The organism is Kribbella sp. VKM Ac-2566 (assembly GCF_004366005.1).
Classification (GTDB): Bacteria; Actinomycetota; Actinomycetes; order Propionibacteriales; family Kribbellaceae; genus Kribbella; species Kribbella pratensis.
In genome coordinates, this window is the sequence record NZ_SODT01000002.1 from 56,832 (window position 1) to 113,345 (window position 56,514).

The following is a 56,514-nucleotide window of genomic DNA, read 5'->3' on the forward strand; positions in this document are numbered from 1 at the left end:
GGCACCTCGCCAGGGCAGGCAGCCGAGCTCCGGCACTACGGCGTCGACGAGAATTTGTTTGCCGGGGGCAACCTCGGCGAGCCGGCTCCGGGCCTGGCCGAGGAAGTCGGTGGCCTGCGCCATCGAGGTCAGTCCGTCCCCGTAGCCGATCTCGTCGGAAACCTTGAACCCGACGGTTCCCGGCACTTTCGCCAGCTCGCTCAGGCGTGCGACGGCCTGGTCGAAGGCGGCCGGGCCCTCGAGCCAGCGAGCGACGAGATCGGTCTCCCACCACACCGCCACCCCGCGTCGATGCAGTGCGCCGGCGAGAGCGACGTACCGATCACCTGCCAGATCCGGACCGGCGGCGGTTGTGGTCGATCCGGCGGCCGGCCGGCTCGGCGGGGGCGTAGGAGTCACCGAGCTTCCGGTGCCGGCGGACCGCGCCGCCGGATCGGGCTCCGTCTTGGCACCGGAACATCCAGCGACAACCATCAGCCCGGCCATCACCAGGGCCACTGTCCTCATGGCGTGACCTCACCGATCGCGACCGAAGCCCGGCCTTGCGCCGGCGGCCGGCTGAGGCGCAGCAGCAGACCGATCAGCAACGCGTCGGTGGACAGGTACGCCGCCGTGGACGCGACCGCGGCACCGAGCGCACCGAAACGTGGGATGAGCGAGATGTCGAGGACAACGGTGATCGCCAGCCCGACACCGAGGACGAGTGAGTTCAGCCCGGGTGTGCCCCGGCCGTAGAGGTACGCACTGGCCACTCCGGACGCGCCGGCCAGGACCATTCCGGCGACGAGGACGCGGGCAGGTGTCACGGCCGGCCCGAACGAGGCGCCGTACAGGATCCGCAGTACGGGCGACGCGAGCAGCGCGACCGGGATCGCGGCGGCAGCGATGCCGATCAGCGCCGGCCCGACCATCCGCCTGGCCACCCGAGCCGCCTCGGCCTGATCGATCTTGGCCAGACGTGGATAGAAGACCCAGGTCAACGCCGTCCCGGGCAGCCGCAGCAGTTCGGCGTACTTCGAGGCAACCGCGTAGCCACCGAGGACTGCGGGACCGGCCATCGCACCCAGGATCGCGACGTCCAGCCGGAGGTTGAGCAACGTGATGAGCCCACCCACCTGACCCCGCAGTCCGTACGACGCCACCCGCCGGCCGAGCTGCCTGTCCGGCCTGCCCCACCAGCCGAACGCGCCGCCGGCCAGACCGAGCCGACGCCAACCGAGGCGGCGGCTGACCCGGCGCCAGGCGTCGACCGCGACGACCAGATCGGCGAGGCCGAGCCCGACGACGACAGCCGCGATCCCGTGGATTCCCGCGGCCAACGGCACCAGGAAGCAGGGCAGGAACGCGAGCTCCTCCGCGGCGATGACCAGGTCGCCACCCCGCCGGTCCTCCAGTCCCTGGAGCGCGGTCTTGCCGAGGGTCAGGACCAGCTGGGACGCGACGGTCGCGCCCGCGGCCGCGATCAGCCACGGCGGCTCGTCGGGAAAGAAGACCTTGGCGATCACTGGAGAGGCAGCAACCCACAAGGCCGTACCGAGAATGGCGCCGGCGCCGCCGATCGCCATCAGCGTCGGCCACAGCCGGGGTAGTCCGCGGCGCGGCTCGGCGAGGAAGAACGCCAGCGCACCAGGCAGTCCCAGCACGCACAGCACGCCGACCAGGCCTGGCAGCATCCGGAGCAGGGCATACTCACCGACCTCGGCCGGGCCGCCGATCCGGGCGACCAGGACGGTGGCCAGCGTCAGTCCCAGAATCGCGAGCAGCCGGGCCGAACAGTTCGCGAGCACGGTCCGGACAGGCCCACCCGAGCGCAGCGTCGACCGGATCATGAGGACTCTTCCCGCTGGTCGTGCATCGCCAGCACCAAGGCGGCGACGAGACCCAGCCAGGTCCACAGATGCCGGAAGTGGAGCACTTCGTAGAAACCTCCCGCGGTCGCCATCACCGGGCCGATGACGGCGAGCAGCCACGGTCTGGGCACGAGTTCGGCGTACGCCTTCGGCAGGTTGCCGACCACGAGCCGCAGACAGCGGACGAAGACGGCCACACCGAGCAGCAGCAGGCCGATCGCGCCGATCAGGCCGCGCTCGAGCAGTGTCGCAAGATAGTCGTTGTGCGCCTCTTTCACGTACGGCGCCTGGGTCGCGGCGAGCGTGGCCTTCGTCCGGGCCGGACCGAAGCCGGCCGCATCACCCTCGAGGAACAGGCTCGTGCCCTCCCGGACGATCGTTGCCCGTTCACCGCTGGAGTTCGCACTGCGCCCGAACGAGTCCCGCAGCAGCGGCACGCTGCCCGCGGCCCGCTCGCGGATCTGGCCCAGGTCGACCCGAGGCATCACGAACCCGGCCATCAGCCCGCCGACCAGAGCAGCGATCGCGAGCGTCGCGACTCCGGCGACCGCGCCCTGACGGCGATACCTGGTCACCGCGAAGGCGAAGACGAGTCCCACCAGCAGCGTGAGCATCGCCCCGTTCGAACCGGTGAAGCCGATCGCCATCAGCACCAGGACGTAGGCGATCCGGCGGACGCCGGGGGACCGGGGATGCCGGCACGCGGCCATCAGGAACAACGAGACGACGAGATAGTTGCCGGCCAGGTTCGGGTCGCCGAACGTGTACGACGCCCGGACGCCGTCCTTCGCCGAGACACCGGTCAGTGCGTTGATGCCCACCAGATAAGCGATGGCCATCACGCCGGAGTAGATGGCGGCCGTGCGGCACCAGGCCATGGTGACCGCGCCGACGATCGCGGGATTGTGCCGGCCGAGCGCCAGTGACGCGCTCCAGGCCAGCAGCAGGACGTCCTGGGCCAGCACGAGGCCGACGCCCAACGGCGCAGCTGACACGAACGCTGCGAATGCCCCGCCGAGGATCAGTCCGCCGACTCCCACGAGATAGGGCAGCTTGATCGGAAGGTGTGCGCGAGCGACCCAGAGGACGGCGAGCACGATGCTGAGCACGATTCCGACATCCGCGGCCGCGGTGTTCGCCGGCCCGGCCGGTACCAGGAACGGCAACAGGCAGGTCGTCAGTCCCATCACGGCCGCGACTACGTCGCCCCGGGGGCGGGCAGACCAGCCGACGATGCCGCCGGGCTGAGTGGGAGCAGTGGGAGCCGTCGTCGTCATGGAGTCAGCTCCGTCGCAGTTCGTCGGCGAGCGGCCGGTACGGAAGTTCGGCCAGCAGCGCGAGGTGATGCTCGGCGAACTCGTCGTCGTTCGCGCCCGCCGCGATCTCGCCCAGTCCCGCGAGGGCAGCGCCGTACCAGAGTTCGGCCGGCAGCCCGAGGCTGTCGATCCCGGTGCGCAGCGAGAGCCGGACCAGATCCGGCAACCAGCCTGCTTCCAGGAGGCCGTACCTGATCCCGCCGCCGAAGCCCCGGCGGCGCAGACCGCGATGCCCGCGCACCGCGCGGCCCTCGCGCGTATGGCGGTCGAGATACAGGCAGTAGGTCAGCGCGAACCGGACCAGGTCGCGCAACGGCCAGCCCCGGCGTACGCCGCTCTCCCAGTCGACAACCCCGGAGATCCGGCCCTCGTCGACCAGGAGATTCCCGAACCAGTAGTCGCCGTGAACCATGGTCCGTGCCACCCGCTGACGCCGCAGCTGCCGGTCCGCTGCAGCCAGTCTCACCTGGGCTGCCTCGAGGCGGGGATTGCCCGCCCACCGGTCGCGCACAGCGGCCGCGACCTCCGCGGCCCAGGTGATCCGGGAAGGTTCGCCGGCGGTCGCCGACTGGAACCGCTGGAGCCAGTCTCCGGCCAGGGCGAAGTCCGTCGCCACCGCGCGCCGCCGGGCGGTATGCATCCAGCGGTGGTACGCCACACTCATCGGCGTTCCCCGCAGAACCGTCGTCACGACGGCGGGCAGTCCGTCGCTGTCGAGAGTGTGGAGGTAGCGGGGAACGGTCCGCTCGAGGTCGCCCAGATCCGCCTCGAGCAACGCGAGCAGCATCCGGATCTCCCGGTTGATCGCGCCGGCCGCCGCCACGGTGACCGGAATCTTGATCGCCGCCGGGCCGGCCGGGCCGTCCACGTAGTTGCCCGCGGGCGGCGTCACGATGAACGTTCGCTTCGCGTCCGGGTCGCGCGACGTGGCGATCAGGATGCCGCGACTCCCGGGCGCGAAGAGCAGGTCGTGGACAGATCCGGCACGTGGCAGGAACTGCGTGGTCTCGCTCATGGTCGCCGCCCGACGACGACCCGACCCGGTGCCGCCGCACCGGTCAGACGCCAAGGCAGCAGCCGGACCAGACCGAGCAGGGCGGACGCGGGCAGGGCGGTGACGGCCACCCCCGGCGGCACCGTCGCCACCGCGGTCCAGAAGTGCCGGATCGCCTCCGCCGTGTCGTCGATCACCACCATCGGGCGCTCGATGCTCGGCAGTACGACGAACTCTCGCTCGACTACGACTCCGAGCTCGCGGGCCGTCTTCCGGAGCCGTCGCCGGCTGAAGAGCCGTTGATCCACCAGCACGACAGGCAACTCGCCGGACGCGAGCCCCGCCCTCACCGGATCTGTCCGGACGTCGATCGTCACCGTGCCCGGCGGGCACAACAGCAGCCACGGCGATCCCGGCCGCGCGACCCGGCCGACAGACTTCGCGCTGGTCACGAGGTCACCAATCCGAGGACGCGGTGCGCGGAGTACACCTGGTCGAGCACGGCGCCCAGGCTTTCCGCATCGAACGTACTGCCCGCCGCGACCCGGCCTGCGTCGGCCAGCCGATCGGCCTTCGCCCGGTCGTCGAGGAGATCGTCGATCGCCTCGGCCAGCAGTCCCGGCCGCCCTGGCGGAACCAGAACGCCGGTCTCCCCCGGGACGACCAGGTCCGGCACGGAGTTGACGGCGGTCGCGACGACCGGAATGCCGCAGCGCATCGCCTCGACAACGGCACAGGGAAGGCCCTCGTAGCGGCTGGCCATCGCGAAGACGTCGAACGCCGGCAGGAGCTGTGGGACATCGGATCGTTCGCCCAGGAAGACGAAGCGGTCAGTGAGGCCGGCACGCCGTACCAGTGCGGCCGCTTCCCGGTCTCCGGGACCGGACCCGACCCAGACAGCCGTCGCAGCGGTGTGCCGGAGGCCGGCCACCGCGGCGATCAGGTGTTCCGGTGCCTTCTGGTAATCGATCCGGCCGACCGTGCCGATCAGCGCGATGCCGTCGGCGATCCCCAGCTCGGCCCGGGCGGCCGCCCTCGACTCGGCGGTGCGCGGGACCGTGACCGCCTCCACCACGGGAGCGACAGTGCGCAGATTGGACGGCTTGGCCAGTCCACGCCGCAAGGCCTCCGTGGCAACCCCGCTGCCGATCGCCAGCACGCTGTCAGTGATACCGGCCAACCGCCGCTCGATCGCCACGTACGCCGCTCTCCGCAACGGATTCTGGAACTCGTGGAACGGGAACCCGTGGTACGTGTGCACGATGCGCGGAACCGAGGCCCGGTGAGCCGCCAGCCGCCCCAGCGCGCCGGCCTTCGCACTGTGCGTGTGCACCACGTCGTACCTGCCCTCGCGGCACAGCTCGGTGAGCCGGCGCAACGCGCGCCGATCGTCTCGCGGTGACAGCGGTGAGACCAACGACGGTTCGATCACCACCCGCATCCCCGCGGCCTCGGCCCGATCGGTGAGCGGACCGCCCTGCCCGGTGATGATGGTGACCCGGTAGCGATCGGGATCAAGGCAGAGCGCACCTCGCAAGGCCACGCCACCCGCACCCGCGATGAACCTCGTGACGATCTGGGCGACCTCGATCCGTCCCTCGGGGGCCATCAGCCGGCCCTCCCGGTACGAACCGCGGCCAGCGGTTGCCTGAGCAGTTCTGTCAGCCCGGCTCCCGGTTCGCGTGCAAGTCGCACCTCCACGCAGGGCAGCCGATCGGCCAGGCCTGCGGCCACTCGCTCAATCGGTGGATGAACCGGACCACAGCCGGTCGCCGAGGCAAGAACGGCGGCGAGCGGCCAGAATCGCCGGAGCTCACCGGCGGCGTAGGTGCCCGCAACGATCCGCCGAGCCGCCTCCGTCGCGTCCAGCTGTCGCAGCTGAGGCTCGGCCTGCGTTCCGCGCCGAAGCACCACAACCAGCTCAGGTGGAAGCGAGCGCACCCGATGCGGCCAGGCCTGCTCGCGCCGGCCGTGGAACGATCGTCGGCCGTCACCGGTCAGCAGCCGCAACGGTTCGGCCACACCGTACGCCGTTTCTCCGTCGCAGACGGCGAGGTTGTCGCAGCTCGCTCGTGCCCCGTCGGCCAGCGCACGCGCCACCAATGTCGACTTGCCGACGCCACCCGGCCCGGCCAGGAGAACCGCGACGCCGCCTACCTCGACCATCGACACGTGCAGGGGTACGAGGCGGCGCTGCAGTGCGAACCAGAGCGCCGGATAGTGCAGCAGGACCTGGCTGCTCAACGCACGATGCCTCGCCGGGAGCAGTCGTGCCGCGGCCGACGCCTGGGAGGACGGACGCCAACGACTGGCGACTCGCAGGCCGTCCACGTCGATCGACCACCGCTGATCGAATCCGGAGCCGCCGATGCTCTCCAGGACCACTTCGCCGCTGTCGCTCGCCCAGACGCCCCTGGTGACGAGCTCGAACCCGTGGACGTTGAACGGTCGCCGGTCGGACTCGATCGCCAGCACGACATTGGGCTGCTCGGTCGTCAAGATGCCCGTGCGCTCCGGACCACCGGCCGACTCGACCACAGACCGTACGACGGCGTCCGAACCGTGCAGGGCCACACACTGTCCGGCGGTGTGCACCAGAGCCGTGGTCACGCCAACCTGCCGAACCGGCGCCGGGCCGGGCCGTGGACGATGCCCAGCACCGGCCACCGGACAGCCTTCAGCACGTCGTCGAGATCATCGAGACTTCGCAACAACACGGTCCCGCCAGACACCACGACCACGCCCGCCGTCATCTCGTCCTGTGGCGTCACAGCGGAGAGTCCGGTGAAGCGGACGTCGGAGAAGCCCGCCAGGTCCGGAACGTCGACGTCGTACGGCGGTTCGTCCGCTGCGCGGCCGGCCGGGGTGTTCGCTTCCTTTCTCAGCTTGGGTCGCGGGGACGAGTGTCCCGACAGGGCGAACAGCAGTGTGCTGACAGTCTCGGCATCGCCGTCGTCGGCACCCATCAGGACGACGGCGTCCACGCCCTGACGGCGTGCGGCCAGCGCCATCGTGTTGCGCAGCGATCCGATGTGCTCGGTCGACTTGCCGAGAACGGGTGCCTGCAGCAGGCGAGCGAGCGCCCGGATGCTGTTCACCCGCGGGCGGAACGTCTCGAGGATGGTCGCCGCGGTCAGCCCGAGGACCAGGCCGAGCAACAGGGCGAGCGCCAGTTGCGGAAGCATCGAGGTGTGGACCTGGCGGATGTCCGGCTTGTTTCCGACCAGCACGACCTGATCCCTCGTCGCCTCGTCGGCCACCAGCGTCGCCCGCTGGCTGCTCAGTTGGGACACCAGCAGGTTCGCCGACTGGATCTGGACCTGCAGATCCTGTCGTGCGGTCACATCGGCGATGCCCTTCAGCTGGGCGACCAGCTGGTTGCGCTGAATCGTCGCGTCTGTGATCTGGTCGGCCAGATCGGCCAGCGTGTCCCTGAACGCCGCCTGGTCGCCCTGATTCATGAACATCACGACGCGGGCAGCCAGCTCGGAGGCGATCGGACCCGCAGCCAGCGGATCGTCGTCGGAGACACTCAGCTCGACGATCGGCGACTCTCCGAGCCGCTGCGCCGTCACGTTGGTCGCGGCGAACTCCTGGACGTCGCGAGGCGCGCCGGCCGCCCCGAGCGCCGCACCGAGCAGACTCGGCGTCGTCGCGAGCGCCAACACCCGGCTGCTCATCCCCTCGGCCTCGGTCGCCGACTTCGGCGCACCCGAGATCACCTGCAGCCGGAGCGAGGCGATGGTCGGGTCGGGCCGGTCCACGGCCAGCGCCGCCGCCACCGCGACCGGTAGCAGCATGCATACCAGGATGGCCCCCAGGTGGGCCCGCACGATCCGGCGGAACATCTCTTCGATCGTCATCGTCGCGCCCTTCGTCCGTTCCTCTGCCTCATGGCGTGACCTGAACCGTCTTGGAGGCGGACGCGGACGACCCGATCGTGTCCGCAACCGTCACGCGGACCACATAGGTCCCGGTCGCGGTGTAGCTGCAGGTCGTGGTCGGACCGGCCTGCGGCGGCTTGACGGCGCCGCTGCCACAGTCGAACGTGTAGGTCACGATCGGCGTCTTGTCGGGGTCGGTCGACTTGGAGGCGTCGACCTGGACGGCCTGCTTCACCTTGATCGAGGACCTGTTCAGCGTCAGCACCGCGGTCGGCGGCACATCGGCGAGGATGCTGACCTGGGCAGTCGTCCGGCTGGTCAGCCCACCGGTGTCGGTGACCGTCACCGCCGCGGTGAACGTGCCGGCGCTCTGGTAGTTGCAGGTTGCCTTGGCTGTCGTGAGCGCACCGGCCGCCTGCCCGTTGCCACAGTCGAACACGTAGCTGACCAGCGGCCTGCCGTCGGCATCGGACGACGTGGACGCGTCCAGCACGACCTGCTGCGGAACGTAGGCCTGCACGGGCGTAGCGGTCAGCCGTGCTGTTGGTACGCCGTTGGGCTGTACGACGATCGGCGCATTCGTCCAGGTGTCGCTCAACCCGGCCGTGTCGGTCACGGTGAGCGTCGGGGTGAAGGAACCCGCGCTGGGATACGAACAGGTCCCACTCGCCTGGGCGATCGTCGTACCGTTGCCGCAGGCAATCAGGTACGACGTGATCGGCGCACCCAGACCGACACTGGTGGAGCCGTCCACGCGCACGTCCATCGGCGCGAAGCCACCGGCCGGCGACGCGGTTGCGCGAGCGACCGGACCGACGTATTCGTAGGCTCCCAGGTCCGCGTAGGCGGTGGGGCCGACGCCGGTGTTCGCAACCGCGGGATCGTCGACCGGCAGCACGCCGTCGCGGTCGCGGTCGGTCGAACCGGTGGTCGCCGTGTCGGCTGCGTCGATCGCCGGGGACGCACCGGTCAGATGCAGGTCGCGGGCGGTGAGGCCGGCGAACCGCGGGTCGGCGGCCTTGCCGGACGGCTCCTGGCCGCTGGCGGTCTGGTAGGCGGCCAGTGTGGTGTAGGGCTGCGACGCCCACTCGAACAGCGGGCCGCCGTTGCTCTTGTGGACCAGGTCGCGGTCCAGCGTCGTACCCGCGGCGGAACTCTCGTCGACCCGGATCTCACCGATCGTGCGGGTGCTGCCGACGGCGTTGTCCGTCGTCACGTTGTTCCGGCTGGTCGCGCCGCTGGAGCCGCCTTCGAAGTTGATCCCGGCGGTGGCGTTGCCGACCACGGTGTTGCCGACCACGATCGACCCAGGCGCGGAGAAGTCGTCGATACCGTGGTCGCCGTTGTCGTATGCGATGTTGCGCCGGATGATCGTCCCGGTGGCGCCGGTGTACGCCTCGATCCCGGAGTCGTCGTTGCCGTAGACCAGGTTCTGTTCCACGACGGTCTGCCGGCTCGAGAGGCTGACGTCGATGCCGGTCGCGATCCGGGAGGCGAGCCGCTTGTTCCGGTAACTGGTCACACCGGCCACCGTGACCCGGGCGCCGCCTTGCACGCTGACGCCGTGGAAGTTGTTGTCGTGGGTGGCCGAGGCCCGGACCTCACTGTCGGTGGAGCCGGCGAACCGGACGCCGATCGACAGGTTGGCCGACGCCTGGATGCCACTCAGCGCGACGTGGTCCGACCCGTCGACGGTCACGCCCTGCGCGCCTGCCTGCCCGGTGTCGATGGTGCCGAGCGACACTCGCTGGACCCGGTCGAAGTACACGCCGCTCAGGTTGGTCTGCCGGACCGTCAAGCCCGTGACGTTCACGTCGGTGACCTGGCGGAGCAGCAGACCGAAACTCCGGGCGCCCGCGGCGACGGTGTGGCCGGAGGCGGGGTTGGCTCCGCCGGTGTCGACGTAGAGCGTGGCCGTCGGAGTGTCGTAGTACCAGCTGTTCGCGCTCGTCGTCGTACTGCTGGTGGCCTTGGGCAACGATTGTCCGTCGAGGAAGACCTGGCTCGGGACCGGCGTGAACGCGTGCTTCCATGCGGTCGTCGAGGTCGCTGTCCAGCCGGCCGCGTCGGAGACGTCGTCGGAGCCGACGATCACCGCCGACGGGGAGGTCGCGCGCAGCGTGATCGGCGCACCAGGCTCGCCACTGGCAGTGAGCAGTACCTGCTCGCGGTACTGACCGGCTCCGACCAGCGTAGTGTCCCCGGCCAGCATCTTCTTTGCGGCCGCACTGATTGTGCAGAACGGGGCGGCGACCGTGCCTGGGCCGGTGTCGCTGCAGGACGGGTTGGTCTGCTCGACCGAGTACGTCTGCACCGTTCGGTTGCTGACGACTTCCTGCCCGCTCGCGATGTCGGTCAGTCCGGCGGCGTCGGTGACTGTCACCGTGATGGTGTACGTGCCGGTCGCGGTGTACTTGTGCGTCGCGGTGGCGGCCGGCTGCGGACCGACGACCGTGCCGTCGCCGAAGTCGAAGGTGTACGACGTGATGCCGTTCAGATCGGCGTCGCTCGAACCACTCGCGTCGACGGTCACCGGGGGCGACGGCGGCATGTTCACCGCCGCCGGGTCGACCACTGCCGTGGCGTGTGGCGGGTAGTTGGTGACACCGGCTACCGGCTGGAATTCCAGCGCCCCTCGGTCGGCGTACGCCGGGCTGCCGCTGCCCGAGTCAGGCACGATCGGGTCGTCGGCGAGCGGGTTGCCGGCCTGGTCGGCCGACGCGAACCCGGTGACCCCGGCGTTGGCCGAGTCGACGGCCGCCGAGCCACCGGTCAGCCGGAAGTCGGCGGATCCCGCGCCGGCGAAGTCCGGATCCACCAATTGCCCGTGGCTCTCCTGGCCGGTCGCGGTCGCGAACGCGGCCAGCGTCTTGTAGATCGTGCCGTTGACCTTGGTCGACGACGCGGTGGCGTGGTTGTACGCCGTGTCGTAGTCACCGGTGAAGCCGGAGTACGACCCGGCGTCGACGTACAGGTCGTACTCGGTCGCCGTCGTCCCGTTGTCGACCAGCAGGTTGTTGGCGATGGTCGCTCCGGTCGAGTTGCCCTCGATCGAGAGGCCGTCGCGCCGGTTCCCGTACGACGTGTTGTTCAGGTACCGCACACCGGTCGAAGCCAGCGTGTCGAGGCCGTGGTCGCCGTTGCCGTAGGAGATGTTGCGGGCCACCAGTGCGCGGTGGCTGGAGCTGTAGACCTGGATCCCACTGTCCTGGTTCTGGTAGGTGACGTTGCCGGTGATCGTGTTGTCCGGCGAACTGGTGTTCACGTCGATACCGACCGAGGTGGCGTTCGGGTTGACAGAGGTGTTCGCGTACGTCGTGTTGCCGGTGATCAGGTTGTTCGTCGAAGTGGACAGACCGATCCCGTGCAGACCGTTGTGGTGACTGGCGGATGCCGTGACAATGACACCGCTGGACGCGGACAGCCGGATGCCGGTGGACAGCGAGTCGTCGACAGCCGCCGCCCGGATCGTGATCGAGCTGTTCGGGCAGGTATCGACGAGGATGCCGTTGCTCGCGGACTGCGACGCCGTCACGTGGTCCACGGTGATCGCGGACGACGACAGCAGGCGGACACCGGCGAAGTTCTGTCCGCCGAACTGAAGGTTGCTGATGACAACGTTTTGACGGCTGGTGGTGGTGACGCCGAACGACTGCGCGCCGGCCTCGATCTGGTGACCGTCGCCCGGGTTGGTCCCGCCTGCGTCGACGTACAAGACCTTGGCGGTGGCGTCGTAGTACCAGCTGTTCGCTGTGGTCGTGGCGGCAGACGCTGCCGCGGCCAGACGCCGGCCGTCGAGGAACACCTGGCGCGGAGGCGACGGCGGCGCGTACGGCGAGCTCCAGGCGGTCGTACTCGTCGCGGTCCAGAGGGCCGCACCGCCGAGAGCTCGGGTCCCGAGGACGACCACACCCGGACCGTCACCCGTCACGGTGATCGGATCCGTCGCCGTACCCGAGGCACCGACGGTGATCTGCTCGCGATACGTGCCGGGAGAGATGTGCACGGTGTCACCGGGCAGGACGGCCTTCTTGGTGCCCTGGGCAATCGTGCAGAACGGTGCGGCTTGCGTCCCAGCGCCCACATCACTGCAGGCGACTGTGTTGTTGACCCAGTAGCCGGTGCCGGCCGCCATCGCGGGACCGCCGGTGGCCACCAGGGCCAGGGACGCGGTCACGGTCATCACCGTTCCGGCTGCCAGGTTCCGTAGCCGCTGCCTCATGAACTCTCCCGTGTTCGGACCATCAGTGCAGAACTGCGATGGGTCGCATCCGCGCGACCGGCTTGACCAGGCCATTACGGACCAGGACATCCAGTGCCGCGTTCACACCGCGGTCGTCGAAGTGATGGGCGTCGGTGGGCGCGCCGTCGTCGTAGCGGTACCGGCGCGTCTTCCGCTTCAGCGGGTCGTCGCCGGAGACGCCGCGAGCCACCAGATCCGACACGACGGTGCCGGCGCCGTGACAGGCGGAGTACAGGCTGGTGGCCGCATCGTCGCCGGCCACCGCGAGGTAGCTGGACGTGCGATGCGTACCGGGCAGCAGGACGGCTTGCCCGGTGTCCGCGAAGGTGGTGCCTGCCCGCATCATCGAAGCCGGGAAGGCCCTGCACGAGTTGTGCCGGTGGACGACGCCCATCCGGTCGCCGACCGGCTCCTCGTAGATGCTGTTGTGCGGCGAGTCCACGACCAGCCGTCCGGTCGCGCCGCCGAACGAGTCGGCCGCGATCCGGCGCAGTGCGGCATACGTCGCCGTACGGAAGGCGAAGCCGTAGTTCATCGCGGCCGCGGTCGCGAGCATCAGTCGTTGGCCTTCGTCACTGGACAGCGCGAGCGGTGTGCAGCCTGCGGTGAAGTACAGGCCGAGCCGTGCCCTGAGCTGAGCGAAGGACCGCGCTGTGCGCAGGTGGAACCAGGGCTTCAGGGCGGCGTTCACGGCCTTGATCTGGGCCGGGTAGTCCTGGCGCCGGAAGAACAGGCGGCCGATCTCACCGGTGAACACACCACCGCCGCCGTGGTACTGGATCGTCAGCTGTCCCTCGGTCACGCCGAGCTTGCCGGCACGCTCGGGATCGAGGATCTCCTCGACCCGCTGCAGTTCGACGAAATGGTTGGAGGGCCCAACGGTGCCGAAGCGGTAGCGGGCCAGCTGGAACGCGAGCGCCGGGAGTTCCGACCGGATCCGGTCGACACCGCCGTACCGCTCGAGGTCGATCCGGCCGCCCTCCTCGATCCGTTCGAGGTCGTCGGCCGGCGCGTCCCAGCGGTCCACGCTGAACTCGGAACCGTCCCGGACCGCCTTCACCACTTCCTGGCGGCTCAGCTCGGCCGTGCCGCGGGTGGGATACGGGTAGCGCTCGCGCACCGCACGCATGAACACGTCCACGGCCTTGTCGTCCGGCATCTCCGAGTCCACGGCGATCAGCGCCATTCCGCAGTTCACCGACGAACTGGTCAGCTCCGGCCGGATCGTGCCATTGGTCGCAACCGCGACACTCGAAGGCAGCTCCATCTTCGACTTGTGGTGGAAGTCCGGCAGAACGACCGCCGGAGCGGCCAGGTCCGCGCCCTCGACGCGGTGACCGAGCGACGCGAGCGTCTCCGGGTCGGCCGGCAGCAGGGAGCTGTCGTCGAAGACCGTCGGGGGGTGTTGACGGTTTCCGTCGAGGACGCGGACGTCCAGTGGTGGCCTGGCCTCAGTGCTCATGCTCTACTCGCAGTCGTCGTCGTGGAGGTGCGGATCAGTAGTCGTCCGGGTACGGCGATCCCGCACGCACCAGGCCCGGCGCCGGGCTGTACTCCGGGACGAGGTGGCGCAGATGCCGGAAGACCTCGTCGGACCGGTTGTGCGCCGCAGCGTCGTACAGTTCCCGCAGCCCGGCCCGGAATCCGGGCACGGTGCACGGCGGCCGGGTCATCGAGATCCGCGGATGCTCGGTCGGCAGTGCCTCCTCGCCCGCTCCGAACAGCTCCTCGGTGAGCTTCTCCCCGGGACGCAGCCCGGTGTACTTGAAGTCCACCTCGCGGATGTTCAGCAGCGTCGCGAAGTTGCGCACCAGATCGACGATCCGTACCGGCTCACCCATGTCCAGCACGTACGTCGCGGAGCCGTCGGACATCCGCACCGCCTCGAGGACCAGCCCGACCGCCTCCTCGATGGTCATGAAGAACCGGCTCACATCCGGATGAGTGACGGTCACCGGCGAGCCGCTGGCCAGCTGGTCCCGGACCACATGCAGCAGCGAACCACGGCTGCCCAGCACGTTGCCGAACCGCACCGCGGTCAGCACCGTGCGCGTCGGTTGATGCGCGTCCAGCACCAGCTCGGCCAGCCGCTTGGTTGCCCCAAGCACCGATGCCGGGTTGGCGGCCTTGTCGGTCGAGATCAGCACGAACCGCTCCACGTCGTGGGCCACAGCGGCCTCGACCAGGTTCTCCGTACCACGGACGTTGGACTTCACGCCTTCACACGGATGGCGTTCCAGGACCGGGAGGTGTTTCAGCGCCGCCGCATGGAAGACGATCTGCGGCCGGTAGTCACGGAACAGCTGGAACAGCCGCTCCGTGTCCCGGATGTCGGCGACCACTGTGTTCTCGGTGTCCAGCAGGGCCTCACCCCACAGCTCGAGCTGGGTGCGGTGCAGATTGGACTCGTCGTGGTCCAGCATGATCAGCTCGGCCGGCCCGAACCCATGGACCTGGCGGCACAGCTCGCTGCCGATCGATCCTCCGGCACCGGTGACCAGGACCCGTTTGCCGGCGATGGCGTCCCGCGCGTGCCGGCTGACGACGTGCATTTCTGACCGGCCGATCAGCGGCCCGACCTGGAGTGCGCGCATGTCGGTCCCCGCGATCTGGCGCTGCAGCGCCGACAGGAACGGCGGCAGGTGCAGCACCGTGACGCCCTGGCCGGCGGCTCGCAGACCGAGCTGCTTCACTTCGTGCGACGGCATCGACGGAATGGCGACTACGACGACGTCAACCTGTTTCCACTCGAGCACCTGCTCGAGATCGGCCAGGGTGCCGAGGACCTGACGTCCGCCGTACCGCCGGCCTTGCTTGGCCGGGTCGTCGTCCAGGAAGCCGACCGGATCCAGGCCGAACGAGCTGACCCGGTGCAGGTCGCGGGCCAGCGCAAGCCCGGCCTCGCCGGCCCCGACCACGATGGCCCGCAGCAGGGTCCGCTCGCTCTGACGTAGCAGCACAGGCTGAGTCATTCCGTTCCCTTTCCGGTGAGTCCCTGGTGTGCGAGGTCGGCGATCGCCGTACAGACCGCGTCGATCTGCCGATCGGTCAGCCGTGGGTAGATCGGCAGCGACAGCAGCTGTTCGAACAGCACGTCCGCGCCGGGCAGCCCCATCGACGGGATCAGCGCGGCCTGGCTGAAGTAGGCCAGACGATGGACGGGGATGAAATGGACCGACGTACCGATCGCACGTTCGGACAGGCAGGCGATGACCTCGTCGCGATCGATCCCACCGTTCAGCTGCACCCGGATCGGGTAGAGGTGCCACGCGTGGGTGCCGGTGCCCGGATCCGGTCGGTGCGGCAGCCGGACGCCGGGGAGGCCGGCGAGCTGGTCGTCGTAGCGCGCCGCGATCTGCGCGCGCCGGCGCTGCCAGGACGGGAGGTGGGCCAACTGCGCCCGTCCCATTGCCGCCTGGAGGTCGGTCATGTTGGCCTTCAGGCCGGCCTCCGCGACGTTGTAGCGCCAGCCTCCGCCAGGCAGGTACCTCCGCCACGCGTCGGCCGTCATGCCGTGCAGCCGCGCCTTCCGCAACCACTCCGCTCGTGCCGGGTCGTCCGTGGTGACTATGCCGCCCTCACCGAGCGGAAGGTTCTTGGTGGCGTAGAAGCTGAAGCAGGTAGCACCGCAGCCCGAGCCGATCGGCGTACTTCCGGCGTACGTTCCGAGGGCGTGCGCCGCGTCCACCACCACGCGGTCCAGCGGCAGCTCGGCAGCGTCTGCCAGCCCCGGTACGTCGGCGAGGTCACCGGCCCAGTGCACCAGCGTCATCGCGGCGGGCGGGCCGAAGGACCGGACAGCGTTGCGCACGGTCGATCGCGTAGGCATGCCGGTCACCGGGTCCACGTCGACCAGAACGGGCTGCAGGCCGGCGTGGACGATCGCCTGGACAGCGCCGCAGAAAGTCATCGTCGAGCTCAGCACCAGCGATCCCGGCGGCAGACCGAGAGACCGCAGCGCGAGTTCGATGCCCTGGGTGCAGGACGAGACGGCAACCGCGCACTCGGCGCCGACCGAGGTCGCGAACTCGCTCTCGAAGGCGGCCACCTCGCGGCCGGTGGTCACCCAACCGGACCGCAGAACACGCAGTGCGGCCGTCTGTGCCTCGGTGCTGATGTGGCAGTCCGCGAACGGTACGGCGGCCTCTTCGGCCGGTACGGCGTGCGGCACTGCATTGATCCGGGTGGTCATCCCGATTGCCCCCTCAGTGCGCCCGACTGGGCCGCTGATTTCCACCGACGTTACGGGCCGTTACCGCTGCCCGCGCCCGACGACGAGACGAGAACGGCTACGTCAAGAGGGTGATCCGGGCGGGCGAAGAATTTCGGACTCTTCCGTCTCGTCGATACCGGCCACTCCCAGTGAGCGGGCAAAGGCGACGAGTGCGAGCGCCGAGTGCTGCCCCGAACGGCGCAGCAGACTCTGGATGTGGGTCCGCACGGTGTTGGTGGAGACGAACAGGTGCTGGGCGACCTCGCCCCGCGTCATGCCGGACACCAGGCAGCGCAGCACATCGAGCTCGCGGGGCGTCAATTGGTCCAGGAAATCGGCTGCGGCGCGCTGCCGATGCAGGTCCGTCAGGAGATGCGTGAGCACGGGTTCCAACGTCGAAGGCGTCAGGTACATGTGCCCTTCGACGACCTGCCAGATCGCCGCGACCAGAGCACTCCATGGGGTGGTCTTCGTCAGCCAGCCGCGCGCGCCGGCCTCCAGCGCGCGGACGATCAACCGTGCTTCGGTGCTGCCCGACAGCACCATCACAGGCGGCGAATCCGGTCTGTCACCGAGCTCGCCGAGCAGCTCGTACCCGGACTCCTCCGCCAAGGCCAGATCGAGCAACACGAGGTCGGGCCGATCCGTGCCGAGCAAGGCCCTGGCACCGTCGAGCGTCGCGGCCCGACTGACCCGGCTGATGCCCGGCTCGGTCTCGAGCAGACTCGCGAGCGCCTCGGTGAAGACACGGTGGTCGTCGACCAGCACGACGGCGACACCACCTTCGCCGGTCACCGGTGGTCACCCGTGGCCAGCTCTCCGACGTCGACCAGTCCAGCGGCGACAGCAGCCCGGGCGAGTTTTCCGCGTCCATGGACGTCGAGTTTGCGCAGGACCTGCTGAACGTGCGTCCGGATGGTGTGCCGGCTGACACCGAGCCGCTCCGCGATCTGCTGGGTCGACAGCCCCCGCACCACCAGGTGCAAGACCTCCAGTTCTCTGGTCGTCAGCGTCTCGACGAGGGTGTGCTGCCTGCGCTGACCTCCGACCAGCCAGCCTTCGGAGACCCTCGACCCGCGGCCCACGGCTCCGATCGCAGCGGTGAGCGTGTGCAGCCCGCAGGCCTTGTTGACCAGTCCGTCCGCGCGACCACTGTCGTAGGTGTCCCAGGCCTCGTCATCACGCGAGTCCACCAGCAGAACGACACGAGGTGCGGGCTGCAATCCCTTCAGACGCCGGCAGACCTGTGCGGTCGTCAACGGCCCTCCGAGGAAGTCGATCACGGCCAGCTCCACCCGGGACCGAGCGACGGAGTCGAGCAACTCGGCCGCATCGTCGGTCACGAGTACGACGTCGTGACCACGACCGCCGAGTGCCGCCGCGAGGACCGAGGCGAACAGCCATTGCTCGTCACAGATCGCCAGCCTCATGCCGACCTCACCGGGCGGTGGCCGGCAGGCAGGCAGATCCGGACCGTCGTCCCGGCGCCAGGTGTACTGCGGATCTCCATCCGGCCCGCGCACGCACGCACGGCCTCGGCGACCACCCGCAGACCGAGACCGGTGCCCGAGGCAACATCACCGAACCCGGGACCGTCGTCGGAGACCTCGACCCAGGCCTCGCCGTCGACGATGTCCACGTGAACCTGAACCGTGCCCGCGCCACCTGCCGCGCGGCAGGCGTTGTCGAGCAGATTCCCGATCGCCCGGCGCAGCAGGGCCTGGTCACCGACCACTGTCACGCGCGCGGGGCGCTCGAAGATCACCGCCGCCCGGTGGGTCACGCGGACGACGTCCGCGCACTCGCCCGCGAGCCGGCTCAGGTTCACCCCGCCGATCCGGCGAGCGTCCTGCTCGACCTCCAGCAGCTCGGCGATCGCGGCGAACTGCTGGCGGATCAGACTCATCCTGCCCAGCACCGCGGCCTCGTCGATCGTCGCGGACGACTGTTCGGACAGCAGCAGACCTGCCGCGACGTACTGCCGCAGGTCGTGGCAGAGCCGCACCAGCGGCGCGTCGTCGGCCGACAGCCCGTTCTTGTCCCATGGCGCATTGATGACGCCCATTGGTGACCCCCCTCAGGTCCCGTCCGAGCCGGCGCCCATCGCAGTCCCCGTGCCAAGCATCTGTATGACCACGGACTGTTACGTTCGCCCGCACTCTCCTGGTCAAGCCTCCGGGCACTCACGTCTCGGTCCAGGACACCAGTAGAGGCCTGACCAGCGTGATTGTGGGGGTTTTCGCCCATCCGTCATGATTCGGTCATTTTCACGTCATCTTGTGTCCACCGGTCTCGGACGGTGATCGATCACGGATCGTGACTCGATGTCAGGGCTGATATTCGTACGCGCCCAGGTCGTCGTACTGTCGCGGCCCTTCGGCGAACGCGTTGCTGGTCGCCGGGTCGTCAGCGCGTGGCAGTCCCTCGAAGTCGGCGGTCTGCGCACCGGAGACACCGGAATCGCCGCGGTCGATCGCGGCCGAACCGGCCAGCAGTCGCAGGTCCCACGAGGCCGGGGCGACGAACCGGGGATCGGCCTGCACGCCATGGGCCTCCTGTTGGGTCGCCGCCTGCATGGCGGCCAAGGAGGTGTACGTCGAGCCGAACGCGTACATCTTGCCGCTCGTGGTCAACCAGACCAGGTTGTGGTCCACCACCGTACTCGACGGGGCCGAGTCCCAGATGCCGATGTTGCCGGCACGCCGGGCGCAGGCGATGCCGTCGTAGGCCGGATAGACAGCGTTGTCCACCGCGACGTTGTCGATGACCTGGTAGCCGCCGGACGTACCCTCGACGTTGATCCCCGACGTGCAGTTGCGGTAGACCGTGTTGCCGATCAGCCGGCCACCGGTGACGTTGAGGTTGTCGATGCCGTGGTCGCCGTTGTTGTACGTGACGTTCAGCGCGGCCAGGTTGTCGTTGCCGCCGGTGTAGAACTGGATGCCGGAGTCCTCGTTGTCGTGGGTGACGTTGCGGAGCACGGTGTTGCCGGGACTGACCACGTTGATTCCGTTGGCGTTGCGCCGGTACCCCTCGGCGTTGAAGCCGGCGGAGTTGCCGGCGATCAGGATCCCGGTGGAGCCGGAGGTGACCAGGATGCCGGTGCCGTTGTTGTGGTGCACGTCGTTGCTGCTGACAACGGACTGGCTGGATCCGCGAACGCTGATCCCCGGCGCGGTCTGGCCCGACACCTGGTGCCCCGCACCCGTCACCGAGTTGCCGGTGACGGTGATGTTGTTGCTGTTGGAGACGTAGACGCCGTCGTACCTGGTGCCGCTGAAGGTGAGGCCCGAGACGGTGATGTACCCGCGGGACGAGATGTTCGCGCCGTAACTGGTGGGGTTCAGGACCGGATGGCGGCCGGGCCACGAGGTGATCGTGATCGGGGCGGCCGCCGTGCCGGAGACGATCGGCTTGATCGTCTCGGCGTAGGTCCCGTCCCCGATGTAGAGCGTGTCGCCGGCCGCGAGCTTGCTGACACCCTTGACGACCGTGCAGTACGGCGCCGACGCCGTGCCCGGGCCGGTGTCCGAGCACGCGGACACGGACCCGTCGACGTACAGCGTCGTCGTGGCACCGCGCGCGACGAGCGGACTCGCGAGCAGGACGCCGCTCACCACGAGGGCGGCCGAAACTCTCCCGATGCGCCTCATGCCTCTCAGCGTGGACCGGTACGGCCGCGGGCACATCACACAATCGACGTATCCTCCGCCCGTCCGCAGGATGAGAGCAGACTGCGTACGCCGGTCCGGGCTGGTCGTGAGACGGCCTCGGCGAGGGGGTGCCGACGGCCGGGACCTCCCGGCTCCGGAGCCTGTGGGGGCTGCTTCCGGATTCGTATCGCGGCGTACGCAGCGTGGCTCCCCCCAGCAGGTTGCGCCGAGCGTCCTGGGAAGGCAAGGAACATGACGCCGACGTCATCGAGCAGTCAGGTTGACAGCGGCCTGCCTGCCGGGAGAGTCAGCTCGAAGATCGCACCGCCATCGGGCCCGTTCCGCACGGACAGGTCACCGCCGTGAGCCGTCGTCACCGACCTGGCCATGGACAGGCCGAGCCCGGTACCCATCCGGCCGGACGGTGGCAACCGATGCCAGAATCGGTCGAACACATGAGGCAGGTCCTCGGCTGCGACGCCCGGTCCCGAGTCGATGACCGCGACCGTGCACCGGCGACTGCCCGTCCACCCACAGCGCACGGTGATCGCGGCTCCGTCGGGGGTGTGGTGTACCGCGTTCTCGACGAGTGCGTCGACCGCCATCGCGATCCACTCCGGATCCATCATGATCAGGCCTGTGGGTGCGCTGTCGATCCGCCAGTCCCGCTCGGCTGCGGCCGACCAGTTGACGGCGATCTCACCGACGAGCTCGCCGAGATCGACCGGCTGCTTGGTCAGGGCCTCGCCGGCGTCGAGTCGCGCGCACGCGAGGAGACGGTTGGCCAGTGCCGACATCCGCCCGAGCTGTCGCAGGGCGACGTACACGTCCGACCGGGTTTCGCTGTCCAGAGCCTGCCCCACCACCAGCTCCAGATGACCGCGCGCGATCGTCACGGGTGTCCGGATCGCGTGCGATGCCTCGCGGAAGAATTCGAGTTCGCGGTCGACCGCCTCGAGTTGACCCGCGGCCATCCGCTCCAGCTCTTCGACAGCCGCGGCCCGGCGGCGGGCATGCCACACCATGACCAGCACCACGAGGGGTAACAGCGGGACTTCGGCGAGCTCGGCGGGAGCCAACACGCCCTCGGACGTACGGGCGATGATCACCCAGCCACTGATCACGGTGATCACGACGGTGACCGCGACCGTGGGCACCACCGGCCAGATCCGGAAGCCGTAGGCGACCGCGAGTCCGAGGAACAGGACGTGGTACGGCCCGCTCTCATGACCGGGCAGGGCGATCATGAGCCCCACCATCAACACGATGAACACGGCCACCGCGACGTCGGTAACCAGCCCGCCCGGCTGTCGGGGCCGGACGCCGAGGGCCCGGGACACCGGTAGGTCAGGCACTTTGGAGCTGATAGCCGACGTTGCGAACCGTCAGGATGAGATCCGGTCCCACCTTCGACCGGAGCCGGCCGACACAGACGTCGACGACGTTCGTCGACGGGTCGAAGTCGTACCCCCAGACCTCCGACAGCAGTTCCTGCCGCGAGCACACGGCATCTGGGTTGGTCATCAGGTGGCGAAGCAGCAGGAACTCGCGCTTCGCCAGCAGTGTCGGCCGACCGTCGACCACAAGCTGGCGGGCCTCCAGGTCCAGCACGATGTCTCCGACCCGGAGCCGGTTCTTCCGCCGGTTCGCGGCGTCCTCACCCAGCCTGCCCCGGGCCCGGGCGATCAGCTCCCGGACCGCGAACGGCTTCGCGACGAAGTCGACCGCTCCCTGCTCCAGGCAGGCGATCCGGAGCTGAACGTCCGCCGTGGCCGACAGGATCAGGACCCGGTACGACGGATCCTGGGTCACCAAGGCGGAGAGCACGGCCTCACCGTGCATACCGGGCATCGCCAGGTCGAGCACGATCAGCGCCGGGTGTTGGTCCAGCGCGAGCCGGAGACCCTCCAGGCCGTTGGTCGAGGTCAGGACCTGATAACCCTCGGCCTCGAGCGCGCGCCGCACGAAGCGGACGAGATCGGGCTCGTCGTCGATCACAAGAATCTTGGTCATCTCGCCCCCTCAGGATGATGACCAGGTGCAACTGTCCGCCAGTCTGGAACGGTTGGGCCCACAATGGAAGCCTGGTGCCGGACAGACCGGGCGCTCGGGCTGAATACCGGACGTCAGCGTGCATTCGGTGACCGTGGGAAACGAACTGAACGTGCTCAGTTGTGGCGCTTCGACAGGAGAAGGGGCGGAATCCTGCCGTACGACGTGATCGCGGTCGCCCTACCGTTCGCGTGGCTCATTGCGAACTGGTAGGCGGACTGCTCGTCGTGGTCGGCGGCGACGAGCAGCGTGCCGCCGCGCGGGCCGAGCCAACGACCGTTTGACGACGAACTTGCAGCGAGCTGCAACCATGCCAGGTCCGCGACCCGTGCTCGACCCGCGGACCTCGGACGGGACGGCGGAGTCACCAGGTGATGGGGGCTGCGGTGGCGGATCGGAGGTCGGGGAGGGTTACGGCGGGGGCCAGTTCTACGAGGTTGAAGGTGCCGTTGGCAACGTCCAGGACGGCCAGGTCGGTGATGACTCGTTGGACCACCCCGCGGCCGGTCAGCGGAAGAGTGCAGGACGTGAGCAGTTTGGGGGCGCCCTGGCGGGTGCGGTGTTCCATCAGGACGATCACGCGGCGGGCGCCGCTGACGAGGTCCATGGCGCCGCCCATGCCCTTCACCATGGCGCCGGGGACGAGCCAGTTCGCGAGGTCGCCGTACGCCGAGACCTGCATCCCGCCGAGGATCGCGACGTCGAGGTGGCCGCTGCGGATCATCGCGAAGCTGGTCGCCGAGTCGAAGTACGACGCCCCGGGGACGACGGTGACGGTCTGCTTGCCGGCGTCGATCAGGTCCGGGTCGACCTCGTCGTCGTACGGAAACGGGCCGACGCCGAGAATCCCGTTCTCTGCATGCAACGTGACGGACGATGCGGGCGGCAGGTGGTTGGGGACGAGGGTCGGCAGTCCGATACCGAGGTTCACGTACTCGCCGTCAGTCAGCTCGGCGGCCGCTCGCGCGGCCATCTCGTCACGGCTCCAGGGCATCTCATGCGCCCCGGGTCGTGCGTTTCTCGATCCGCTTCTGCGCGGCCTGCTCCGGCGTCAGCGGTACGACGTGGCGTACGAAGACGCCTGGGAGGTGGATCGCGTCCGGGGCGAGGTCGCCGACGTCCACGACGCGCTCGGCCTCGACGATCGTCAGCCGGCCGGCCATCGCGGCGACCGGGTTGAAGTTCCGGGCGGCCGCGTGGAACACGCAGTTGCCGGACCGGTCGGCGACCGCGGCGCGGATCAGCGCGACATCGGTGACGATCGCCTCCTCCAGCACCATGTCCCGGCCCTGGATCGTCCGCACCTCCTTCGCGGGTGAGGCGACCGCGACCGTACCGTCCGGCGCGTACCGCCACGGCAACCCGCCCTCCGAGACCAACGTGCCGACACCGGTCGGGGTGAAGAACGCCCCGATCCCGGACCCGCCCGCGCGCAAGCGCTCGGCGAGCGTGCCCTGCGGCGTCAGCTCGAGCGTCAACTCCCCCGCGAGGTACTGACGCGCGAACTCCTTGTTCTCCCCGACGTACGACGCGATCACCCGGCTGATCCGCCCGCGTTCGAGCAGCAGACCCAGGCCCGCACCGTCGACGCCGCAGTTGTTCGACACCACGGTCAGATCGCTCGCGCCCTGCTCGAGCAACGCCTCGATCAGGAACCACGGAATCCCGGCCAGTCCGAACCCGCCGACTGCCAGACTCGAACCGTCCGCGATGTCCGCGACTGCCGCAGCCGGCGTGGCGACGACCTTGTCGAGACTCATGAGCCTCCCTCCAGAAGGTGGTCCGGTGCGGTCATAGGACTGCTTCGAAGACGGCCGCGATGCCCTGGCCGCCGCCGATGCACAGCGTCTCCAGGGCGTAGCGGCCTGAGCGGCGGTGGAGTTCGTAGGACAGCGTGGCGAGGATGCGGGCGCCGGTCGCACCGAGCGGGTGACCCAGGGAGATGCCGGAGCCGTTCGGGTTCAGGCGATCGTCGAGCGGATCGATCTTCCATTCGCGCAGGCAGGCGAGCGCCTGGGCGGCGAACGCTTCGTTGAGCTCGATCAGGTCGAGGTCGTCGAGGGTCAGCTCGGCGCGGGCGAGCGCGGCGGCGACCGCCGGGACCGGGCCGATCCCCATCACCTCGGGTCCGACCCCGGCGACAGCCCAGGACTTCAGCCTCACCAGCGGACGCAGACCACGCCGTTCGGCCTCGTGGCGAGTGGTGACGACGCAGACCGCGGCGCCGTCGTTCTGCCCGCTCGCGTTGCCGGCGGTCACGGTCGCTTCCGGGTCGTCCTCGAGCATGACGGGCCGAAGAGCGGCGAGACCCTCGAGTGAGGTGTCAGGCCGGGGATGCTCGTCCGCGGTGATCAGGCCGCGCTTGGGGACCTCCACCGGAATCAGTTCGTCGGCGAAGCGGCCATCGGTTTGCGCGGCGACGGCCCGCTGGTGCGAGCGGAGCGCGAACTCGTCCTGCTCCTGCCGCGAGATGCCGTACTCCCGCCGTACGTTCTCGGCTGTCTCGAGCATGCCGCCCGGCACCGGGTGATATTTCCCGCCCGCGGTCTCGCGAGCGCGGATCAGGCGGTCGTTCAGCTCCACGTTGCCGCGGATGCCGGTGCGCAGGCCGAGGGCGTAGTGCTCGACCTGCGACATCGATTCGGTGCCTCCGGCAACCACCACACGGGCCGCGCCCGTCGCGACCATGCCCGCGGCATACAGCACGGCCTGCAATCCAGAGCCGCACCGGCGGTCCACCTGGACACCCGGTACGCCGACGCCGAGGCCCGCGTCGAGGGCAGCGATCCGGCCGATGGCGGGCGCCTCGCCGTTCGGGTAGCACTGGCCGAGAACGACGTCGTCGACATCACCTTCGCCCAGACCGGTTCGCCGTACCAGCTCGGTGAGAGCGACGGTGGCGAGGTCGGCCGCGGACAGCGCGGACAGGACGCCGCCGAAACGGCCCACCGGCGTACGGATCGGTTCGCAGATCACCACGTCGTTCATGCTCTCGACGGTAGGCCGGTCGAACCGATATGGAGAAATACTCATTTACGCTGAATAAAGACTCTGCGAGTATGAATGGCATGGAGCTCCGGCACCTGCGGTACTTCGTCGCCGTCGCCGAGGAACGGCACTTCGGTCGCGCCGCGGCCCGCCTGCACATGGCGCAGCCGCCGCTGTCGCAGCAGATCCGCCAGTTGGAGAGCGAGCTGGGCCTGCAGCTGCTCCGCCGTACGACGCGACGCGTGGAGCTCACGCCCGCGGGCGAGTCCTACCTGGTGCGGGCGCGGCAGATCCTCGCGGCGGTCTCGTCCGCGGCGGGTGAGGCGCAGCGGGTCGCGGCCGGGCTGCAGGGGCGGCTGGTGATCGGGTGCGTCGGCTCGGCGACGTACAGCCTGCTGCCGCAACTGGTCCGGACGTTGCGCGAGGAGCTTCCCGACCTCGAGGTCGCCGTACAGGGCGAGATGCTCGCACCCGATCAGGCGCAGGCCCTCGCGGACGGGCGGATCGACCTAGGGCTGCTGCGGCCGCCGGTCGAGGACGAATCACTGCGGGTCGAAGTACTGCGGGCCGATCCGCTGATCGTCGCCGTACCCGACGGGCATCGGCTGGCCGGCCGACGGCGGGTGCGGCTCGAGGAGCTGGCAGACGAAGACTTCGTGATCCATGCCGGTGGCGGGCGGTCGGTGATGCACGACACCGTCCTCGCCCGCTGCCGAGAGGCCGGATTCGAACCGCGAGTCCGGCACGAGGTCGCGGAAACGTCAACGTTGGTGACGTTCGTCGCCGCCGGACTCGGCATCGCGATCGTGCCCGCGCCCGTAGCCGAACTCCTGGTCCCAGGCGTCACCTATCGCCCACTCACCGGCTCACCAACCATCGACCTGGCAGCCGCCACCCGAGCCGACGACGAAGCCCCGCACCTAGAGCGCGCACTGTCTGTCCTCAAAGGTTTGGTTCAGTAGCAGCTCTGAGAGTCAGGACGACTTCGTTGCGGTGGAGGGTCAGCGTGCCACCGGCGGCTTCGGCGCAGCGGCGGGCTATGTCCAGGCCCAGACCGGTGGAGCCGCGGTCGCTGCGGCCGCGTTCGCCGGCGCCCAGGGGAATGCCGGGACCGTTGTCGGCGACAACTATCCGTACGACGCCGTCCGTGCGGGTCAGTGTGATCCGCGCGGGTGTCCCGTCGGGGGTGTGCGCTACGACGTTCTCCACGAGTGCGTCGAGTGCCGCGCCGAGGTCCTCGCCGGAGGAGCGCACCGCCGCGGGCACGTTCGGCAGGTCCAGCGCGAGCTCGCGGCCCTGGTCCTCGAACAGCGGCTCCCAGAACGCGGCCCGCTGACGCGTCACCTCGACCGCGTCCGAGTGCGGAACGCGGCCCTCGCGCTGGGGTCGCCGAGCAGCACTGATCACCGCGGTCAGTGTCCGTTCGAGGCTGTTGACCTGGGTGTTCAGCTCCTCGGCGCTCTCCCGGTCCGGCAGCGCCTCGACCTGCAGACGCAGCGCGGTCAACGGCGTACGCAGGCGGTGCGACAGGTCCGCGACCGCCTCGCGTTCGACCGCGATCACCTCGTCGATCCGGTCCGCGAGACCGTTCAGCGCGGAGCCGACCTTCGCGACCTCGGCCGGTCCGGTCGTCGGGGCGCGGGCGTCCATGTCGCCGCGGGCCAGACGTTCCGCCGTACTCGCCGTCTCCTCCAACGGGCGCGCGAGCCGACGCGACACCAGTTCGGCGCCGGCGATGCTGAGCAGCAGCACGACCAGACTCCCGCCGACGAGGATCAGGATCCTCGGCACCACACCGTCGTACAGCTCGTCGCCGGTGAGGTAGAGGCAGACGGAGGCCGCGCCGTGCGGCGTACCGACGCTGACGTCCACCGCGAGACCGCCGCCGATGTCGCGGTAGTCGGCGTCGCCGATCTTCGGCGGGCCCTTGTCGTCACGGTCACCGTCGCCGTACCCGGCGGGCATGTTCTTGGGGGTCGGCACCCCACCGGGCGGCGGATCGCCCAGTGTCGTACCGTCCGGCATCCGCACCGAGATCCGGCCCGGATGGTCCGTCAGGCCGTCGAGGTACGCCGTGATGTCGTCGTTCGTGTGGTTCTTGTCGCCGACGTAGTACGCGACGCTCTCCGCCAGGTACCGCGCCTTGTCCTTGGACTCGTTGGCCGTAGTACTGCGCAGCAGAATCACCAACGGTACGGCGAATGCGAGCACGACCAACGTGGTCATGCCCACCGACAGCAGCAGGATCCGACGGCGCATGCTCAGCCGTCCACCGCGAGCTTGATCCCGACGCCGCGAACACTGTGCAGGAACCGCGGCGCGGCCGCCGTCTCGCCGAGCTTCCGGCGCAACCACGACAGATGGACGTCGACAGTCCGGTCACCGCCGCCCCACGGCAGCCCCCATACCTCCGCGAGCAGTTCCCGCTTCGTCACCACGGCTCCGGGCCGACGCGACAACGCCAGCAGCAGGTCGAACTCCTTCCGGGTCAGGTCGACCGGCGAGCCGTCCACCGTCACCTCCCGGCTGCGCGGATCGATCCGCAGCCCGCCGACCTCGACCGTCGACTCCTCTTGCGAGTCGTGCCCGAGCCGCCGCAGTACGGCGCGAATCCGCGCATCCATCTGCGCCGCGCTGAACGGCTTGATCACGTAGTCGTCCGCGCCCGCGTCGAGCAGCCGTACGACGCTGGCGTCGTCGTCCCGCGCCGTCGCCACGATCACCGGCACATCGCTGACCGCCCGAACCATCGCGAGCACGTCCCGGCCGTCGAGGTCGGGCAGTCCGAGATCGAGCAGCAGAACCTCCGGCCGCTCCCGCGCGACCGCTGCGACCCCGTCGGCGCCGGCCGCGACCGCCGAGACCACATGCCCGGCCGCCGTCAGGGACTTCCCCAACGACAACCGAATCGCGTCATCGTCCTCGACCAGCAGCACCCGCGCCATGCTGTTGAGCCTAACCGCCGCCCCTGCCCGCGAGCCTCAAGCCGGGGTTAAGCGAACGTCAGCCACTCATCAACCTCGCGCCTGCTCCCTCGGCCACGCTCGGCGGGCCGGGTTAACCGGGTGTCGGGGAAGGTTACTGAGTGCTGGAGGTCCGGGGCGGCTTCAGGCCGGTGGCGCGGAGTTCGAGGGTGGCCAGGGCGGTGACGACCTCGCGGTCGCCGTCGCGCCAGGCGGCGACCGGGTCGTCGGAGATCTTCGCGAGTTTGTGCATCGGCTGGTTCGCCATCGCCCGGAGCGCGAACAGGTCCAGGTCCGCCGCGTTGTCGATGAACCGCTGCGCCGCGCCCGCCCGGCGCGCGAAGCGGATCCGCCGCGGCACCCAGATCAGTACGGCGAACAGCACCGGCAACCCGATCGTGACGGCCGCGAGCACGTACGCCAGCTGTTCCACCGCATGCGCCTGGTCCCGCCCCGCCTGCGCCAGCTTCCCCGCGGCACCGGCCGCCCCGTCGATCGGCGACCGCAACTGGTCACCCACCGCCGGCACCTTCCCGATCGGCTCGGACAACCGCCGCAGATCCCCCGCAAGCCCGTCCCCCGCCTCAGCCGCCTTCCGCCCCGGCGCCCCGAGCGCGTCGGTCACCCGGTAGACAAGCAAGCCCAACTCGACACAGGCCCAAACCCACGCCGCCAGCATCAGATCACCAACAACCTGCCGGAACCGCTGACCCCGTAGATCGGAATAGAGCTTCACCACTTGGCTCCCATCTGCCAGGGCGGTCCGGAACCACAGGCGATCTGTTCCGGAGAGGGTCAGAGGTTGCTGCGGAGGTTCCAGAGGAGGGGGTAGTAGCGGAGGTCGAGGCGGCTGCGCAGGTAGGTGGCGCCGGAGGAGCCTCCGGTGCCCGGTTTGGTGCCGATCATGCGCTCGACCATGACCACGTGTCGCGCGCGCCACGCCGCGGCCAGTTCGTCGTGCTGGACCAGCGCCTCGGCGAGTTCCCAGATGGCGGCGTAGTGCGAGCGGTCGCCGGCGATCTTGCGCAGGGCGTCGCGGATGGCGTCCTCGGAGTCGGTGTCGAAGCCGCCCTTCCGCAGTACGTCGAGGTACGCGTCCCAGAGCGTCGGCTCCTCCAGCCGGCGCCGCAACCGGTCCTGCTCAACCGCGGTCAGCCCGCGGAAACGGCGTACGAAGGACGGATCCTTCGCGCCGGAGAGGAACTCGATCTCCCGGAACTGCACGGACTGGAACCCGGACGCCGGCGACAACCGGTGCCGGAACTCACCGAAGTCCTGCGGCGTCATCGTCTCGAGAATGTCGACCTGCTGCGTCAGCACGCGCTCGATCGTGTGCACCCGCCGCAGCAGGTGCTCGGCCAGCCAGTGCTCCCCGGCGAGCATCGCGTCCCGGGACGCGGTCAGCTCGTGCAGGATCTGCTTGAACCACAGCTCGTACACCTGGTGGATCGTGATGAACAGCAGCTCGTCGTGCGCCGGCGGGTCCGACTCCAGCCGCTGCTGGTCGAGCAACTCGGTCAGACGCAGGTAGCTCCCGTACGTGAGCCGTCCGCCCTCCTCACCGAAGTGCACGTCGACTCCGCCCCACTGTCCAGCAACCCCGTCATCAGTGCTCATGTGACGGAGACTAGCCGACCGTTCCGTGACCGGTCAGTGATTCGTTCGTTGGTTCTCAGGTACGCCGAGTTTCTAGGAGTTGCATGTCCGCCACGGTCGAGAGCCCGATCGTCCCGGGACCGGTTCAGGGTCCCACCCGGGAAGAGCCGCTGATCGAGGCGTTGCTGCTCGACGACTACCGGTCGCTCGTCCACCTCGCTTACCTGATCCTCCCGCCTGCGATCAGCCGGGCGAGGCGGGTGGCGGCCGCGCATGCCGTCGTCCAGCGGGCGCTCCCGCCGGGGCTCGTGCTGCCGAGGGATCTGGTGCTCCCGTCGAGCCTGATCGTGGCGCCGGATGTCAGGGTCCCGGCGACCAGGCTCCGGGAGTTCATGCGCCGCCGGGTCGTCGAGGAAGCAACCCGGCAGGCGGAGCGCCGGTCGTTCCTCGCCCGCCTCGGCAGCGCACTCGCACCGTCCGACGAACTCGGCTTCGAGCCGTGCACGACCCGCCCCGACCGGTCCGCCATCGCCCGCCGCCGCGCCCGCGGCCGCCGCTTCGCGATCACCACCGTCCTGGTCCTCACCGCAGGGATCCTCGCAGCACTGCTGATGTCTTGACGTAGAGTCGCCACCCACCTACCTTCGGTGGCACCGCCTTCTTCCTACCGCCCCAGGGAGATCTGTGATGTACGTTGGAATCGTTTCCAGCCTGTCCCTGCTGATCGCTCCCCTCGGCGCGCCACCACCGCCGCCGGCTGAGACCCCACAGGTGAACATGTCCACCCAGGCAACGATCTGCAACAAGTACTGCGACACCCGCGACCCTGCCCTCGCGCCCAGCGACCGGGCTCCCGTCTCCACCACGATCTTCGGCCGCACGATCACCCTGCACTTCGACGACGACGACGCGATGGGGTGGGCCTCGATCGAGAACGGCAACCCCGGCGACGAGGTCTGGCTGGACCGTTCGATGGACGGCGGCCGCACCTGGTCCGGCGGCAGCCGCCTCGGCAACACCGCGATCCCGAGCGGTCAACGCGGCTGGCGCACGCAGATGTACAACGTCGACGACTGGAACAACCTCGGCGTCGGAGCACTCCGCGCCTGCGGCAAGGCCGGCGATCGCGCCGACATCGCCTGCACGCCGTGGGCCCGTACGACGTGGAACGCGTGGGACCGTCGTACGGCGGCCGCGACCGCGCTGATGCAGAACTACAACCTGGCCAGTGGGCTGTTCGACACCACGGGCTGGTGGAACTCGGCCAACGCGCTGAACGCGTTGATCGACAACGCCAGGGTCAGCGGGATGCAGAGCTACAAGTACGCGATCGGCAAGACGTACGACCTGAACCTGAACAAGTTCGAGGGCCAGTTCCGCAACGACTACATCGACGACACCGGGTGGTGGGGGCTCGCGTGGGTTGCGGCGTACGACCTCACCGGCGAGGCCCGCTACCTGCAGACGGCGCGTGCGGACGCCGATCACATGGCGGCGTACTGGGACAACACCTGCGGCGGCGGTGTCTGGTGGAGCGAGGCGAAGACGTACAAGAACGCGATCTCGAACTCGCTCTACATCCAGCTGAACGCGCAGTTGCACAGCCGGATCGGCGACGACACGACGTACCTGCAACGCGCGCAGGCCGGCTGGACGTGGTTCCAGCAGACCGGGATGATCAACGGCTCGAACCTGGTGAACGACGGGATCGACCTGTCCACGTGCAGGAACAACGGCGACACCGCGTGGACGTACAACCAGGGCGTGCTGATCGGCGCGCTCACCGAGTTGTCCAAGGCAACGAACAACTCGGCGTACCTGACGTCCGCCCGCCGGCTCGCCGACGCGTCGACCACCGCGTCGTCGCTGCACACCGCCGACGGCATCCTGCGCGAGCCGTGCGAGAACGGCGACTGCGGTGGCGACGGCCCGTCGTTCAAGGGCGCGCACGTCCGCGGCCTCGGCAAGCTGAACGCGGCGCTGTCCGACCACCCGTACACGTCCTACCTGCAACGCCAGGCCGACCGCGCCTTCGCCGCCGACCGGACGCCGATGGATCAGTACGGTCTGCGCTGGTACGGCCCGGTCGACACACTCGACGCCGCCCGCCAGCAATCCGGCCTCGATCTACTGAACGCCGTCTGAAAATGCAGGTTCGATACAAGGTCTGTCCACAGGGGATCCAGGGGAGGTCCAGACCGGTCTGAATGCGTCTCGAACGGTCTGTTTCCGGTGCCAAGGTGAAGTGACGGGTCCACAGGACCCCACAACCCTGGGGGTGAGCCGATGGCGGATCCGATCGTCGACGAGTTGCGCAGACTTGCCGGGCCGGACCTGTACCGGCGGAACGCCTTCCGGATCAGCGGGCTGCTCGCGGACGCGAACGCGCGCACCACCCGTCAGGTCGCGCAGCGGTTGCGTGCGGCGCTCGAGGTCGGAGCCGACATCGATCTCGGTGCGGCGACCTCTCGCGACCCGCACGAGATCCAGGCCGCCTGCGACCTGATCCTCGGCGACCCGCGCCGCCGGCTGGTCCACGAGGTGTTCGCTCCCTGGGGCGACGACGTCTCCGGCTGCGGCTGCCACCCCAAGGTGCACGAGGACCACGATGCCGCGGTCGCAGCCCACAACGACTCGATCGATCGCGAGCAGAGCCGCGGTACGCCGGACGCCGAGTGGAGCCGCGCCTCGCAGTCCTGGTCGAGGGTCGTCGGCGCGCTGACGAACCACCTGGAGTACCGGGTCCGCGAGCTCGACGACCGGCAGCTCGACGACTCGGCCGTTGCCGGGATCGAGCGGGAACTGCCGCGGACCCTCGTGCAGCCGGCCGTCGATCTCGCAGTGGCCGGTCCGCTCGGCCGGGCGGGCATGCTCGTCAAGACGGCGCGGAGGTTCCCGAAGGCGGAGACCGTTCACCGCAGCCTGATCGAGGCCGCGGCCGCTCCGTTGTACGAGGACCTGGAGGAACGCCGTACGCAGGTCGCCCGGCGGATCGGCGAGGAGCCGGTCGATCCGATCGTCGCCGAGATCGAACGCGACCTGCTGCCGCACCTGCAACGGCTGGACGCCCTGCTCCCGCCGGAGCAGAACCACCGGACCTCCGCGCTCCACGACCAGCTCGCGATCCTGCTCAACAATTGCGCCGTCGACCTGATGAACCGCGGCACGGCCGCCGACGGCCGCGCCGAACGCTGGCTGGACCGCGCGACGAAGCTCGTGATCGACCAGCGCGACCGCGACCTGATCGACGAGAACCGGGAGGCGCTGCTCGAGAACCAGCGCGCGATGCGGGAGTTCCGCGAGCAGGTCGACTACCTGTTCCGGATGCGCGGGAAGTACGCCGCGCAACGCCTGCTCCGGCAGGCGCGGGCGCAGCCCAGCTCGCCGTCGGTCCGTGCCGAGATCGACCAAATGCTCGCCGAGCTCGCGGCCGGCACGTTCAACTCGGTCCACTCCCCTCCGCCACAGGTGAAGCGGCCGCCGGTCTCCCCGAAGCGCCGGCGTCGTCGCCGGCTGGTGGCCTGGCTGCTTGTCCTCGCGCTGATCGGTCTCGGCGTATGGCACTGGTGGCCGCGGAAGCTCAACATCTCCAGCGACAAGATCTCCGACAACGCACCCGCCGGGACCTGCCTGGACCAGACGGACAGTTCGCCGACCGATCTCCGCGGCGCAGACTGCGACTCGCCGCACTGGGGCGAGATCATCGGGTACGTCGCGATCACCAAGGTGCCCGCGACGTATCCGGGTGACGACCAGGCGAACGCGCTCGGCCAGTTCCTGTGCGGCGAGAAGATGGTCCAGCAGCGTCTGAACGCCGACGTGTACGACGTGACCACGCTCCATGCACCCGCGCAACGCTGGAACAACGGCAAGAACTCCAGCAAGTACGAGAACTACGCGGCCTGTGTGGTTCATCGGCACGACGGTCTCGACCTCGAGAGCGGTGTGACACCGATCGCCGAGCTGAAGGATCCGAAGCCGGTCGCGATGGACCTGCAGGCCACGAAGGTCGCCGACAACGCGCCCGTCGGTAGCTGTGTCCAGGGCCGAGTCGACGGCGAAGCGCTCGCCGGCAAAGTCAAGATCGTCCGCTGCAGTGAGTGGCACTGGGGGCAGATCTTCGGCTACCCGACGCTCTACGAGGCCGGTCAGTCCTTCCCCGGCGACAGCGAGGTCAATGCCGTGTCCCGGAACGCCTGCGCAGCCAGGATTCCCAGCCTGCCGGGCTTCGCGACCTGGGTAGGACCGCCGTCGTATCCGTCCTGGGAAGACCCGAACCAGGTCAAGTACGCCGTCTGCTTGGTGCACCGGGCAGACAACAAGCCGTTCAAGGGAGCAGCTGAATGACGTGGGCCTGGTTCCGCCAATGGCGGCAGCACAAGGCGTTCCGGATCGCGGCACCGAGCTGGTCAGGTACGGCGTACGACGACCTGGACCGCTACCTCGCCGAGCTCGGGGAGACCGCTGCTCAACCGGGCGAGGACGCGGACGACCACGCGCTCGCCGAGGCCGCGACCAATCTGTGGCGGGCCCGCCGCAAACTTGCCCAGGGCAACGATGGGCAGGGGAAGCAGGCTGCACGGTATCTGCGGACCTGCGCCAATGCGCTCGCGTCCGCCGGGTTGACCGTTCAGGACCATGACGGCGAGCCGTTCCATGCCGGGCGTTCGGTCGACGTGCTGCTCTACTCCGACGATTCCGAGGTGACGGTGGAGACCGTTGTCGAGACGGTTCGGCCGGCCGTGTACCACCACGATCGGCGGATCCAGACAGCTCAGGTGATCGTCGCCGTACCCACCGGCTCCAAGAACTCGACCAGCTCCGACAGCGAGGACAGCCATGCGTGACACCATCGATATCGGGATCGATCTCGGCACCACCAACAGCGCGATCGCCCTGGCCGAGGGCGACACGGTCACGGTGATCAAGAACAACGAGAGCCAGGACACCACACCGTCGGCGGTCTGGATGCCGCGCGCGGGTGAGGTCAGGGTCGGCGCGAAGGCCCGTACCCGGGTCGAATCGGATCCGGAGAACACCGCGTCCGAGTTCAAGCTGGAGATGGGTCTGGCGGATGTGGCTCGCAGGTTTGCGAGGGCCGGCGTCCAGCTCACGCCGCCGCAACTGTCGGCCGAAGTCCTGAAGTCGTTGCGCAATGACGCGACCCGGTTCCTGAACGACGCTCCGACCGCGGCCGTCATCACGGTCCCGGCGGCGTTCGCGCTGAACCAGAACAAGGCGACCGTCGAGGCGGCCACGTTGGCCGGTTTCGTTCCCGGCTCGCCGTTGCTCCAGGAGCCGACCGCGGCCGCGTTCGCGTACGGGCTGCAGGACACCAGCGACCGGGCGTACTGGATGGTGTTCGACTTCGGCGGCGGGACCTTCGACGCCGCGGTGGTGAACAAGCGCGACGGCGAGCTGCGCGTGCTGCACCACGCCGGCGACCCGTACCTGGGCGGCAAGCTGATCGACTGGGCGCTCGTCGAGCGAGTGCTCGCACCGGCCGCCGCGTCGGAGTTCGGGCTGTCCGACTTCCACCGCGACAACCCGCGCCACGCGCGGAACTTCGCCCGGTTGAAGGCGGCCGCCGAGGAAGCGAAGATCGCGCTCTCCGGCATCGAGTCGACGTCCGTCCTGGTCGAGTTGGACACGCCGGGCGGCGACAGCGAGACGTTCGACTTCACCCTCAGCCGCGGCGCCCTCGACCGCGTCGCCGAGCCGTACTACGTGCGCGCGATCAACCTCTGCCGCGAGGCGATGCGCGAGAACGGCCTGTCGGCGGACGCGATCGACAAGCTGCTCCTGGTCGGCGGCGTCACGCTCTCCCCCGGCCTGCGCGAACGGCTCGCGGACCCGGCCGACGGGATCGGGATCTCGTTGGAGACCCGGTTGGACCCGTCGACCGTGGTCGCCCGCGGCGCGGCGTTGTTCGCGAGCACCATTCGGCATCCCGCGCGGCTGGCCGCGGCCCCCGCAGCGGGCGAGTTCGCCGTCGAACTCTCGTACGAACCGGCCGTCACCACCACCACGACGACCGTGGCAGGCCGGCTGCGCGCCGGGCGCGACCTGGATTGGACCGGGTATTCCGTGGTCCTCGCGAACCCCGAGGGCCGGCCGCCGTTCCGGACCGCGAACATCGCGCTGAACCGGGTCGGCGCGTTCGCGACCGAGGTCGACGTGGACGAGCGCCGTACGTCGCGATTCACCGTCGAGCTGATCGACCCGGCCGGCGCGCCGCAGAAGGTGGTCCCGAACACGTTGTCGATCACGCACCGGACCGAGACGTTCGGCGGCGCGCGGCTCGCGCACTCGCTCGGCATCCAGCTGGCCGACAAGACGTTCTCGCCGCTGCTCCGCAAGGGCGCCGGGGTTCCGACGACGGCCCACGGGAAGTTCCGTACGTCGTACACGCTGCTCCGGCGCGACGACGAGGCGATGATCCGGATCCCTGTCGTGCAAGGGGAACGGGTGCGCGCGAACCGGAACCGGCCGGTCGGGCTGCTGACGATCAAGCCGGTCGACCTGCGGATGGATCTGCCGGTCGGGACCGAGGTCGAGGTCACGTTCGAGGTGGACGCGTCGAACCTGGTGACGGTGGTCGCCGACGTACCGCTGATCGGGGCGCAGTTCGAAGCAGAGATCGACCTCGGGTCGGTGCGGACGCCGTCGGCCGACGTACTGACCCGGCAACTCGCGGAAGCCGAGGATCGGTACGACAGGTTGCAGCGGTCGGCTGATCTGCGGGATGTGGACGAGCGGTTGCGGCGGCTGGAGGCCGAGGGCACGTTGCCGACCGTTCGGGAGCAGGTACGGGCGTCTGCGACCGACGCTGGTGCGGCGGCGACGGCCGAGGACCGGCTGCGGGACTTCCAGGCGGAACTGGACGACATTGACGATCTGGCGGCGTTGCCGGGTCGTACACGGGGGTTGCTCGATCTCCTCGCGGAGGCGGGCGAGTTGGTTCAGCAGGCAGGAGCGGTACGGGACGAGCAGGAGCTGACCGCGTTGCGAGAGGCGGCGCAGCAGGCGATCGACGACCGCGATCTCAAGGCGATCGACGCGGCGACGGAGCGGACCGAGATCTTCATGGCGCGGCTCTATCGGAGGCAGCCGGGGTGGTACGAGGCCGTGTACTGGGAGGTTGTCCGGTCGCCCGGGATGTTGCCGCCGACCGCTGAGGCGGATCGGCTGGTGGCCGAGGGGCGGGACGCGATCAACCGGCGCGACGAGCGTTCGCTGGAACACGTCGTACAGCAGATGATCCGGCTCCTTCCGCGCGATGAGCGGGAGATCATCATCGGACTCACGCAATGACCGCCTTTCGCCAGCAGGTGGCCCTGGGCCGAGCCGCCGAGCTGGCCCGTCAGGGGGACCTGTCTGGTGCGGCCACCTTGCTCACCGACCTCGAAGACCCGTCGGTCGAGGTCCTCGACCTACTAGCCCGAATCCGAGCCCAGCAGAGGAGGTGGGACGAGGCCGATGCGCTGTGGGCGGAGGTGGTGAAGACCGCTGGAGGCACAGGTACTGCGGCGGGGGCGGTGGCGGGGCGGCGGATGGTTGCGGCGATTCGTGGGCATCGGCGGGCGGCGCGGCCTGTGCTGCCGGTTGTTGTGGCAGTGGTGCTGGTGGGTGCGGTGGTTGCTGGGGGCGCGGTCGCGTTGGGCGGTCGTGCCGACGAGCCTGTGGCGCAGCCGGCTCAGGTACAGCCGACCGTCACACCAAGTGTTGACACCGGCGCGGAGGAGCGGGCGGCTGAGTTGGCCCGGCGGTTGGCGGCGTTGGAGGCGCAGCGTCGCGCCGAAGCAGCCGCAACCGCGGGCAAGCTGGATGTGATCGCACGACGCGTTGCAGGCGCGGGTGTCCTGGTGCAGCGCGAGAAAGACGCGGTGCGCGTCGTCTTCACGCAGGGCGTGTTCGCAACCGGCACCGACCTCAGCACATCCGGCGAGCGCGCACTCGACGTACTCGGAAAGCGGCTCCCCGGGCTGAAGGCAGGGATCACCGTGACCGGCTACTCGGTCGTCGTACCAGGCGGAACCAACTCCGGCGGCTCACGCACCGCACTCCTACGAGCCCGCGTCGCGACCCAGCAGCTCAGCACCGCGTCGGGTCTCCCGTTGACCGCGTTCACGATGCAGTCCGGCGACCAGGCACACCCGCCGTACCGCACCGACGCCCGGAACCGCACCGTCACGGTCACGTTGACGCCGGTGACCAACGAGTAATGCCATGATGACGGGCATGGAGCTGAAGATGTCGGCGTCGTACGACGCCACCCCCGAGGAAGTGTTCGCGATCGTGACGGACACCGCCTTCCGCGAGCAGGCCTGCGAGAAGACCAAGGCGCTGTCGTACGACGTCACGGTCAGCGCGTCAGGTACCGACACCGTCGTCCGGGTCTCCCGGAAGATGGAGGCCACCGACATCCCCGACATGGCCCGGAAGTTCGTCGGTGACACGTTGACCGTCGTCCAGACCGAGACCTGGCACGCCGCCGCGGCCGACGGCTCGCGGACCGCGGACGTGTCCGGCGAGATCGCCAACACCCCGGTCACCCTGAAGGGCACCGCCCGGATCGCCCAGGACGGCGGTCAGACGGTCCAGGCCATCGACCTCGACGTCAAGGTCGCCGTACCGCTGATCGGCAAGAAGATGGAACCGTTCGTGGTGGACGCGATCCGCTCCGGCCTCCAGAAGGAACACGACCTCGGCCACGACTGGGCCGGCAAGTAATCCGCCTAGGTCCTGTCTGGTGGATCACCAGACAGGACCTAACCACGACCGGGCCGTGTCGTTGCGCTGACTGCGTCGCCTCCGGTGGCAACCTGAGAAGAAGTGTTGCACCGGAGGTGACCCGTTTGATGCCCCGTTTGATGCAGAGTTCCCTGCGAAAGAAGCACGATCGCACCCCGTCGACAACCGACGCGGACCAGTACTGCGCGTTCTGCGCCGCCGTGATGCCCTTCGAACGCATCGAGCCCTCGGACTACCTGGTCGACGAGCCCGACGAGTGGATCTGCGTCAAGTGCGGCTCCGCCCTCCTGGTAGACCCACCCACCCAACAACTCCACCAATCCGCCTGACTCCCTACGGCTGGTTTGTGGTGTCGGCTGTGGTGAGGGCTTTGCGCATGGCTTCGCGTACGTCGGGGGGCCAGGGGCCGGTGTTGGTGAGGGGGATCTCGGTCATGAAGCGGCGTTCTGGCTCGGGGATGGTTGTTGCCACGAGATTCGGATCGTCGACGACCGCCGCGTAGAGCCTCGGGCCGTCGGCGCCGAAGAGGTCCGCGGCGACCAGGCCGCCGTCCGCGTTGCGCATGATGTTGTCCGGGTTGTCGTCCAGCTTCGGCGCGAACCAGTGCAGCTCGCGGCGCCCCCGCTCGTGCACGCGCCAGACGACCTCCGCGAGCTCGGCAACCGCCGGCTCCCGCGCCGCCAGCGCCCGGTGGAACTCCGCCGCCTCGTCCGCATCGACGGGCTCGAGCCACTCCATGATCTGCAGGTCCCCGCCGCCCACCAGCCGGCGGTGCGCGAACAGCCGCGGTACCTGACGGGTGTGCGCGGCCTCCCGATACAACGCCACCGTGTACGGCGCTGTCGGATCGAACGGACTGATCCGCGCTGCCGCACGACCGTCCGGAGCCCGCAACGCAATCGCCCAATCACCCGCCCCACAAGGAGTCCACCCAGCCTCTCGCAGTACCCGTTCCGTGTCCCGGTGGTCGGCTGCACGCCCCAGCAACCTGAGCGTCTCGTCGGGTGTCACTTTGGAGAGAATAGGCAACCGCGTGTGTCGCCGCCTCCGAGTAAGAGCTACAGCGGAGGGCCGAAGGCGCAAGTCACCCGCGTCGCACGGGTGGGGTCGAGAGCGTTGGCTACCAGTTGGGCAACAGTCGGGTCGAAGGCCAGGCCGACGTGGCCGACCGTGTCCAGCGGGCAGGTGTCCTGCACGAACTCGTTGGTCACGCCGGGCTCGCGGATGAACGACGTCTCGTGCGGTGTCACCAGCGCGTCGAAGCGGGACGCAATCACGGTGTACTTCACGCCTGGCTGCGCGATCGGGCCCGCGGTCAGCTGTGCGACGGCTGAGCCGCCGACGATGAGTTCGTCGCAGGCCGGGCAGCCGAATTGCCGTAGGACCTGGTCGACGAGCGGGCCCAGGCCGAGGTAGTCACCCACGCTGACCAGCCCGCCGAACGTCGTACCGTGCGTCGGCGGCGCCAGTGCGATCACCTTGCCGACCTGATCGGCGTACCCGAGGACCTTCGGTCCGTAGATGGACTGGAAGCCGCCCTCGGAGTGGCCCACGATGTCGACCTTCGCGGCACCGGTCGTCCGGCGGACTCGCTGGACGAAGGACGCGATCTCCGCGGACGACTGCGCGATCGAAAGCGTGCCACCGACCGGGATCGCCGGGGTTGCCTGGCCGTAGGTGAGGGTGAAGGCGCAGTAGCCCTTCGCGGCGAGGAACGGGCCGAGGTACGAGTAGTTTCCGGGGCCGTTGCCACCGAGGCCGTGCAGCAGGACGAGCGGGTTCGGGTGCGCGGCCGACGGTTTGCACGTCCAGTCGTCGAACCCTGACGCCGTCGCACCAGCTGTGCTCGCGGTTGCGGGGCTGGAGGTGATCGCTGCGGTAAGGAGGAAGGCGGCGAGCAGGGCCGCGGCGGTTCGGCGGAGGCGGTGGCGCATGACAAACTCCCCGTGAATGTGTCGACGAGTGATCAGTAGATCACGGGTAGTGGAGCACGTCGGCCGGTTATAAACAAGAGGTCGTGTTCATAACAAGATCTCTCGGTTACGGATCGGCCACTCGGGGTAGTGTCCTGCGCATGGGTCGCACGATACGGGGACTGGACGCCGGCCAACGCCGGGCCGAACGACGCGAGCAGTTGCTGGACGCGGCGCTCAAGCTGTTCGCCGACAACGGGTATCTCGGGACGTCGATCGAGCAGATCTGCAGTACGGCGTACATCGGGACGAAGAGTTTCTACGAGCTGTTCACCAGCCGCGAGGAGTGCTACCTGGCGCTGCTCCGGCGGACCTCCGAACGCCTCGAGGAGCGGATGGAAGACGCCGCCGCGCAGGCTACCGGGAACGAGCGGCAGGAGGCGCCGCGGCTGCTCGCGATCTTCGTGCACGCACTGGTCGACGATCCACGGATCACCAAGGTCACGTTCGGGATGGCGTCCGGCATCTCGGAAGCGGTCGAACGGCAGCGCCGCGCCAACCGGCGGTGGGCGGCCGGCTTCCTCGTCCAGCTCTGGGACCGGTACGACGGACCGCAACCCGAGGAGCAGCGCGCGGCACGGCACAGCGTGGCGATCGGGCTGATCGGCGGCATGTTCGACCTGGTCTCCGACTGGCTGCTGGACGCGGACCTCACCGCTCCACCCCAGGTCGAGGCACTGATCGACGACCTGACCACCTTCTACATCACGGTACGCCGGGGCCTCGCGACCTGACCTCAGTCGAAGACGAGCGTGCGGAGGGCGACATGTCCTTCCTCGTCGATGACGTAATGCGCGTGGCCCTCGTCGTCGACCGCGACGCCCTCGACCCGGCGTACATCGCCGAAGTGATGCACCACCTTGCTCCCGACAACCCGGCCGCTCTCCGGCGGTAGTTCGAAGCGGATGTGCTCGGAGTCCGCGCGAGCACCTTCCGGGTGGTCCGCGAGTACCGTGGCTGACTTGCCCGACGCATCGAGGTCACCCACAACAGCGTCGAACACATCGCCGCCGCGCGTATCGAGCGCCCGGAGTCCCGCCGGTGCCTCCACGCTGCCAGCGTCGCCAAGGATCCAGACGTTGCCACAACGCGGTACGGCGCCGGGATCGTCGAACAGCTCGCCGACGTTCTCGAGCTCCACCAGCACCGGATGCCCGTCGGCGGTCACCGGGTACCGCAGCCCCAGCAGAAGGTTGCCGTTGGCCCGGAACTCGGCCGCCTCGACGTTGATCGGGTGATCGGAGGTGCGAACCGTCCCGTCCCAGCTCTTCGCCTTCAACTGTCCACGAGCGATCGTCGCCTCGACGTACGCCTGCCGCCCGAGCGGCCCGAGAGGCAGCAGATCGAGGTCCGCGAGCGCATCGTTGACCGCCCGATGCAGACCGAACCGGAACCGTACGATCTCCATCGGGACGGGGCCGTCACCGGCGATCGACTGCTCCGCGACCCGTGCGATCCAGGATCGCTTCGCCGACAGCGGGCCGGCCTTCTTCCCGAACTGTGAACCGAGTAAATAGACGTAACCGTCGCGCGCGGCGCACGCCTCGGCGTCCTCGGTCTTACCCGCGCTCAGGCCGGCGTCGGCGTGGATCCGCCGGGCCGACCACCCCTCGTCGAGCGCCGCTCCAGCTGAGTGCACGAGCAACGCGAGCGCGTCCTCCGCGGTCGTCTCGTCCAGCACGGTGACGAACGCTCGGTCCCAACCGTGCCGCGCCAACTCGTCAGGCGTGAAGACGCGGCACAGGTCGGATGCTTCGTTCGGTTCCAGCTGCAGATCAGTCGCATGCATACCCGAGGAACGACGGACCCGGCAGGAGTTCTCCCACAGCCCGCCGATTCCCGGGTAATCCCCGATCTACCCTGATTTCTCAGCCCTGGTGGGGGTAGCGGTAGTCGGTGGGCGGGGTGAAGGTTTCTTTCATCGACCGGGGCGAGGCCCAGCGGATCAGGTTCCACATCGAGCCGGCCTTGTCGTTGGTGCCGGACGCCCGCGCACCGCCGAACGGCTGCTGCCCGACGACCGCGCCGGTCGGCTTGTCGTTGACGTAGAAGTTCCCGGCCGCGAACCGCAGGTACTCCGCCGCCTCCGCCACCGCGTGCCGGTCCTGCGCGATGACCGCACCGGTCAGCCCGTACGGCGCCGAGTGCTCCATGCCCCGCAACACCGAGTCGTAGTCCGCGTCGTCGTACACGTGCACGCCCAGGATCGGGCCGAAGTACTCGGTCGTGAAGATCTCGTCGGCCGGGTCGTCGGAGACCAGCAGCGTCGGGCGGACGAAGTACCCCTCGCTGTCGTCATAGGTGCCACCGGCAACAACCTCGATCGAGTCCGTCGCCCGGGCCCGGTCCAGCGCCGCCTTGTGCTTGGCGAACGCACGGTCGTCGATCACGGCGCCGATGAAGTTCGACAGGTCGGTGACATCGCCCATCGTGATCGCCTCGGTCTCGGCGACGATGTCGTCCCGGATCCGGTCCCACACCGAGCGCGCGACGTACGCCCGGGACGCCGCCGAGCACTTCTGCCCCTGGTACTCGAACGCGCCGCGCACCATCGCGGTCTTCAGCACCGCCGGGTCCGCCGACGGGTGCGCCAGGATGAAGTCCTTGCCGCCGGTCTCCCCGACCAGCCGCGGATAGGTCTTGTACGACGCGATGTTCGCCCCGACCGTGCTCCACAGCGACTGGAACGTCTTCGTCGAGCCGGTGAAGTGGATGCCGGCCAGATCCGGATGGGTCAGCGCCGCCTTGCTGACGTCGATGCCGTCGCCGGTCACCAGGTTGATCACGCCGGCCGGCAGCCCCGCGGCCTCGAACAGCCGCATCGTCCAGTGCGCCGCGAACTGCTGCGTCGGCGACGGCTTCCACACCACGGTGTTGCCCATCAGCGCCGGCGCGGTCGGCAGGTTGCCGGCGATCGCGGTGAAGTTGAACGGCGTGATCGCGTAGACGAAGCCCTCGAGCGGCCGGTAGTCGACCCGGTTCCACACGCCCGGGGACGAGATCGGCTGATCGCTGACGATCTGCCGCGCGAACGCCACGTTGAACCGCAGGAAGTCGATCAGTTCACACGCCGCGTCGATCTCGGCCTGCTGGATCGTCTTCGACTGACCGAGCATGGTGGCCGCGTTCAGCGTGTCGCGCCACGGGCCGGCCAGCAGGTCGGCTGCCTTCAGGAAGATCGCGGCGCGGTCGTCGAAGGACAGTGAGCGCCAGGCCCGAGCCGCTGCCAGCGCCGCGTCGACCGCAGCCTTGCCGTCCGCCTCGGTCGCGTTACCGAGCGTGCCCAGCACGTGCGCGTGCTTGTGCGGCTGCACCACCTGGATCGGCGTACCGCCACCCAGCTTCTGCTCGCCGCCGATCGTGCAGGTCAGGTCGATCGCACCCGCCGCAGTGAACTCCTTGAGCTTCGCCTCCAGACTCGCGCGCTCGACCGACCCGGGCGCATAGCCCTTGACCGGTTCGTTCGCGGGGGTCGGGACAGCGGTGACAGCATCCATGGGTGCGGTGCTCCTCGATCGACTTGACTGGTTCTCAGCAACTTCATGGTGCCATGTCCAACAGCGGACCACGAACCTGACAGGTCCGCTGCGAGGACGGTCACAGAAGCGGACCGTCAGCGGCGCCACGGCATGTGCTGGAGAGCCCAGGTGTTGCCGTCCGGATCCTCGAACCAGGCGTAGTAGACACCGCCGAGGTCCTCGGTCTCGCCGACCTCGACGCCGCGGCCGATGAGCTGCTGCCGGGCGGCTTCGATGTCCTTCACGACCAAATGCAGAGCGCGCATGGATCCTGGCTCCATGTCCGCCATCGGCAGACCCTGGAGCAGGCTGATCGAGCAGTACGAGCCGGGCGGTGTCAGCTGGACGACGCGGACGCCGTCCGCCGGCGAGACGTCCACGTCGACGTGGAACCCGCACTGCTCGGAGTAGAACCGCTTCGCCCGGTCGATGTCGGACACGGGCACCGGGATCAGCTCGAGCAGGAACGCCCCGGGCTGGACCAGCGGCGCACCGGGGTCGTCGGGGATCTCCGAGGCGTCCTTCGGGATGTCGGTGGTGGTCGGTGGCGGAGTCGGCAGATCATTCATCGGAGCTCCCCCGCTTGCTCATGCGGACTTCTTCGTGGCTTTCTTGGCGGCCTTCTTCGCCGTGGTCTTCTTCGCGGCGGTCTTCTTGGCCGGCTCCGCCTTCTTGGCAGCGGCCGACTTCTTCGCCGGTGCCTTCTTCGCCGGTGCCTCACCACCGCCTGCGCGACGCGCCTTGGCGGCCTCGACGGAGGCGCGCAGCGCGGCGACCAGGTCGACGACCTCGGCGCCCTCGGTCTCCTCCTCCTCGGACTCCGGCAGCGGGATGCCTGCCGCCTTCGCCTCGACTACCTTCTCCAGTGCCTGCCGGTACTCGTCGTGGTACTGGTCCGGGTCGAACTCACCGCGCAGCGTGTCGATGTACGACGACGCCATCGCCTTCTCCTGGGACCGGATCTCCACGTCCTCCGGCGGCGCCGCGAACGACTTGTCCCGGACCTCGTCCGGCCACAGCATCACCTGCAGCACCAGGACGTCGTCGACCGTCCGCAGTAGCCCCAGGCTCTCCCGGGACCGCAGCGCGACCTTGACCAGCGCATACAGCTCGGAGCCGTCGAGTGCGTCCCGGAGCAGCACGTACGGCTTGGCGCCAGGTCCGCCGTCGGCCGCCAGGTAGTACGACTTCCCCAGGTACAGCGGGTCGACCTGGTCGGCCGGCACGAACTCCAGCACGTCGATGACCTTCTTGCTGGACAGCGGCAGGTCGGCGAAGTCGTCCGAGTCCAGCACCACCATCCGGCCGTCCGGCATCTCGTACCCCTTGCCGATGTCGGAGTACGGCACCTCTTCGCCGTCGATCGAGCAGATCCGCTTGTACTTGATCCGGCCCCCGTCGGCGACGTGCACCTGACGGAACGAGATGTCCTTCTCCTCGGTCGCGGAGAACACCTTGATCGGGATCGTCACCATCCCGAACGAGATGGCCCCCTTCCAGATCGCCTGCATCGCCATCAGCTCCCTAAGTGCCCTTATGTGCCGCTTATGTGCGCTGTCCGCCGCGCGGCCCCTCCGCCGCGAGCAGATCGGGGATCTCCTGTGTCGCGTACCACATCAGGTCTTCACCCTCGCACGAATCGAGGGCGAACACAGCGTTGTCATCACCGCTCTGGGCGGCTTCCCAGAGGTCCGCGGCCTTACCGATCACCGTGGTCGCCTGCGCCGCGTCCAGATGCACGGACGCCACCGACCGCCACGGAATCACCACGTGCAGCTCCAGCCGGGCGTCACCGAGCTCCATGGACCCGTCGGCGGGCGGTACGGCGCTGACCTCGGCCGCGATCACCACCCGTCTCCGAGAGGTACCCGGATCGGCGGCCAGCAGTCCTACCGAGGCGCGGGCCGCCTGCGCCATCGCGGCGTACTCCAGCTCCTCGTCGTCACCTTCGACGTACCACTCGCGCAGGGCCGGTGTCACGGCGTACGCCGTCAGCGGCGCCGGGCCGATCTCGCCGGCATTGCACGCCGCGCCCAGCAACCGGAGCGTGGACGGTACGTAGACCCTCATGAGCCCGCCTTCTTGGTCTGTTTCTTCCGGCCCCGGGAAGCCCGGTTCCGGCTGCCCTTGGTGGTGTCCAGCAACTCGTCCAGGGCATCTGTCACACATTGGGCGAAAACGGCGAGGTCCGGCATGGCGGTGCGGTCCGCGTTCAGACCGTAGTACACCTTCCCGTCGTACGACGTGACGCCGACCGACAGGCCCTGACCGGGCATCAACGGAACCACCGGGTACGACGCGAGCATCGGGGCACCCTGCGCGTACAGCGGGAACTGCGGACCCGGCACGTTGGTGATCACGACGTCGTCGATCGGTCGGACCGTGGCGGTCGCGACCCGGGCGGCGAGCGCGTGCAGCGTGGTCGGGGCGAACCCGGCGATCCCGACCAGCGAGCGGGCGCTGACCGCGCGGCCGGTGTCCTTGTGCACCTTGGTCTGGTACGAGATCTGGTGCAGCCGCATGACCGGTGAGTTCTCGCCGACCGGCAGGTTCACGCTCGAGGCGATCACCCGGGAGCCGAGCGACGTGGGCTCGTCGTCCTCGTCGTCGCGGATGCTGACCGGGACCACGGCCCGCACGCTGCGCGTCGGCCCGACGCCCTCGCCACGGGTCATCATCCAGGCCCGGAACGCGCCCGCGACCACCGCGAGGATCACGTCGTTGACCGTGCCGCCGTGGGCCGCGCGGATCGTCCGGTAGTCCTCCAGGTCGGTCTGCACGGTGGTGAACCGTCGCTGACCCGATGTCTTCACATGCAGTGAGCTCTCCTGCGCATGCCGCTGCGCGACGAGGGAGCCGACCACGTCGCCGAGCACCTCGCGAACCGAGGTCGAGCCGGTCAGGCTGGCCATCTCCGCGCGGGCGAGCTCCAGGACCGCGGTCGGGTGTTTGGTGGCGTCGGCGAACACCCCGGCGAGCAGCTCCAGCGCGGACGGCGGGTGCTCCGGCTGCCAGGTGTCGGTCGGCGTGTCCTTGGGCTGCGCCGTCGAGTCCAGGACGACCTGGCCGATGTCGACGGTGCTGTTGCCGTCGACAAGCGCCTGGTGGGACTTCGCGATGATCGCGAACCGGTCGCCCTGCAGGCCCTCGACCAGGTACATCTCCCACAGCGGGCGGGCCCGGTCGAGCCGCCGGGACATGATCCGGGCGACCAGCTCGAGCAGCTGCGCGTGCGTGCCGGGGCGCGGCAGGGCGGAGCGCCGGACATGGAAGGTGATGTCGAACTCTTCGTCGTCCACCCACACCGGCCCGGCGAACCGGCCGGGCACCTGCTGGACCCGCTGCCGGTACCTCGGCACGAACGTGATCCGGTCCCGGATCAGCGCCACCAGGCTCTCGTAGTCGAACCCCTCGTCACCGTGCACCGGCGGCTCGAAGATGTCTACCGTCCCGACGTGCATCGGGGTGGCCGGCGACTCGGCCTTGAGAAAGGTGAGGTCGAGCGACGTCAACCGGTCGGGCACGGCGGTCACCTTCCTCTCGTTCGACGGATTCTCACCCTAGCGGGCCGCACGGACAGTGGGCTGCGACACTGCTTGTACGGGAACACTGAGCTATCCGTGTTCGTCAGGCAAGAGGGTGTGTCCCGCACCCTGAGAACTTCGTTGACCCTTTGAAAGGCTCCTGGACCGATGCGTTCGACGCTCACTCGCGGTGCCGCCACCGCACTCCTGCCCGCCCTCGGCATGCTGGTCCTGGCCGGCTGCGGCGGCGACAGCACCGGCGGCACAACCACCCCCTCGCCGAGCGCCCCGGCCAGTACGCCGACGTCGACCCTCCCGACCAGCACCCCGACCCCGGGCAAGCCGAACACGAGCTCGCCGTCGAACACCGCCGACCCGTCCGGTGAGCAGGCGGACGTCACCGTCGACGTCACCGTTGCCAACGGCAAGGTCAACCCGAGCGGCGCGACGATCAAGGTGAAGGCCGGCCAGACCGTGCTGGTCAAGGCGGTCAGCGACGCCGCCGAGGAGCTGCACATCCACGGGTACGACAAGGAGCTGGAGCTCACTCCGGGCAAGCCGGCCTCGGTCAAGTTCACCGCGAACATGAAGGGCACGTTCGAGGTCGAGACCCACAAGAGCGGCAAACTCGTCGCCAAACTCGTTGTCTCGTGATGCTTCCCCTTCACGGGATCGGTGGGCGTCAGGACCTGCCGGTTCCGTTCGGGCTGGCGGTCGGTGGGGCCGCGGTCGCGGTCGCGCTGTCGTTCGTCGTCCTCGGGCTGGCCTGGCGTAGTCCGAAGTACCGCGGCAACGCGTCCGGCGTACCGTTGCCGACCGCAATCACCCGGATCGTCGACGCCGGCTGGTTCCGGTGGATCGTGCGGCTGTTCGGGCTGGCGACCTTCCTGTACGCGATGGTGTCGCTGGTCTTCGGCGTCGACCGGCTGACGAACCCGATCTTCGGCTTCATCTACATCCTGGTCTGGGTCGGGCTGGTGCCGATCTCATTGGTCTTCGGCCCGGTCTGGCGGACGCTGAACCCGCTGCGCACCGTCCACCTGCTGCTGTCGAAGCTGCTCCGCCAGCCGCCGTCCAAGGGTCTGCTCGAGCTCCCGGCCTGGGTCGGTCTGTGGCCGGCCGCGCTGGGCATCTTCGCGTTCACCTGGCTGGAACTGGTCGCGCCGGACCGCGCCACGATCCCGGTACTGCAGGCGTGGATCGCGTTGTACGTCGTGATCACGATGTTCGGAGCTGTCCTGTTCGGGGACCGCTGGTTCGCGCAGGGCGATCCGTTCGAGGTGTACGCGACCCTGATGTCGCGCCTGTCGCCGTGGGGTCGCCGTACCGACGGGCAACTGGTCCTCCGCCGGCCGTTGGAGAACCTCGACGGCCTTCGCGCGCAGCCCGGTCTGGTGGGGATGGTGGCGGCGCTGCTCGGCTCGACGGCGTACGACGGGTTCTCGAACTCGTCCGCGTGGATCGGCTGGGCGCAGAACCAGGACGTCTCGATGACCTGGCTCGGCACCGGCGCGCTGATCGTCTTCATCCTGTTCGTGCTGGTCACGTACTCCGGTGCCACGGTCCTGGCCGGCCGGCTCTCCGACAGCTCGCGGACTTCGCTACCGGGCCTGTTCGCGCACTCCGTCGTACCGATCGCCTTCGGATACGTCGTCGCGCACTACCTGACCCTGTTGATCCTGGAGGGTCAGCGGACGCTCATCTACCTGAGCGACCCGCTGAGCAACGGCGCCAACGTCTTCGGCACCGGTCTCCTCGCGGTGAACACCGGCATCACCAACCACAGCACGGCGATCTCGGTCATCCAGGTCCTCGCGGTGGTCTGCGGACACCTGCTCGGCGTCATCTCGGCCCACGACCGCGCGGTCGCCCTGTTCCCCCGCGCAAAGGCCCTGGCCGGCCAGCTCCCCCTACTGATCGTCATGGTCGGCTACACCTGCGGCGGCCTTCTCCTGCTCTTCTCGTCCTGATGTACACCCCAGCCGAACGCTCGAGCCTCCGCGACGCCCTGGTTGCGGCAGCTCGAGCGGACGCGCGTGTTGCGGGCGCTGCGCTCACGGGCTCAGCTGCAGTGGGTGCAGAAGACAGGTGGTCGGACATCGACCTGGCACTCGGTCTCGCACCAGAAGCGGACCAGTCCGGCGTCCTGGCGGACTGGACGGACCGCATGTACCGCGAGCACACCGCTGTCCATCACACCGACGTCTGGTCCCGCAGCACCGTCTACCGCGTGTTCTTGCTGCAGTCCACGCTGCAGGTGGACATCGCGTTCGCCCCGGCCGAGGAGTTCGGCGCACTCGGCCCCACGTTCCAACTGCTCTTCGGCGAGACCGCAGAACAGCCGCAGTGGAGTGCACCGGCAGCCGTCGACGTCGTCGGTATGGCGTGGCTGTACGCGCTGCATGCGCGATCGAGCATTGGGCGCGGCAGGGTGTGGCAGGCGGAGTACATGATCAGTGGAGTGCGGGATCACGTGCTGACGCTGATGTGCCTGCGCTACGGCGTACCGCACTCTCAGGGGCGTGGGCTGCATCTGTTGCCGTCGGACGGCGCGTCTGCTGTGGAGGCGACTCTCGTGCGTTCGCTGGACGTGGCGGAGCTGCGGCGCGCGTTTCGTGCGAGCGTCGACGTACTGCTTCTTGAGGTCGAGTACGTCGACGCGGAGCTGGCGGTCAGGTTGGCGGGGCCGCTTCGGGGGTTGACGGCTTCGGCAGACTCCGGCTCGTGATCACCAGCAGGATGAAGGCGATCATTCCGACGATCAGGTGTGAGTTGCCGGGGATCGACTGCCAGAAGCTCCAGCTGAGCTCGCGGTCGTCGCGGAACGGGACCCACCAGATCGAGCGCAGCACGAACAGGCCGTAGAACAGTACGCCGGTGACGACCGCGGGGTTGAGGCCCCAGACGCGGTTGACGCCGCGGATCAGGCTGACGCCGAGCGGGATGATCCACACCCAGTGGTGGCTCCATGAGATCGGCGACGCGTACAGGACCGCGAGGGCCATCACGGAGATCGCGGTGACGCGCTCGTCGGCGAGCCAGTACTTCCGGGCCAGCCACAGCACCGCCAGCCCGAACGCGGCCGACAGCACGAACCAGGTCGGCTGCACCCAGCTCGCTTCGTCTCCGATCCGGTGCAGGAACCCGTTGAACGACTGGTTGCCGGTGTAGGCGATCCCGCCGACCCGGTTGGCGTCCAGGATCACGTCGGTCCAGTACCGCCACGACTGGTGCGGCACGATCGCGAACCCGATCGCCATCGTCGCCAGCAACCCGAGTACGGCGTTGCGCAGCGCACGCCACTGCTTCGTGACCACCAGTAGTGCGAGGAACGGCAGCGGGGTGAGCTTGACGCCGATCGTCACACCGAGCCAGAACCCGCGCAGGCGCGCGTCGTTCGGCCGGATCAGGTCCAGCAGGATCATTGCGGTCAGCAACAGGTTGATCTGGCCGAACTGGATCGTCTGCCAGACCGGCTCGAGCAGCAGCGACAGCACGGTCAGCGCGATCAGCACCGCCGTACGCTTCCGCTGGGTGACGAACGACCAGAACGTCCTGGTCAGGCTGGCCCGCCACAACGCGGTGATGCACAGCACCGAGATCGTCGTCCAGACCACCAGCGCGACACCCCACGGTACGGCGCCCAGCGGGACCATCGCGATCGCGGCGAACGGCGGGTACGTGAACGGGAGGTTCGAGCCGCCGGGGAGCTTCGCGTCGTACAGCGAGTCGCCGTGCAGCAGGACCGAGCCGCCCATCCGGTAGACGCGCAGGTCGATCATGCCGCCGTACAGGTGGAGGATCCAGGCGCCGAGCGCCACGAGGACCGCGCATCCGGCGATCGCGATGATCACGCGACGACGACCGGCCGGACGAGTTGGGGAGGAAGGAGGGGTGGTCACGGTCACGTCAGGTCGGCTCCGAACAGGGTTTCCAGCGCTCGCCGGGTCTCGTCGTACTCGGTGTGAAGAATCGCGGTCATCCCGACCGCGCGGGCGCCGTCGACGTTGAGCTGCAGGTCGTCGACGAACACGCACTCGGCCGGCTCGAGGCCGAGCCGCTGGGCGGCGAGCTCGAAGATCTCCGGCTCGGGTTTGCGCAGGCCCACCTCGCCGGAGATGACGATGTCGTCGAACATCCCGTCCCAGGTGTCCCGCGGGTAGGTGTTGCCCCAGGAGTTCGAGAGCAGCGCGGTCCGGATCCCGCGCTCGTTGGCGCGGCGGACCAGCGCGGACATCGCGGGCTGGTGCTCGAAGTGCGCGAACATCCGCTCGATCAGTCCCTCCGCGGGGACCGGCGTACCGTCGCGGCGGACCAGGATCGAGGCGAGCTTGCGCTCGAAGTCGGGGACGGCGATCTGACCGCGTTCGAGGGCGTGCACCGGGTTGAGCTCGGCGGTGACGCTCTCCGAAGGGAGCCATTTCATGACTGCTTCGAGGTAGGAATCGAAGTCGAAATCGTCGAGTTCGGCCCAGCGCCGCAGCGCCGGCTCGAGGCCGGAGGTGAGCACGCCGCCCCAGTCCACCAGCAGACCACGCGGCACCGCCCGCTCCTCGACCATGCGCGCAAGCCTACTCAGACGACAGTCGCCCTCACCCTCCCGACCCTCACCCTCACAGGCTGTGCACACTCGGCCTAGGGTCCGTCATACCCCCGGCGTCGGTTCGTCCGCTGCAACCCCGAGCGGAGCGAGTTTGGTCAGTGGTTGTATTCGATGCTGACGTCACCCGAAGACGTCTTCGCGGTGATCGTGCGGCTGGCGTTCGGATCGATCTTCACATTCGCCGACTCGTCGCCCGACGACGTGTCGGTGTCCACCTTGTACGCCTCGGCGCCGGACGGGAGCCGGATCGAGACGTCGCCGGAACTGGTCTTCGCCTCGACAGTCTGCGGCGCCTCGGTGAAGTCCAGCGACGTACTGCCGGAGCTGCTGTGCGCCGTCACCGACGTCGCGCTGAGCCCGTCCGCCTCGAGCTCACCCGAGTTCGACTTGAGGTCCAGCGGTCCGCCGACGTCGTGCACCTCGATGTCACCCGAGCTGCTCTTCAGCTCCGTCGCGCCCTCGATCCCGCTCACCGTCATGTCGCCGCTGCTGCTCTCGACCGTGAGCTTCAGGTCCCGCGGCACCGTCAGGACGTACGTCGTCTTGCACCCGAACGACAGGAATCCGCAGCCGCCGCTGTCCAGCTCGAGCTTGCCTTCACTCTCGTCGTACTTCTCCTTCGGGTCCGAACCGAACACGTTCCGCTCGGACTGCCGGTCGATCTTGACCTCGGTCCCGTCGCCGGGCCGCACCTCGACCGTCGCGGAGCCGCCTTTCACGAGCAGCGAACCGCCCTGCACCGGGTAGCTGGTCTGGCTGTTCTTGGTGCCCTCGGTCAGCCCGGTGAGCGCCCAGTACGCCCCGCCGAGGATGAGAGCGACGGAGATCGCGATCCCGTACCGCCGCTCGACACTCATCGAGCTCCGCGGCCGGCCTTGGACATCGGACATGACGCTCCCTCAAGTGCGGGTCGAAGTGCCTCCAACACTGGCACATCGCGGCCCTGCTGTCGGTGGGGATATCCCCCAGATCCCCACCGACTCGACCCTGAGTGCCGGGTTCAGACGGGGACGGAATGGAGGTCGTTGGCGACCGCCGTGGCGAGCTGCTGGAACGCCTTGCGGAGCTTGCTCGACTTCGCCGCCTCGGCCAGACTGCGCCCGTGCGCGACCGCGGTGTCCGCCGCGCTCAGGTCATAAGGCAGCAGAGCGGCGTTGTCGATCCCGGCGTACTGCCGCAGCGCGTCCAGCGCCGCGTCACCCGGCGAGCCGCCGAGCGACCCGGAGCGCAGCCGGTTCACCACCACACGGGTGTTGACCGACGGTACGACGGCGCGCAGGTCGTGGACCGCCCGGATCATGCGGGTCAGACCGACCGGGTCCGCTGTACCGACGACAACGACCTCGTCGGCCTCCTCGAGCGTCACCACGGTCGCCCCGTTGCGCCGCGGCGCCAGCGAGTCGAACGAGATCTCCTCGTCGGTCTCGATGCAGAACCCGGCGTCCACCACCGTGATCGGGGCCAGCGTCCGCGCGGTCGACCAGATCGCCTCGACTGCCGCGGGCCGTAGCTCGGTCCAGCGGTCGGCCCGGCTGAGACCGGTCAGCACCAGCAGATGCGGATTCACCTCGCGGGCGTGCCGGGCGAGCATCACCATGTCGAGCGAGCCGTTCGACGCCGATCGGGCCGCGGCGGCCAGGCCGGAGGTCTCGTCGAGCATCCCGAGCATCTGCGCCACGGTCCCGCCGTACACGTCGACGTCCGCGAGCAACGTCGGGACCCGCTTCGCCGCGAGTTCAGAGGCGAGGTTGACCGCGACCGTCGTCCGCCCGGGCGCGCCGGTCGGTCCCCAGACCGCGACCAGCCGACCGGTGCCCTGCGGGAAGGCGGCCGGCTGCGGGTTGCCGGCATTCTCCGGCGAGAGCGGGACGAAACCGCCCGCGAAGTGCGAGCTGGTGATCGGCGGACCGGCGTCGACCGCATCGGAGATCGCCCGGCCGAGGTCCGCCGGACTCACGTCGGCGGGCAGGATCCGCTCGATTCCCATCCGGCTCAGCCGGTCCTCGGCGCCGAACGGCGCCCCGGTCTCCATCGGGTCGACCAGGGCGAGCACGGCGATACCGCGGGCGTGCAGCGCCGCGACCGCATCGGACGACAGCCGCGGCAGTGCATCGGCCAGCAGCACAGCACGGGCCTGACCGCTCGCAGCCGCCGCCATCACGTCGGCGACATCGACACACCGCCGTACGATCCGGATCCCGGGTGCGCCCTCGGTCCGCCGTACGACGTCTGCTTCCCAGGGCGCCCCGGTGACGGCCAGTAGTACTGGGACCGACATCAGCTGTCCTTCCGGACCAGGGTCGGCTCGCCGGTGCTGATCGCGGTGAGGGCGGCCGGGATACGAGGTAGATCGTCCGAGGCGAGGGCGATCGTCACCTGCCTGCGTGCCGAACCGCCGGCGACACCCTTCACGGAGTCGATCTGCAGCACGCGAACACTGCTCCACAGGGCCCGAGCGGGCTGGCCCTCCTCCTTCGGCACCACCCACACGTCCACGACATCGCCCGGCGCGGTGTCGGACGGCAGGCGACCGGACGCCACCGACAGCGGGAACTCGGTGCGGTCCTGGTCGGACTTGGGTACGGCGGCGTCCCTCGGCACGAACTCTCCCTGGCCCACCGTCCGGCCGACGACCAGCCCCTTCAGATCGGCGTCGGCCGACAGGTACCGCCCCGAGTCGTCGCCGCTGGTGAAGCGGACCCGGACCGTGGTCAGGTCGTCGTCGGTCAACGGGGTCCCGGCCTTGAGCTCGTGCTTGGCGGCCCAGATCGTGGTGGTGTCGTCCGCGGAGGACAGCAGCTTGGCTCCGGCCAGCGCGGTGACGGCGACCAGCAGCACGCCGAGCACCAGGCGACCGTCCTTCCAGCGCGCCTTCCGGTTGCGCTGGGCCGGTGCGGCCGGCGCCCCGAAGCCACTTCGCACTGCTGTCTCGACCACGTCGTCTCCCCAGTCGGTCTGCTGATCCCGGGACATTCTGCCTGGTGGCCGCTCGCAGGGTGAACGGTCATCCACAGGCTGTCATGGCCTGGGGACAAACTCGGCCATCCACGCGCCAACCGTGGCAAACTGAAGGAACCAGCCACTATCCGAAGGAGCACGACGATGCCGGGTCCCCGCTTCCTCCAGTTGGCCGACGTCGCCGAGGTCCTCAACATCTCCGCCAACCAGGTGTACGCACTGGTCCGCCGCGGCGACATCCCCGCCGTGAAGATCGGCGGCCGCGGCCAATGGCGAGTCGAGTCGACCGAGCTGGAGAAGTACATCGAACGCCTCTACACCGAGACCAAACAGTTCATCGACACCCACCCGTTCGGCGAAGAAGTCGACGCCAACGAAGACGCCAACCTCTAACCCCGCCTCCCCCGGCGAGCTGGCGCCAGAGGGCTAGGCACAGGCAGTGGAGTCTGGACACAGGAAAGTGCACTTGGGCACGGGCTGGTGTGTCTGGGCATAGGCAATAGCCTGTTTCCTCACCCCAGCAGGGGTGCACGCCCCCGGGGCTAGCGGCGGCGTAGGGCGCGGAGGGCCTGGGTGGGGACCAGACGGACGTTGTAGACCTCGCTGCGGCGCCGGGGCGCGTCCAGGGGGTGCTCCGCGAGTTCCAGGAAGTCGGCGCCGACGCGGTCGATCGTGCCGGTGACCGGACCGCCACCGCTGCAGAACAGGGTGACCGGTGAACGATCCCGGGCGATCCCCCGCAGCAGATGCGCGAGTCCGAGTTTCCCCTCGACGGCTCCGACCGCCGGCTCCGCCCACGGCCCGAGCCGGTGTACGGCGACCAGGGCGTCGACCGGGATCAGCCATTCCTCGTAGCGCTCGGTCTCGAGCAGCAGGCAGTCCTTCCCGACCCGGCTGAGGAGCCCGCGAACCGGCTCCGCGTCGATCAGTTCGACGCGTACGACGGTGTTCACCGCCCCGCGCAGACGGTCCAGGACCGTGATCTTGCCGACCTCGGCGCGGATCCGATCGGCCACCTCGCCGTACAGATCACTCTCCTGGAGCGCCTCGAACTGCGACTCCAGGTCCGCGAACAACGCATCCCACCGCATGACCGTGAACCTACCGGTCCCGGGCGCCACCGCGCCCTGCGACGGTCACCGTCCGCAGCGGAAACCGACGCAGCGTGCGTTAAGGACCTGCAAACCTGCCGCAGAACCGGTCTATAGTGATCAAGCCAAAGCAAACTAAAGCAAACTCATAGGTCGGGGGTGAAGCGGGATGAATGCGATGATCCGAGCGGTCAAAGGCACACTCGCGCTGGCCGGACTGGCTGGGCTCTACCTGCTGTTGCGGTGGATCACCGCGGGCTCGATCAGCGGCCTGCGGACGTACGACCTGGATTCGCTGACCGTTCTCGCCGTCGGGACGGTCGCGTGGATCGCATACGGGT

The 56,514-nt window shown here is 69.1% G+C and carries 55 protein-coding genes (2 of these 55 running past the window's edge); 15 read left to right on the forward strand and 40 right to left on the reverse strand.

The annotated features are described in order from the left end of the window. The 22 genes from EV647_RS01800 to EV647_RS01905 form a co-directional block, all read right to left on the reverse strand. Positions 1 to 507, reverse strand: partial view of a hypothetical protein gene (locus EV647_RS01800; RefSeq protein ID WP_133997377.1) — the beginning only. The gene continues 570 nt to the left of window position 1, outside the view; only the first 507 of its 1,077 coding nucleotides appear in the window; it begins with the start codon at positions 505 to 507; the stop codon falls past the left edge of the window. Beyond that, positions 504 to 1,829, reverse strand: a complete 1,326-nt coding sequence (locus EV647_RS01805; RefSeq protein ID WP_133997380.1) for a lipopolysaccharide biosynthesis protein — start codon at positions 1,827 to 1,829, stop codon at positions 504 to 506. Before EV647_RS01805 ends, EV647_RS01800 begins: the two co-directional genes overlap by 4 nt. Next, positions 1,826 to 3,127, reverse strand: coding sequence for an O-antigen ligase family protein (locus EV647_RS01810; protein ID WP_133997383.1), 1,302 nt, complete (start codon positions 3,125 to 3,127; stop codon positions 1,826 to 1,828). Before EV647_RS01810 ends, EV647_RS01805 begins: the two co-directional genes overlap by 4 nt. A gap of 4 nt (positions 3,128 to 3,131) precedes the next feature. Continuing rightward, positions 3,132 to 4,181 carry an aminoglycoside phosphotransferase family protein gene (locus EV647_RS01815; protein ID WP_133997386.1) on the reverse strand — a complete coding sequence of 350 codons (1,050 nt, stop codon included), beginning with the start codon at positions 4,179 to 4,181 and terminating at the stop codon, positions 3,132 to 3,134. Beyond that, on the reverse strand, positions 4,178 to 4,612 hold the full coding sequence (locus tag EV647_RS01820; protein ID WP_133997390.1) for a hypothetical protein: 435 nt from the start codon (positions 4,610 to 4,612) through the stop codon (positions 4,178 to 4,180). Before EV647_RS01820 ends, EV647_RS01815 begins: the two co-directional genes overlap by 4 nt. Beyond that, on the reverse strand, positions 4,609 to 5,769 hold the full coding sequence (locus tag EV647_RS01825; RefSeq protein WP_133997393.1) for a glycosyltransferase: 1,161 nt from the start codon (positions 5,767 to 5,769) through the stop codon (positions 4,609 to 4,611). Before EV647_RS01825 ends, EV647_RS01820 begins: the two co-directional genes overlap by 4 nt. Then, positions 5,769 to 6,770 (reverse strand): hypothetical protein, encoded by a 1,002-nt coding sequence (locus EV647_RS01830; RefSeq protein WP_133997396.1) that lies wholly within the window; start codon positions 6,768 to 6,770, stop codon positions 5,769 to 5,771. The genes EV647_RS01825 and EV647_RS01830 overlap by 1 nt, the downstream gene beginning before the upstream one ends. Beyond that, on the reverse strand, positions 6,767 to 8,023 hold the full coding sequence (locus EV647_RS01835; protein WP_133997399.1) for a hypothetical protein: 1,257 nt from the start codon (positions 8,021 to 8,023) through the stop codon (positions 6,767 to 6,769). Before EV647_RS01835 ends, EV647_RS01830 begins: the two co-directional genes overlap by 4 nt. 28 nt (positions 8,024 to 8,051) lie before the next feature. After that, on the reverse strand, positions 8,052 to 12,266 hold the full coding sequence (locus EV647_RS01840; protein WP_166680186.1) for a right-handed parallel beta-helix repeat-containing protein: 4,215 nt from the start codon (positions 12,264 to 12,266) through the stop codon (positions 8,052 to 8,054). A 22-nt stretch (positions 12,267 to 12,288) separates the two neighbouring features. Further along, positions 12,289 to 13,749: an RtcB family protein gene (locus tag EV647_RS01845; protein WP_133997405.1), complete on the reverse strand. Its 1,461-nt coding sequence runs from the start codon at positions 13,747 to 13,749 to the stop codon at positions 12,289 to 12,291. A gap of 34 nt (positions 13,750 to 13,783) precedes the next feature. Next, positions 13,784 to 15,259 (reverse strand): polysaccharide biosynthesis protein, encoded by a 1,476-nt coding sequence (locus tag EV647_RS01850; protein WP_238175279.1) that lies wholly within the window; start codon positions 15,257 to 15,259, stop codon positions 13,784 to 13,786. Further along, positions 15,256 to 16,479 carry a DegT/DnrJ/EryC1/StrS aminotransferase family protein gene (locus tag EV647_RS01855; RefSeq protein WP_133997409.1) on the reverse strand — a complete coding sequence of 408 codons (1,224 nt, stop codon included), beginning with the start codon at positions 16,477 to 16,479 and terminating at the stop codon, positions 15,256 to 15,258. Before EV647_RS01855 ends, EV647_RS01850 begins: the two co-directional genes overlap by 4 nt. Before the next feature lie 102 nt (positions 16,480 to 16,581). Next, entirely contained in the window at positions 16,582 to 17,295 is a 714-nt protein-coding gene (locus tag EV647_RS01860) for a response regulator transcription factor (protein ID WP_133997412.1), read from the reverse strand. Further along, positions 17,292 to 17,930 carry a response regulator transcription factor gene (locus EV647_RS41830; RefSeq protein WP_166679863.1) on the reverse strand — a complete coding sequence of 213 codons (639 nt, stop codon included), beginning with the start codon at positions 17,928 to 17,930 and terminating at the stop codon, positions 17,292 to 17,294. Before EV647_RS41830 ends, EV647_RS01860 begins: the two co-directional genes overlap by 4 nt. Beyond that, entirely contained in the window at positions 17,927 to 18,565 is a 639-nt protein-coding gene (locus EV647_RS01870) for a sensor histidine kinase KdpD (RefSeq protein ID WP_133997415.1), read from the reverse strand. Before EV647_RS01870 ends, EV647_RS41830 begins: the two co-directional genes overlap by 4 nt. 262 nt (positions 18,566 to 18,827) lie before the next feature. Beyond that, complete coding sequence (locus EV647_RS01875) at positions 18,828 to 20,153, reverse strand: right-handed parallel beta-helix repeat-containing protein (protein ID WP_133997418.1); 1,326 nt, start codon at positions 20,151 to 20,153, stop codon at positions 18,828 to 18,830. Positions 20,154 to 20,428: 275 nt separating this feature from the next. Beyond that, positions 20,429 to 21,508: a HAMP domain-containing sensor histidine kinase gene (locus EV647_RS01880; RefSeq protein WP_133997421.1), complete on the reverse strand. Its 1,080-nt coding sequence runs from the start codon at positions 21,506 to 21,508 to the stop codon at positions 20,429 to 20,431. Next, positions 21,501 to 22,166, reverse strand: a complete 666-nt coding sequence (locus tag EV647_RS01885; RefSeq protein WP_133997424.1) for a response regulator transcription factor — start codon at positions 22,164 to 22,166, stop codon at positions 21,501 to 21,503. Before EV647_RS01885 ends, EV647_RS01880 begins: the two co-directional genes overlap by 8 nt. Positions 22,167 to 22,321: 155 nt before the next feature. Beyond that, the gene (locus EV647_RS01890; protein ID WP_133997427.1) at positions 22,322 to 22,513 is read right to left on the reverse strand and encodes a hypothetical protein; all 192 of its coding nucleotides are present in this window, start codon (positions 22,511 to 22,513) and stop codon (positions 22,322 to 22,324) included. 56 nt (positions 22,514 to 22,569) lie between these two features. Continuing rightward, positions 22,570 to 23,199: a CoA transferase subunit B gene (locus tag EV647_RS01895; RefSeq protein WP_133997431.1), complete on the reverse strand. Its 630-nt coding sequence runs from the start codon at positions 23,197 to 23,199 to the stop codon at positions 22,570 to 22,572. Position 23,200: 1 nt separating this feature from the next. Beyond that, positions 23,201 to 23,965 (reverse strand): CoA transferase subunit A, encoded by a 765-nt coding sequence (locus EV647_RS01900; protein ID WP_133997434.1) that lies wholly within the window; start codon positions 23,963 to 23,965, stop codon positions 23,201 to 23,203. Positions 23,966 to 23,996: 31 nt separating this feature from the next. After that, positions 23,997 to 25,193 (reverse strand): acetyl-CoA C-acetyltransferase, encoded by a 1,197-nt coding sequence (locus tag EV647_RS01905; protein ID WP_166680187.1) that lies wholly within the window; start codon positions 25,191 to 25,193, stop codon positions 23,997 to 23,999. Between the two features lie 71 nt (positions 25,194 to 25,264). Between EV647_RS01905 and EV647_RS01910 the strand changes: the two genes are divergently transcribed. After that, positions 25,265 to 26,155 carry a LysR family transcriptional regulator gene (locus EV647_RS01910; protein ID WP_238176969.1) on the forward strand — a complete coding sequence of 297 codons (891 nt, stop codon included), beginning with the start codon at positions 25,265 to 25,267 and terminating at the stop codon, positions 26,153 to 26,155. Here the strand turns inward: EV647_RS01910 and EV647_RS01915 are convergent. The 4 genes from EV647_RS01915 to EV647_RS01930 form a co-directional block, all read right to left on the reverse strand. Further along, positions 26,136 to 27,452 (reverse strand): HAMP domain-containing sensor histidine kinase, encoded by a 1,317-nt coding sequence (locus EV647_RS01915; protein WP_133997443.1) that lies wholly within the window; start codon positions 27,450 to 27,452, stop codon positions 26,136 to 26,138. The two genes, EV647_RS01910 and EV647_RS01915, sit on opposite strands and share 20 nt — an antisense overlap. A gap of 2 nt (positions 27,453 to 27,454) precedes the next feature. Beyond that, complete coding sequence (locus EV647_RS01920; protein ID WP_133997448.1) at positions 27,455 to 28,138, reverse strand: response regulator transcription factor; 684 nt, start codon at positions 28,136 to 28,138, stop codon at positions 27,455 to 27,457. A 133-nt stretch (positions 28,139 to 28,271) separates the two neighbouring features. Beyond that, positions 28,272 to 28,892, reverse strand: a complete 621-nt coding sequence (locus tag EV647_RS01925) for a hypothetical protein (protein ID WP_133997451.1) — start codon at positions 28,890 to 28,892, stop codon at positions 28,272 to 28,274. A 59-nt stretch (positions 28,893 to 28,951) separates the two neighbouring features. Next, complete coding sequence (locus EV647_RS01930; RefSeq protein WP_133997454.1) at positions 28,952 to 29,773, reverse strand: tryptophan 2,3-dioxygenase; 822 nt, start codon at positions 29,771 to 29,773, stop codon at positions 28,952 to 28,954. Positions 29,774 to 29,856: 83 nt separating this feature from the next. On the opposite strand from EV647_RS01930, the gene EV647_RS01935 reads away from it, so the two are divergent. The 8 genes from EV647_RS01935 to EV647_RS01970 all read left to right on the forward strand — a co-directional run bounded on the left by EV647_RS01935 (position 29,857) and on the right by EV647_RS01970 (position 38,835). Beyond that, on the forward strand, positions 29,857 to 30,372 hold the full coding sequence (locus EV647_RS01935) for a hypothetical protein (RefSeq protein WP_133997457.1): 516 nt from the start codon (positions 29,857 to 29,859) through the stop codon (positions 30,370 to 30,372). 67 nt (positions 30,373 to 30,439) lie between these two features. Beyond that, positions 30,440 to 31,897 (forward strand): glycoside hydrolase family 76 protein, encoded by a 1,458-nt coding sequence (locus tag EV647_RS01940; RefSeq protein WP_133997460.1) that lies wholly within the window; start codon positions 30,440 to 30,442, stop codon positions 31,895 to 31,897. A gap of 141 nt (positions 31,898 to 32,038) precedes the next feature. Beyond that, positions 32,039 to 34,099 carry a hypothetical protein gene (locus EV647_RS01945; RefSeq protein ID WP_133997463.1) on the forward strand — a complete coding sequence of 687 codons (2,061 nt, stop codon included), beginning with the start codon at positions 32,039 to 32,041 and terminating at the stop codon, positions 34,097 to 34,099. Further along, a complete protein-coding gene (locus EV647_RS01950) occupies positions 34,096 to 34,599 on the forward strand; it encodes a hypothetical protein (RefSeq protein ID WP_133997466.1) in 504 nt (167 codons plus the stop codon). Before EV647_RS01945 ends, EV647_RS01950 begins: the two co-directional genes overlap by 4 nt. Next, a complete protein-coding gene (locus EV647_RS01955; protein WP_133997469.1) occupies positions 34,592 to 37,066 on the forward strand; it encodes an Hsp70 family protein in 2,475 nt (824 codons plus the stop codon). Before EV647_RS01950 ends, EV647_RS01955 begins: the two co-directional genes overlap by 8 nt. Next, complete coding sequence (locus tag EV647_RS01960) at positions 37,063 to 37,977, forward strand: hypothetical protein (protein ID WP_133997472.1); 915 nt, start codon at positions 37,063 to 37,065, stop codon at positions 37,975 to 37,977. Before EV647_RS01955 ends, EV647_RS01960 begins: the two co-directional genes overlap by 4 nt. 16 nt (positions 37,978 to 37,993) lie before the next feature. After that, positions 37,994 to 38,485, forward strand: coding sequence for a DUF2505 domain-containing protein (locus EV647_RS01965; protein WP_133997475.1), 492 nt, complete (start codon positions 37,994 to 37,996; stop codon positions 38,483 to 38,485). 128 nt (positions 38,486 to 38,613) lie between these two features. After that, positions 38,614 to 38,835, forward strand: coding sequence for a hypothetical protein (locus EV647_RS01970; protein ID WP_238176970.1), 222 nt, complete (start codon positions 38,614 to 38,616; stop codon positions 38,833 to 38,835). Positions 38,836 to 38,839: 4 nt separating this feature from the next. Here the strand turns inward: EV647_RS01970 and EV647_RS01975 are convergent, their stop codons facing one another. Together EV647_RS01975 and EV647_RS01980 are read right to left on the reverse strand one after the other, a co-directional pair. Continuing rightward, on the reverse strand, positions 38,840 to 39,517 hold the full coding sequence (locus EV647_RS01975; RefSeq protein WP_133997479.1) for a hypothetical protein: 678 nt from the start codon (positions 39,515 to 39,517) through the stop codon (positions 38,840 to 38,842). A 47-nt stretch (positions 39,518 to 39,564) separates the two neighbouring features. After that, complete coding sequence (locus tag EV647_RS01980; protein ID WP_133997482.1) at positions 39,565 to 40,440, reverse strand: triacylglycerol lipase; 876 nt, start codon at positions 40,438 to 40,440, stop codon at positions 39,565 to 39,567. Positions 40,441 to 40,580: 140 nt separating this feature from the next. Between EV647_RS01980 and EV647_RS01985 the strand changes: the two genes are divergently transcribed. Beyond that, positions 40,581 to 41,213, forward strand: a complete 633-nt coding sequence (locus EV647_RS01985; RefSeq protein ID WP_133790388.1) for a TetR/AcrR family transcriptional regulator — start codon at positions 40,581 to 40,583, stop codon at positions 41,211 to 41,213. A 2-nt stretch (positions 41,214 to 41,215) separates the two neighbouring features. Here the strand turns inward: EV647_RS01985 and EV647_RS01990 are convergent, their stop codons facing one another. The 6 genes from EV647_RS01990 to EV647_RS02015 form a co-directional block, all read right to left on the reverse strand. After that, positions 41,216 to 42,268, reverse strand: a complete 1,053-nt coding sequence (locus EV647_RS01990) for a hypothetical protein (protein ID WP_133997485.1) — start codon at positions 42,266 to 42,268, stop codon at positions 41,216 to 41,218. Positions 42,269 to 42,347: 79 nt separating this feature from the next. Further along, entirely contained in the window at positions 42,348 to 43,976 is a 1,629-nt protein-coding gene (pruA, locus tag EV647_RS01995) for an L-glutamate gamma-semialdehyde dehydrogenase (RefSeq protein ID WP_133997488.1), read from the reverse strand. A gap of 116 nt (positions 43,977 to 44,092) precedes the next feature. Continuing rightward, a complete protein-coding gene (locus tag EV647_RS02000; RefSeq protein ID WP_133997492.1) occupies positions 44,093 to 44,566 on the reverse strand; it encodes a VOC family protein in 474 nt (157 codons plus the stop codon). 18 nt (positions 44,567 to 44,584) lie between these two features. After that, positions 44,585 to 45,508: a Ku protein gene (locus EV647_RS02005; protein WP_133997713.1), complete on the reverse strand. Its 924-nt coding sequence runs from the start codon at positions 45,506 to 45,508 to the stop codon at positions 44,585 to 44,587. 34 nt (positions 45,509 to 45,542) lie between these two features. Then, a complete protein-coding gene (locus tag EV647_RS02010) occupies positions 45,543 to 46,067 on the reverse strand; it encodes a hypothetical protein (RefSeq protein ID WP_133997495.1) in 525 nt (174 codons plus the stop codon). Further along, positions 46,064 to 47,521 (reverse strand): wax ester/triacylglycerol synthase family O-acyltransferase, encoded by a 1,458-nt coding sequence (locus EV647_RS02015; protein WP_133997498.1) that lies wholly within the window; start codon positions 47,519 to 47,521, stop codon positions 46,064 to 46,066. The genes EV647_RS02010 and EV647_RS02015 overlap by 4 nt, the downstream gene beginning before the upstream one ends. Before the next feature lie 168 nt (positions 47,522 to 47,689). On the opposite strand from EV647_RS02015, the gene EV647_RS02020 reads away from it, so the two are divergent. The 3 genes from EV647_RS02020 (at position 47,690) to EV647_RS02030 (ending at position 50,249) form a co-directional block, all read left to right on the forward strand. Next, positions 47,690 to 48,175 carry a cupredoxin domain-containing protein gene (locus tag EV647_RS02020; RefSeq protein WP_133997501.1) on the forward strand — a complete coding sequence of 162 codons (486 nt, stop codon included), beginning with the start codon at positions 47,690 to 47,692 and terminating at the stop codon, positions 48,173 to 48,175. Then, complete coding sequence (locus EV647_RS02025) at positions 48,175 to 49,491, forward strand: hypothetical protein (protein ID WP_133997719.1); 1,317 nt, start codon at positions 48,175 to 48,177, stop codon at positions 49,489 to 49,491. Before EV647_RS02020 ends, EV647_RS02025 begins: the two co-directional genes overlap by 1 nt. A gap of 101 nt (positions 49,492 to 49,592) precedes the next feature. Further along, complete coding sequence (locus EV647_RS02030; protein ID WP_238176971.1) at positions 49,593 to 50,249, forward strand: nucleotidyltransferase domain-containing protein; 657 nt, start codon at positions 49,593 to 49,595, stop codon at positions 50,247 to 50,249. Here the strand turns inward: EV647_RS02030 and EV647_RS02035 are convergent. From EV647_RS02035 to EV647_RS02055, 5 genes are all read right to left on the reverse strand, one after another. Then, complete coding sequence (locus tag EV647_RS02035) at positions 50,194 to 51,375, reverse strand: glycosyltransferase 87 family protein (RefSeq protein ID WP_238175281.1); 1,182 nt, start codon at positions 51,373 to 51,375, stop codon at positions 50,194 to 50,196. The genes EV647_RS02030 and EV647_RS02035 overlap by 56 nt on opposite strands. 50 nt (positions 51,376 to 51,425) lie before the next feature. Further along, positions 51,426 to 52,082, reverse strand: coding sequence for an HAD family phosphatase (locus EV647_RS02040; RefSeq protein ID WP_133997507.1), 657 nt, complete (start codon positions 52,080 to 52,082; stop codon positions 51,426 to 51,428). Between the two features lie 137 nt (positions 52,083 to 52,219). Continuing rightward, positions 52,220 to 53,014 carry a DUF4097 family beta strand repeat-containing protein gene (locus EV647_RS02045; RefSeq protein WP_133997510.1) on the reverse strand — a complete coding sequence of 265 codons (795 nt, stop codon included), beginning with the start codon at positions 53,012 to 53,014 and terminating at the stop codon, positions 52,220 to 52,222. Between the two features lie 110 nt (positions 53,015 to 53,124). Beyond that, positions 53,125 to 54,402: a hypothetical protein gene (locus EV647_RS02050; protein WP_133997513.1), complete on the reverse strand. Its 1,278-nt coding sequence runs from the start codon at positions 54,400 to 54,402 to the stop codon at positions 53,125 to 53,127. Next, on the reverse strand, positions 54,402 to 55,061 hold the full coding sequence (locus tag EV647_RS02055; protein ID WP_133997517.1) for an SAF domain-containing protein: 660 nt from the start codon (positions 55,059 to 55,061) through the stop codon (positions 54,402 to 54,404). The genes EV647_RS02050 and EV647_RS02055 overlap by 1 nt, the downstream gene beginning before the upstream one ends. A gap of 165 nt (positions 55,062 to 55,226) precedes the next feature. Here EV647_RS02055 and EV647_RS02060 point away from each other — a divergent pair, with 165 nt between their 5' ends. Next, positions 55,227 to 55,475: a helix-turn-helix domain-containing protein gene (locus tag EV647_RS02060; protein WP_133997520.1), complete on the forward strand. Its 249-nt coding sequence runs from the start codon at positions 55,227 to 55,229 to the stop codon at positions 55,473 to 55,475. A gap of 149 nt (positions 55,476 to 55,624) precedes the next feature. On the opposite strand, the gene EV647_RS02065 is transcribed toward EV647_RS02060, so the two are convergent. Continuing rightward, a complete protein-coding gene (locus EV647_RS02065; RefSeq protein WP_130382387.1) occupies positions 55,625 to 56,173 on the reverse strand; it encodes a hypothetical protein in 549 nt (182 codons plus the stop codon). 169 nt (positions 56,174 to 56,342) lie between these two features. Here EV647_RS02065 and EV647_RS42445 point away from each other — a divergent pair, with 169 nt between their 5' ends. Further along, positions 56,343 to 56,514, forward strand: the 5' portion of a protein-coding gene (locus tag EV647_RS42445) for a LysM peptidoglycan-binding domain-containing protein (protein WP_202876009.1). Its footprint extends 1,082 nt past the window's final position; 172 of the gene's 1,254 nt are visible here — the first part of the coding sequence; its start codon is at positions 56,343 to 56,345; the stop codon falls past the right edge of the window.

Excerpts from the sequence above, each read along its gene's own strand:
- EV647_RS01845 (WP_133997405.1), bottom strand. The coding sequence starts at position 13,749 with ATGAGCACTGAGGCCAGGCCACCACTGGACGTCCGCGTCCTCGACGGA.
- EV647_RS02010 (WP_133997495.1), bottom strand. The coding sequence starts at position 46,067 with ATGAGGGTCTACGTACCGTCCACGCTCCGGTTGCTGGGCGCGGCGTGC.
- EV647_RS02065 (WP_130382387.1), bottom strand. The coding sequence starts at position 56,173 with ATGCGGTGGGATGCGTTGTTCGCGGACCTGGAGTCGCAGTTCGAGGCG.
- EV647_RS01850 (WP_238175279.1), bottom strand. The coding sequence starts at position 15,259 with ATGACTCAGCCTGTGCTGCTACGTCAGAGCGAGCGGACCCTGCTGCGG.
- EV647_RS01950 (WP_133997466.1), top strand. The coding sequence starts at position 34,096 with ATGACGTGGGCCTGGTTCCGCCAATGGCGGCAGCACAAGGCGTTCCGG.
- EV647_RS01835 (WP_133997399.1), bottom strand. The coding sequence starts at position 8,023 with ATGACGATCGAAGAGATGTTCCGCCGGATCGTGCGGGCCCACCTGGGG.
- EV647_RS01840 (WP_166680186.1), bottom strand. The coding sequence starts at position 12,266 with ATGAGGCAGCGGCTACGGAACCTGGCAGCCGGAACGGTGATGACCGTG.
- EV647_RS01810 (WP_133997383.1), bottom strand. The coding sequence starts at position 3,127 with ATGACGACGACGGCTCCCACTGCTCCCACTCAGCCCGGCGGCATCGTC.
- EV647_RS01965 (WP_133997475.1), top strand. The coding sequence starts at position 37,994 with ATGGAGCTGAAGATGTCGGCGTCGTACGACGCCACCCCCGAGGAAGTG.
- EV647_RS01885 (WP_133997424.1), bottom strand. The coding sequence starts at position 22,166 with ATGACCAAGATTCTTGTGATCGACGACGAGCCCGATCTCGTCCGCTTC.
- EV647_RS01815 (WP_133997386.1), bottom strand. The coding sequence starts at position 4,181 with ATGAGCGAGACCACGCAGTTCCTGCCACGTGCCGGATCTGTCCACGAC.
- EV647_RS01805 (WP_133997380.1), bottom strand. The coding sequence starts at position 1,829 with ATGATCCGGTCGACGCTGCGCTCGGGTGGGCCTGTCCGGACCGTGCTC.
- pruA (WP_133997488.1), bottom strand. The coding sequence starts at position 43,976 with ATGGATGCTGTCACCGCTGTCCCGACCCCCGCGAACGAACCGGTCAAG.
- EV647_RS01825 (WP_133997393.1), bottom strand. The coding sequence starts at position 5,769 with ATGGCCCCCGAGGGACGGATCGAGGTCGCCCAGATCGTCACGAGGTTC.
- EV647_RS01990 (WP_133997485.1), bottom strand. The coding sequence starts at position 42,268 with ATGCATGCGACTGATCTGCAGCTGGAACCGAACGAAGCATCCGACCTG.
- EV647_RS02060 (WP_133997520.1), top strand. The coding sequence starts at position 55,227 with ATGCCGGGTCCCCGCTTCCTCCAGTTGGCCGACGTCGCCGAGGTCCTC.
- EV647_RS01870 (WP_133997415.1), bottom strand. The coding sequence starts at position 18,565 with ATGGGCGTCATCAATGCGCCATGGGACAAGAACGGGCTGTCGGCCGAC.
- EV647_RS01855 (WP_133997409.1), bottom strand. The coding sequence starts at position 16,479 with ATGACCACCCGGATCAATGCAGTGCCGCACGCCGTACCGGCCGAAGAG.
- EV647_RS02045 (WP_133997510.1), bottom strand. The coding sequence starts at position 53,014 with ATGTCCGATGTCCAAGGCCGGCCGCGGAGCTCGATGAGTGTCGAGCGG.
- EV647_RS01875 (WP_133997418.1), bottom strand. The coding sequence starts at position 20,153 with ATGAGGCGCATCGGGAGAGTTTCGGCCGCCCTCGTGGTGAGCGGCGTC.
- EV647_RS01960 (WP_133997472.1), top strand. The coding sequence starts at position 37,063 with ATGACCGCCTTTCGCCAGCAGGTGGCCCTGGGCCGAGCCGCCGAGCTG.
- EV647_RS01940 (WP_133997460.1), top strand. The coding sequence starts at position 30,440 with ATGTACGTTGGAATCGTTTCCAGCCTGTCCCTGCTGATCGCTCCCCTC.
- EV647_RS01985 (WP_133790388.1), top strand. The coding sequence starts at position 40,581 with ATGGGTCGCACGATACGGGGACTGGACGCCGGCCAACGCCGGGCCGAA.
- EV647_RS01910 (WP_238176969.1), top strand. The coding sequence starts at position 25,265 with ATGAATGGCATGGAGCTCCGGCACCTGCGGTACTTCGTCGCCGTCGCC.
- EV647_RS02000 (WP_133997492.1), bottom strand. The coding sequence starts at position 44,566 with ATGAATGATCTGCCGACTCCGCCACCGACCACCACCGACATCCCGAAG.
- EV647_RS01980 (WP_133997482.1), bottom strand. The coding sequence starts at position 40,440 with ATGCGCCACCGCCTCCGCCGAACCGCCGCGGCCCTGCTCGCCGCCTTC.
- EV647_RS01915 (WP_133997443.1), bottom strand. The coding sequence starts at position 27,452 with ATGCGCCGTCGGATCCTGCTGCTGTCGGTGGGCATGACCACGTTGGTC.
- EV647_RS02040 (WP_133997507.1), bottom strand. The coding sequence starts at position 52,082 with ATGGTCGAGGAGCGGGCGGTGCCGCGTGGTCTGCTGGTGGACTGGGGC.
- EV647_RS01900 (WP_133997434.1), bottom strand. The coding sequence starts at position 23,965 with ATGAGTCTCGACAAGGTCGTCGCCACGCCGGCTGCGGCAGTCGCGGAC.
- EV647_RS01955 (WP_133997469.1), top strand. The coding sequence starts at position 34,592 with ATGCGTGACACCATCGATATCGGGATCGATCTCGGCACCACCAACAGC.
- EV647_RS02020 (WP_133997501.1), top strand. The coding sequence starts at position 47,690 with ATGCGTTCGACGCTCACTCGCGGTGCCGCCACCGCACTCCTGCCCGCC.
- EV647_RS01970 (WP_238176970.1), top strand. The coding sequence starts at position 38,614 with ATGCCCCGTTTGATGCAGAGTTCCCTGCGAAAGAAGCACGATCGCACC.
- EV647_RS01945 (WP_133997463.1), top strand. The coding sequence starts at position 32,039 with ATGGCGGATCCGATCGTCGACGAGTTGCGCAGACTTGCCGGGCCGGAC.
- EV647_RS02025 (WP_133997719.1), top strand. The coding sequence starts at position 48,175 with ATGCTTCCCCTTCACGGGATCGGTGGGCGTCAGGACCTGCCGGTTCCG.
- EV647_RS01905 (WP_166680187.1), bottom strand. The coding sequence starts at position 25,193 with ATGAACGACGTGGTGATCTGCGAACCGATCCGTACGCCGGTGGGCCGT.
- EV647_RS41830 (WP_166679863.1), bottom strand. The coding sequence starts at position 17,930 with ATGAGGCTGGCGATCTGTGACGAGCAATGGCTGTTCGCCTCGGTCCTC.
- EV647_RS01920 (WP_133997448.1), bottom strand. The coding sequence starts at position 28,138 with ATGGCGCGGGTGCTGCTGGTCGAGGACGATGACGCGATTCGGTTGTCG.
- EV647_RS01935 (WP_133997457.1), top strand. The coding sequence starts at position 29,857 with ATGTCCGCCACGGTCGAGAGCCCGATCGTCCCGGGACCGGTTCAGGGT.
- EV647_RS01895 (WP_133997431.1), bottom strand. The coding sequence starts at position 23,199 with ATGCCCTGGAGCCGTGACGAGATGGCCGCGCGAGCGGCCGCCGAGCTG.
- EV647_RS02050 (WP_133997513.1), bottom strand. The coding sequence starts at position 54,402 with ATGTCGGTCCCAGTACTACTGGCCGTCACCGGGGCGCCCTGGGAAGCA.
- EV647_RS01930 (WP_133997454.1), bottom strand. The coding sequence starts at position 29,773 with ATGAGCACTGATGACGGGGTTGCTGGACAGTGGGGCGGAGTCGACGTG.
- EV647_RS02005 (WP_133997713.1), bottom strand. The coding sequence starts at position 45,508 with ATGCAGGCGATCTGGAAGGGGGCCATCTCGTTCGGGATGGTGACGATC.